The sequence below is a fragment of the Corynebacterium halotolerans genome (genome assembly GCF_050107895.1).
GTDB lineage: Bacteria > Actinomycetota > Actinomycetes > Mycobacteriales > Mycobacteriaceae > Corynebacterium > Corynebacterium halotolerans_B.
Genome location: NZ_JBNILW010000009.1, coordinates 56,639 through 113,338, shown reverse-complemented (window position 1 = coordinate 113,338; position 56,700 = coordinate 56,639). Strand labels below are relative to the sequence as shown.

At 66.4% G+C, this 56,700-nt stretch carries 52 protein-coding genes (2 of these 52 only partly in view); 26 read left to right on the top strand and 26 right to left on the bottom strand.

Annotated features, from left to right (window positions below):
• Positions 1-744, top strand: the 3' portion of a protein-coding gene (locus ACQCVD_RS10400; RefSeq protein ID WP_426823711.1) for a bile acid:sodium symporter family protein. It extends 207 nt beyond the left edge of the window; 744 of the gene's 951 nt are visible here — the last part of the coding sequence; its start codon lies off the left edge, out of view; its stop codon occupies positions 742-744.
• A 344-nt stretch (positions 745-1,088) separates the two neighbouring features.
• Positions 1,089-1,220 (top strand): hypothetical protein, encoded by a 132-nt coding sequence (locus ACQCVD_RS10395; protein ID WP_426823688.1) that lies wholly within the window; start codon positions 1,089-1,091, stop codon positions 1,218-1,220.
• Positions 1,221-1,463: 243 nt separating this feature from the next.
• On the opposite strand, the gene rbsD is transcribed toward ACQCVD_RS10395, so the two are convergent.
• From rbsD to ACQCVD_RS10365, 6 genes are read right to left on the bottom strand one after another with little or no spacing between them, the layout of a single operon-like run.
• A complete protein-coding gene (rbsD, locus tag ACQCVD_RS10390) occupies positions 1,464-1,835 on the bottom strand; it encodes a D-ribose pyranase (protein ID WP_426823687.1) in 372 nt (123 codons plus the stop codon).
• A gap of 4 nt (positions 1,836-1,839) precedes the next feature.
• A complete protein-coding gene (locus ACQCVD_RS10385; protein ID WP_426823686.1) occupies positions 1,840-2,748 on the bottom strand; it encodes a ribokinase in 909 nt (302 codons plus the stop codon).
• Positions 2,745-3,683: a D-ribose ABC transporter substrate-binding protein gene (locus tag ACQCVD_RS10380; protein ID WP_426823685.1), complete on the bottom strand. Its 939-nt coding sequence runs from the start codon at positions 3,681-3,683 to the stop codon at positions 2,745-2,747. The genes ACQCVD_RS10385 and ACQCVD_RS10380 overlap by 4 nt, the downstream gene beginning before the upstream one ends.
• Before the next feature lie 27 nt (positions 3,684-3,710).
• The gene (locus tag ACQCVD_RS10375; protein ID WP_426823684.1) at positions 3,711-4,700 is read right to left on the bottom strand and encodes an ABC transporter permease; all 990 of its coding nucleotides are present in this window, start codon (positions 4,698-4,700) and stop codon (positions 3,711-3,713) included.
• The gene (locus tag ACQCVD_RS10370; RefSeq protein WP_426823683.1) at positions 4,697-6,265 is read right to left on the bottom strand and encodes a sugar ABC transporter ATP-binding protein; all 1,569 of its coding nucleotides are present in this window, start codon (positions 6,263-6,265) and stop codon (positions 4,697-4,699) included. The genes ACQCVD_RS10375 and ACQCVD_RS10370 overlap by 4 nt, the downstream gene beginning before the upstream one ends.
• Positions 6,246-7,352, bottom strand: coding sequence for a LacI family DNA-binding transcriptional regulator (locus ACQCVD_RS10365; RefSeq protein ID WP_426823682.1), 1,107 nt, complete (start codon positions 7,350-7,352; stop codon positions 6,246-6,248). The genes ACQCVD_RS10370 and ACQCVD_RS10365 overlap by 20 nt, the downstream gene beginning before the upstream one ends.
• Before the next feature lie 308 nt (positions 7,353-7,660).
• Between ACQCVD_RS10365 and ACQCVD_RS10360 the strand changes: the two genes are divergently transcribed.
• Genes ACQCVD_RS10360 through ACQCVD_RS10350 form a run of 3 tightly spaced genes read left to right on the top strand, consistent with a single transcriptional unit; the run spans position 7,661 to position 9,628 of the window.
• On the top strand, positions 7,661-8,185 hold the full coding sequence (locus ACQCVD_RS10360; RefSeq protein WP_426823681.1) for a hypothetical protein: 525 nt from the start codon (positions 7,661-7,663) through the stop codon (positions 8,183-8,185).
• The gene (locus ACQCVD_RS10355; protein WP_426823680.1) at positions 8,178-8,744 is read left to right on the top strand and encodes a hypothetical protein; all 567 of its coding nucleotides are present in this window, start codon (positions 8,178-8,180) and stop codon (positions 8,742-8,744) included. The genes ACQCVD_RS10360 and ACQCVD_RS10355 overlap by 8 nt, the downstream gene beginning before the upstream one ends.
• 44 nt (positions 8,745-8,788) lie before the next feature.
• Positions 8,789-9,628: an arylamine N-acetyltransferase family protein gene (locus ACQCVD_RS10350; RefSeq protein WP_426823679.1), complete on the top strand. Its 840-nt coding sequence runs from the start codon at positions 8,789-8,791 to the stop codon at positions 9,626-9,628.
• Here ACQCVD_RS10350 and ACQCVD_RS10345 read toward each other — a convergent pair.
• The 6 genes from ACQCVD_RS10345 to ACQCVD_RS10320 form a co-directional block, all read right to left on the bottom strand.
• The gene (locus ACQCVD_RS10345; protein ID WP_426823678.1) at positions 9,625-9,819 is read right to left on the bottom strand and encodes a hypothetical protein; all 195 of its coding nucleotides are present in this window, start codon (positions 9,817-9,819) and stop codon (positions 9,625-9,627) included. The genes ACQCVD_RS10350 and ACQCVD_RS10345 overlap by 4 nt on opposite strands.
• A gap of 124 nt (positions 9,820-9,943) precedes the next feature.
• Positions 9,944-11,068 (bottom strand): Glu/Leu/Phe/Val family dehydrogenase, encoded by a 1,125-nt coding sequence (locus ACQCVD_RS10340; RefSeq protein WP_426823710.1) that lies wholly within the window; start codon positions 11,066-11,068, stop codon positions 9,944-9,946.
• 38 nt (positions 11,069-11,106) lie between these two features.
• A complete protein-coding gene (amaB, locus tag ACQCVD_RS10335) occupies positions 11,107-12,639 on the bottom strand; it encodes an L-piperidine-6-carboxylate dehydrogenase (RefSeq protein WP_426823677.1) in 1,533 nt (510 codons plus the stop codon).
• Entirely contained in the window at positions 12,632-14,047 is a 1,416-nt protein-coding gene (gene hglS, locus ACQCVD_RS10330; RefSeq protein ID WP_426823676.1) for a 2-oxoadipate dioxygenase/decarboxylase, read from the bottom strand. Before hglS ends, amaB begins: the two co-directional genes overlap by 8 nt.
• Before the next feature lie 18 nt (positions 14,048-14,065).
• Positions 14,066-15,253, bottom strand: coding sequence for an NAD(P)/FAD-dependent oxidoreductase (locus tag ACQCVD_RS10325; RefSeq protein WP_426823675.1), 1,188 nt, complete (start codon positions 15,251-15,253; stop codon positions 14,066-14,068).
• A gap of 162 nt (positions 15,254-15,415) precedes the next feature.
• Positions 15,416-16,102 carry a GntR family transcriptional regulator gene (locus tag ACQCVD_RS10320; protein ID WP_426823674.1) on the bottom strand — a complete coding sequence of 229 codons (687 nt, stop codon included), beginning with the start codon at positions 16,100-16,102 and terminating at the stop codon, positions 15,416-15,418.
• A 222-nt stretch (positions 16,103-16,324) separates the two neighbouring features.
• On the opposite strand from ACQCVD_RS10320, the gene ACQCVD_RS10315 reads away from it, so the two are divergent.
• From ACQCVD_RS10315 to ACQCVD_RS10300, 4 genes are all read left to right on the top strand, one after another.
• Positions 16,325-17,992, top strand: a complete 1,668-nt coding sequence (locus ACQCVD_RS10315; protein WP_426823673.1) for an alanine/glycine:cation symporter family protein — start codon at positions 16,325-16,327, stop codon at positions 17,990-17,992.
• A 69-nt stretch (positions 17,993-18,061) separates the two neighbouring features.
• Positions 18,062-18,631, top strand: a complete 570-nt coding sequence (thpR, locus tag ACQCVD_RS10310) for an RNA 2',3'-cyclic phosphodiesterase (protein ID WP_426823672.1) — start codon at positions 18,062-18,064, stop codon at positions 18,629-18,631.
• A gap of 42 nt (positions 18,632-18,673) precedes the next feature.
• A complete protein-coding gene (locus ACQCVD_RS10305; RefSeq protein WP_426823671.1) occupies positions 18,674-19,114 on the top strand; it encodes a hypothetical protein in 441 nt (146 codons plus the stop codon).
• Complete coding sequence (locus ACQCVD_RS10300; RefSeq protein WP_426823670.1) at positions 19,111-19,449, top strand: transcriptional regulator; 339 nt, start codon at positions 19,111-19,113, stop codon at positions 19,447-19,449. Before ACQCVD_RS10305 ends, ACQCVD_RS10300 begins: the two co-directional genes overlap by 4 nt.
• 14 nt (positions 19,450-19,463) lie before the next feature.
• Here the strand turns inward: ACQCVD_RS10300 and ACQCVD_RS10295 are convergent, their stop codons facing one another.
• The 5 genes from ACQCVD_RS10295 to ACQCVD_RS10275 all read right to left on the bottom strand — a co-directional run bounded on the left by ACQCVD_RS10295 (position 19,464) and on the right by ACQCVD_RS10275 (position 25,113).
• A complete protein-coding gene (locus ACQCVD_RS10295) occupies positions 19,464-20,939 on the bottom strand; it encodes a dipeptide ABC transporter ATP-binding protein (RefSeq protein WP_426823669.1) in 1,476 nt (491 codons plus the stop codon).
• Positions 20,940-20,942: 3 nt separating this feature from the next.
• On the bottom strand, positions 20,943-21,779 hold the full coding sequence (locus ACQCVD_RS10290; protein ID WP_426823668.1) for an ABC transporter permease: 837 nt from the start codon (positions 21,777-21,779) through the stop codon (positions 20,943-20,945).
• Positions 21,776-22,741, bottom strand: a complete 966-nt coding sequence (locus ACQCVD_RS10285; RefSeq protein ID WP_426823667.1) for an ABC transporter permease — start codon at positions 22,739-22,741, stop codon at positions 21,776-21,778. The genes ACQCVD_RS10290 and ACQCVD_RS10285 overlap by 4 nt, the downstream gene beginning before the upstream one ends.
• The gene (locus tag ACQCVD_RS10280; RefSeq protein WP_426823666.1) at positions 22,742-24,277 is read right to left on the bottom strand and encodes an ABC transporter substrate-binding protein; all 1,536 of its coding nucleotides are present in this window, start codon (positions 24,275-24,277) and stop codon (positions 22,742-22,744) included. It lies immediately after the preceding gene.
• A gap of 68 nt (positions 24,278-24,345) precedes the next feature.
• Positions 24,346-25,113 carry a GntR family transcriptional regulator gene (locus ACQCVD_RS10275; protein WP_426823665.1) on the bottom strand — a complete coding sequence of 256 codons (768 nt, stop codon included), beginning with the start codon at positions 25,111-25,113 and terminating at the stop codon, positions 24,346-24,348.
• 134 nt (positions 25,114-25,247) lie between these two features.
• On the opposite strand from ACQCVD_RS10275, the gene ACQCVD_RS10270 reads away from it, so the two are divergent.
• From ACQCVD_RS10270 to ACQCVD_RS10245, 6 genes are all read left to right on the top strand, one after another.
• Positions 25,248-26,363, top strand: a complete 1,116-nt coding sequence (locus ACQCVD_RS10270; protein WP_426823664.1) for a TIGR03364 family FAD-dependent oxidoreductase — start codon at positions 25,248-25,250, stop codon at positions 26,361-26,363.
• A 155-nt stretch (positions 26,364-26,518) separates the two neighbouring features.
• A complete protein-coding gene (locus tag ACQCVD_RS10265; protein WP_426823663.1) occupies positions 26,519-27,457 on the top strand; it encodes a phosphate/phosphite/phosphonate ABC transporter substrate-binding protein in 939 nt (312 codons plus the stop codon).
• A 9-nt stretch (positions 27,458-27,466) separates the two neighbouring features.
• The gene (gene phnC, locus ACQCVD_RS10260; RefSeq protein WP_426823662.1) at positions 27,467-28,330 is read left to right on the top strand and encodes a phosphonate ABC transporter ATP-binding protein; all 864 of its coding nucleotides are present in this window, start codon (positions 27,467-27,469) and stop codon (positions 28,328-28,330) included.
• Between the two features lie 66 nt (positions 28,331-28,396).
• Entirely contained in the window at positions 28,397-30,034 is a 1,638-nt protein-coding gene (gene phnE / locus ACQCVD_RS10255; protein ID WP_426823661.1) for a phosphonate ABC transporter, permease protein PhnE, read from the top strand.
• 33 nt (positions 30,035-30,067) lie between these two features.
• Positions 30,068-30,736: a phosphonatase-like hydrolase gene (locus ACQCVD_RS10250; RefSeq protein ID WP_426823660.1), complete on the top strand. Its 669-nt coding sequence runs from the start codon at positions 30,068-30,070 to the stop codon at positions 30,734-30,736.
• A gap of 17 nt (positions 30,737-30,753) precedes the next feature.
• Entirely contained in the window at positions 30,754-31,752 is a 999-nt protein-coding gene (locus tag ACQCVD_RS10245; RefSeq protein WP_426823709.1) for an alcohol dehydrogenase catalytic domain-containing protein, read from the top strand.
• A gap of 65 nt (positions 31,753-31,817) precedes the next feature.
• On the opposite strand, the gene ACQCVD_RS10240 is transcribed toward ACQCVD_RS10245, so the two are convergent.
• On the bottom strand, positions 31,818-32,546 hold the full coding sequence (locus ACQCVD_RS10240) for a GntR family transcriptional regulator (RefSeq protein WP_426823659.1): 729 nt from the start codon (positions 32,544-32,546) through the stop codon (positions 31,818-31,820).
• 94 nt (positions 32,547-32,640) lie between these two features.
• Here ACQCVD_RS10240 and ACQCVD_RS10235 point away from each other — a divergent pair, with 94 nt between their 5' ends.
• The 4 genes from ACQCVD_RS10235 to ACQCVD_RS10220 are packed head-to-tail and all read left to right on the top strand — an operon-like array spanning position 32,641 to position 38,914.
• Positions 32,641-35,535: an FAD-binding and (Fe-S)-binding domain-containing protein gene (locus tag ACQCVD_RS10235; protein ID WP_426823658.1), complete on the top strand. Its 2,895-nt coding sequence runs from the start codon at positions 32,641-32,643 to the stop codon at positions 35,533-35,535.
• Positions 35,536-35,541: 6 nt separating this feature from the next.
• Positions 35,542-36,462, top strand: coding sequence for an AEC family transporter (locus tag ACQCVD_RS10230; RefSeq protein ID WP_426823657.1), 921 nt, complete (start codon positions 35,542-35,544; stop codon positions 36,460-36,462).
• 18 nt (positions 36,463-36,480) lie between these two features.
• Entirely contained in the window at positions 36,481-37,008 is a 528-nt protein-coding gene (locus tag ACQCVD_RS10225; protein WP_426823656.1) for a hypothetical protein, read from the top strand.
• Between the two features lie 28 nt (positions 37,009-37,036).
• Entirely contained in the window at positions 37,037-38,914 is a 1,878-nt protein-coding gene (locus ACQCVD_RS10220) for a BCCT family transporter (RefSeq protein ID WP_426823655.1), read from the top strand.
• A 139-nt stretch (positions 38,915-39,053) separates the two neighbouring features.
• Here ACQCVD_RS10220 and ACQCVD_RS10215 read toward each other — a convergent pair whose 3' ends face one another.
• The 6 genes from ACQCVD_RS10215 to ACQCVD_RS10190 all read right to left on the bottom strand — a co-directional run bounded on the left by ACQCVD_RS10215 (position 39,054) and on the right by ACQCVD_RS10190 (position 48,095).
• Positions 39,054-40,067, bottom strand: coding sequence for an LLM class flavin-dependent oxidoreductase (locus ACQCVD_RS10215; RefSeq protein ID WP_426823654.1), 1,014 nt, complete (start codon positions 40,065-40,067; stop codon positions 39,054-39,056).
• An 87-nt stretch (positions 40,068-40,154) separates the two neighbouring features.
• Positions 40,155-41,543, bottom strand: coding sequence for a branched-chain amino acid transport system II carrier protein (gene brnQ, locus ACQCVD_RS10210; RefSeq protein ID WP_426823653.1), 1,389 nt, complete (start codon positions 41,541-41,543; stop codon positions 40,155-40,157).
• Between the two features lie 157 nt (positions 41,544-41,700).
• Entirely contained in the window at positions 41,701-42,894 is a 1,194-nt protein-coding gene (locus tag ACQCVD_RS10205) for a phosphotransferase (protein WP_426823652.1), read from the bottom strand.
• On the bottom strand, positions 42,894-44,885 hold the full coding sequence (gene treS, locus ACQCVD_RS10200) for a maltose alpha-D-glucosyltransferase (RefSeq protein WP_426823651.1): 1,992 nt from the start codon (positions 44,883-44,885) through the stop codon (positions 42,894-42,896). Before treS ends, ACQCVD_RS10205 begins: the two co-directional genes overlap by 1 nt.
• A gap of 91 nt (positions 44,886-44,976) precedes the next feature.
• Positions 44,977-46,128 (bottom strand): MalY/PatB family protein, encoded by a 1,152-nt coding sequence (locus ACQCVD_RS10195; protein ID WP_426823650.1) that lies wholly within the window; start codon positions 46,126-46,128, stop codon positions 44,977-44,979.
• 80 nt (positions 46,129-46,208) lie between these two features.
• A complete protein-coding gene (locus tag ACQCVD_RS10190) occupies positions 46,209-48,095 on the bottom strand; it encodes an ABC transporter ATP-binding protein (RefSeq protein ID WP_426823649.1) in 1,887 nt (628 codons plus the stop codon).
• A 198-nt stretch (positions 48,096-48,293) separates the two neighbouring features.
• Between ACQCVD_RS10190 and ACQCVD_RS10185 the strand changes: the two genes are divergently transcribed.
• The 4 genes from ACQCVD_RS10185 (at position 48,294) to idi (ending at position 52,237) form a co-directional block, all read left to right on the top strand.
• Positions 48,294-48,806 carry a hypothetical protein gene (locus tag ACQCVD_RS10185; RefSeq protein ID WP_426823648.1) on the top strand — a complete coding sequence of 171 codons (513 nt, stop codon included), beginning with the start codon at positions 48,294-48,296 and terminating at the stop codon, positions 48,804-48,806.
• A 355-nt stretch (positions 48,807-49,161) separates the two neighbouring features.
• Positions 49,162-49,740, top strand: a complete 579-nt coding sequence (locus tag ACQCVD_RS10180; protein WP_426823647.1) for a DUF3558 family protein — start codon at positions 49,162-49,164, stop codon at positions 49,738-49,740.
• A gap of 2 nt (positions 49,741-49,742) precedes the next feature.
• The gene (locus tag ACQCVD_RS10175; RefSeq protein ID WP_426823646.1) at positions 49,743-51,632 is read left to right on the top strand and encodes a hypothetical protein; all 1,890 of its coding nucleotides are present in this window, start codon (positions 49,743-49,745) and stop codon (positions 51,630-51,632) included.
• A 14-nt stretch (positions 51,633-51,646) separates the two neighbouring features.
• A complete protein-coding gene (gene idi, locus ACQCVD_RS10170) occupies positions 51,647-52,237 on the top strand; it encodes an isopentenyl-diphosphate Delta-isomerase (RefSeq protein ID WP_426823645.1) in 591 nt (196 codons plus the stop codon).
• A gap of 78 nt (positions 52,238-52,315) precedes the next feature.
• On the opposite strand, the gene ACQCVD_RS10165 is transcribed toward idi, so the two are convergent.
• Complete coding sequence (locus tag ACQCVD_RS10165) at positions 52,316-53,629, bottom strand: carboxylesterase family protein (protein WP_426823644.1); 1,314 nt, start codon at positions 53,627-53,629, stop codon at positions 52,316-52,318.
• 128 nt (positions 53,630-53,757) lie between these two features.
• Between ACQCVD_RS10165 and ACQCVD_RS10160 the strand changes: the two genes are divergently transcribed.
• Genes ACQCVD_RS10160 through ACQCVD_RS10150 form a run of 3 tightly spaced genes read left to right on the top strand, consistent with a single transcriptional unit; the run spans position 53,758 to position 56,207 of the window.
• The gene (locus tag ACQCVD_RS10160; RefSeq protein ID WP_426823643.1) at positions 53,758-55,827 is read left to right on the top strand and encodes a M3 family metallopeptidase; all 2,070 of its coding nucleotides are present in this window, start codon (positions 53,758-53,760) and stop codon (positions 55,825-55,827) included.
• Complete coding sequence (locus ACQCVD_RS10155; protein ID WP_426823642.1) at positions 55,824-56,015, top strand: hypothetical protein; 192 nt, start codon at positions 55,824-55,826, stop codon at positions 56,013-56,015. The genes ACQCVD_RS10160 and ACQCVD_RS10155 overlap by 4 nt, the downstream gene beginning before the upstream one ends.
• Before the next feature lie 51 nt (positions 56,016-56,066).
• The gene (locus ACQCVD_RS10150; protein WP_426823641.1) at positions 56,067-56,207 is read left to right on the top strand and encodes a hypothetical protein; all 141 of its coding nucleotides are present in this window, start codon (positions 56,067-56,069) and stop codon (positions 56,205-56,207) included.
• Between the two features lie 20 nt (positions 56,208-56,227).
• On the opposite strand, the gene malQ is transcribed toward ACQCVD_RS10150, so the two are convergent.
• A protein-coding gene (malQ, locus tag ACQCVD_RS10145; RefSeq protein WP_426823640.1) for a 4-alpha-glucanotransferase crosses the window boundary here: on the bottom strand, positions 56,228-56,700 show its 3' end. Its footprint extends 1,675 nt past the window's final position; only the last 473 of its 2,148 coding nucleotides appear in the window; the start codon falls outside the window, past its right edge; the stop codon is at positions 56,228-56,230.

Sequence of the window (56,700 nt, the reverse complement as noted above, 5' to 3'; positions counted from 1 at the left end):
ATCATGCCGTTGTTGGCGATCGGCGTGGCCAAGCTGCTCGGACTCAACCCGGCACTGGCTGTCGGCCTGCTCATGTTGGGTTCCGTGCCCGGTGGTACCTCCTCGAACGTGATCACCTTCCTGGCGAAGGGGGACGTCGCACTGTCCGTGGCCATGACGAGCGTGTCCACGCTGGTCTCGCCGATCATGACGCCGGCCCTGATGCTGCTGCTGGCGGGCACCCGCACCGAGGTCGACGGCTGGGGCATGGCCCTGTCCCTGGTGCAGACGGTCCTGCTGCCGGTCATCGGTGGCCTGGTCATCCGCTATGTGGCCAACCGCGTGGTGGACAAGGTTTCCGCGGTGCTGCCCTGGGTATCGATTCTGGGCATCGGCGGTGTGGTCTTCGGGGCGGTGGCCGCCAACGCGGAGCGGCTCGCCCAGGTCGGCCTGATCGTCTTCGGGGCGGTGCTGCTGCACAACGTGCTGGGTTACGTCCTCGGCTACGTCACCGGCAGACTCTTTCGTCTGCCGGAGACCTCGAACCGCACCATGGCCGTTGAGATCGGTACCCAGTCCGCTGGGCTCGCCTCCGGGATGTCCGCCAGGTTCTTCAGTCCCGAGGCCGCTCTGCCGGGCGCAGTGGCCGCGGTCATGCACAACATCACGGGTGCCGTCTACGTCGCGATCACCCGCCGTTTCCCGCTGCCGGAGGAGAAGATCACGGCACAGCCGGAACGGGATGAGAAGGTGACGGTGGCATAGCCTGACCCGGATGAGAGGTGTGGTTGTCGCGGCCCCTGATGGGCTAGTATTTCTGCAGAATCCCATCAATTGAGTTGCGAGAGAAACGGCGGCGCTGATGAATGCTTTTCAATCGGGTCGGGATGACGTGACACTGACTGTTACTGAAGTCACCGAGTTTGACCGGATGACTGCCGTGTTCGATGTCGTCGAGGAACACCTGCTGGATCCGCACCTGCTGACCCAGATCTACTCCTCCTAGTGAAGTCGCCGTGCCGGCGAGATGAAAGGGCCGTCCCGGTCCGGACCAGAGGTCCGGACTGGACGGCTCTGTGCTTTCCCGGGGAAACCTCAAGGATGGGCAGGTGTCCCGCGTAGCGTCACGGCGACAGGTAAAGCACCTGCCCCGGGCCATCGCGGCGATGTTCCGCACGCTCGTCGCCGTCCTTGATTCCGACCCCGCGGAACAGGACCTCTCCCGGACCGGGAATCGCTGACCTTCTCCGGCAATAGACTCGGCACCACGACATGAAAACGGGGCGGCGGGGGCCGGCCGGGGTGGTGGCGGGTTGTTCCCGGAGAGGGCCACCGTGGTCACTGTCCCGGGTGGGAAGTTGGCACAGGTCGCTCAGCGGTTCGGGCGGTCCTTCGCGCAGCAGCGGGCCATCCGGGCCGGGCGGCGCCGGATCGAGAAGCCGACCTTGTGGGACGACCACGGCCCCCACCCTTGTAAACCGTCCTCAGAACGGCACCCCGGAGCGGAAGATCACATTGGCGTAGGGGATTGTTTCGCCGGTACGCACCACAAAGGAGGCTTGACCGACCAGACGTTTCAACTCCTCATGACTGACTTCTTCGGGATCGGGTGGCAGGTGCCCGCGTACCTGATCCGGAGTCTCGCTCGCGATCACCGCCCCTTCGACCACGACCTCATCCAGCAGAGCCGAGACGACCTCGGAGAAACGGGGAACACCGAACACCAACGTCAGGTCCACCACCGGAACCATAGCGGGGATCGGCAGTCCGGCATCGGCCACCACGAAGGTGTCCGTGTGGCCGAGCCGGGCCACGTGCCCGACCAGGGCAGGATTGAGCAGACCGTGTTTGCGCACCGGTCTACCCCTGTACTTCCGGCAGCACGGCCGCGAGACCCGGGTAGGAATTCTGGGCACCGGCGGAGAGGGTGGTGAAGGCACCGACGCGGGCGGCGTGCCGGGCAGCGGCGACCATGTCGTCGCCGGCCAGCAGGCGGGCGACGAAGGCCCCGGCGAAAGCGTCACCGGCACCGGTGGTGTCCACCGCCTGCACCTTCGGGGTCGGAATATCCATGATCTTCTCCGGCGTGGCCACCAGGGCGCCGTGAGCACCCAGGGTGAGCACGACGGAAGTGAAACCGGCCTCGAGGAGGGCGGTGGCCAGCTCGCGGGGTTCCTCCGTCGCCGCCTGAACTCCCAGCTGTTCGAGAATGAGCCCCGCCTCATGCTCGTTGGCCATGATGGGGTCGGCCTTGAGCAGGGCGTCGCGCGGGACGTCGATGACCGGTGCGAGGTTGACCACCACGCGGCCTCCGGCCAACTCGGTGGCGGCGGCGAAACCGGAGGCCGGGATCTCCCCCTGGAGCAGAGTGATCTCGGCCTCGCGGAGCGCATCGGCGTGCTGCCGCACCTGTTCATCGGTCACGGTGGCGTTCGCCCCGGGCACGAAGATGATGGTGTTCTCCCCGTCATCGGCAACGGCGATCACGGCTAGACCGGTGGTCTCGCCGGTGATGTCCACCGCATCCAGATTGACGCCGGATTCCCGGAGGAGGGTGGTGGCCGGGGCGGCGTAGGGGTCCGAACCGACCGCGCCGATCATGGTGACGTCCGCTCCCTGCAGGGAGGCGGCGAGCGCTTGGTTGGCGCCCTTGCCACCGGGGGTGATGCCGCCGCCGGCCCCGAGCAGAGTCTCACCCGGCTTGGGGTGGCGCGCTACCCGGACTCCCAGGTCGGCGTTGATCGAACCTACGACAACGACGCCGCTCACTGGAAATCACCGACGTTCTCGTTGGTGACGGTGATGACCTCGACCGGAACCTCGGTCTCGGCTTCCTGGTCCTCGAGCAGCTTGGCGGCCTCCTCCACGGCGCGGGCACCGAGCTCCGCCGGCTGCTGGGCGATGGTGGCGGTCATGGTGCCGTCCTCGACGGCGGCCAATCCCTCATCGGTGCCGTCGAAACCGACGACGGTGACCTCGGAGTCGGCGCGGTTGCCCAGTGCCTCGATCGCACCGAGCGCCATCTCGTCGTTCTCGGCGAAGATCGCCTTGACGTCCGGGTGGGCCTGCAGCAGGTTGGTGGCCACGTCCAGGCCCTCACCCCGGTCGAAGTTGGCGGTCTGCTGGGCGACGACGTTGATGCCCGGGTACTCCGCGATGCCCTCAGCGAATCCCTGGCCGCGGTCGCGTGACGAGGAAGATCCGCTGACTCCCTGCAGCACCAGGATGTCACCTTCCACGCCGATGGCCTCTGCGAGGGCGTCGGCGGCCTGCCGGCCGCCGGCGACGTTGTCGGAGGCGACGAAGGAGGCGATGTCCCCGCCGTTGGAAGAGCGGTCGACGGCAATGACGGGGATGTCGGCGTTGTTCAACGCTTCCACGGCGGGCACCACAGCGTCCGAGTCAGTCGGGTTGACGATGACCACGGACGCACCGGTGGTGGCGGCGTTATTGAGCTGGTTGGACTGGGTGGACGGGTCATCCGAGGCATCCTGCACGTTGAGGTTGACCCCGAGTTCATCGGCCTTTTCCTGGGCACCCTCGCGCAGCTGGACGAAGAACGGGTTGGTCTGGGTCGACAACGCCAGGGTGACGTCGCCCGCGGCACCGGCCGAATCGCGGTTGCAGGCGGTCAGGCCGAAGGCCAGGGTGGCGGACGCCACGAGGGCGACCGAGGAGCGGAGAAGCTTGCGGGTGGAGATCATGACGGGATTCCTTTCAGGGAAGGGAGATTATTGGGAGGTCTTGTTGCGGATGACGTCGAAGCCCACGGCCAGGGCGATGACACAGCCGATGACGATCTGCTGCCAGAAGCTGGAGACATTCAAGATGTTCAGGCCGTTGCGGATCACCGCCAGCAGGATCGCGCCGACCAGGGTGCCGGTGGCCTTACCGGTGCCGCCTGCCAGGGAGGCACCGCCGATGACCACGGCCGCGATGGCGTCGAGCTCATAGCCGACCCCGGCCTGCGGCTGGGCGGAGGCGAGCCGTCCGGCCATGACCAGACCGGCGAGTCCGGCGAACAGCCCGGCCAGGGCGTAGACGGAGACGAGGATCTTCTTCACCGGTAGGCCGGAGAGCCGGGCGGCCTCCATGTTGCCGCCGATGGCGTACATTGAGCGGCCCAGTACCGTGCGGCTGAGGATGAACCAGCAGGCCAGTCCAGCCAGCGCCATCATGAGGATGGGGATCGGCACCCCGGCGACGGTGGAGCCCAGCCAGTTGACGGAGGGAGCCGTGGGGATCGGGGACCCCTGGGAGATCACCAGCGTCACGCCGCGGGCGACGGACATCATCGCCAGGGTGGCGATGAACGCGGGGAGCTTGCCGTAGGCCACGGCCAGCCCGCTGATGGCGCCCGCGAGCAGCCCCATGGCGAGCCCGGCGAGCAGGGTGAGCCAGCCTGGCAGCCCGGTTTCCGTGAAGAAGTACGCCGAGACCATGGCACCGAGGGCGGCCACCGAGCCGACCGAGAGATCGATGCCGGCGGTGACGATGACGAAGGTCATGCCGAAAGCGAGGATGGCGACGGTGGCGGCCTGGATGCCGATGTTGATCAGGTTGGGAACGGTGAGGAAGTGCGGGGTGGCGATGAACAGTGCGACACAGAGCAGGACCAGGCCCACCAGCGCCCCGTTGTTCATCATCCATTGGCCGATTCTCCTGCCGGTGCCGGCAGAACGCCCGGTCCCGGTGGGCCGGGTGGTGGTGACGGTGGTCATCGGTTCTCCTTTTCAGACATGGGTTCCGCGGTGGCGGAATCAGCGAGGGCGTCAGGGGTCAGGGCGTCGTCGACCTGTGAGACCGCGAGCGCCATGATCGAGTCCTGGGCGGCCTCGGCGGCGGGGAGTTCGCCGGCCAGCCGGCCGCCGGACATCACCAGCACGCGGTCGGACATGCCGAGGACCTCGGGGAGTTCACTGGAGACCATGAGTACGGCACCACCGGCGGCGGTGATCTCGTTGATGATGTTGTAGATCTCCACCTTGGCGCCGACGTCGACACCGCGGGTCGGCTCATCCAGCAGCAGCACCTTCGAGCCGGCCAGGACCCAGCGGCCGAACACCGCTTTCTGCTGGTTGCCGCCGGAGAGGTTGCGGATGTGCTGGTCGATGCCGGCCATGCGGATCCGCAGTTTCTCGGCGACCTCGGTGGCGCGGCGGCGTTGGCCACGCCGGTCGGCCAGGCCGAACCGGGAGGTCGATCGCAGCGTGGCCAGCCCGAGGTTCTCCACCACGGGCGCGTCCAGAACCAGGCCCTGGGCCTTGCGGTCCTCCGGGACGTGGCCGACGCCGTGGCGGATCGCCTCGGCGATGTCGCCGCCCCGCAGCTTCTTCCCGGCGATTTCCACGGTGCCGGAGTCCACGGCGTCGGCACCGGCGATGGCGCGGACGACCTCGGTGCGGCCCGCCCCGACCAACCCGGCCATGCCGACGACCTCGCCGGCGTGCACCGTGAAGGAGACGTCGTGGAACTTGCCCTCGGAGCTGAGGTTCGACACCTCGAGCAGGGGAGTTCCGGCCCCGGGGGACACCCGGGGAAACTGGTCGTCGATGTCACGGCCGACCATGAGCCGGACCAGTTCATCTTCTCCGGTGGTGGCCGGGACTTCTGCGATGAACTTGCCGTCGCGCAGCACGGAGACGGAATCTGCGATCCGGGCGATCTCGTCGAGGTGGTGGGAGATGAAGACCATGCCCACGCCACGGGCCTTGAGATCGTCGACGACGGTGAACAGCTGCTCGATCTCGTGACCGGTCAGCGCAGCGGTCGGTTCGTCCAGGATGAGGACGCGGGCGTCCATGGACAGGGCCTTGGCGATCTCGACCAGCTGCTGGCGGGCGATGCCGAGTTGCCCGACGGGAGTGTCCAACCGGACATCGACTCCAATGGTGTCCAGCGCGGCCTGGGCCTGGTCCCGAAGCTTGCGGTGATTGACCAGGCCGAAGCGCTGCGGAGTGCGCCCCAGCAGGACGTTTTCCGCCACGGTCATGGTGGGCACCAGGTTCAGCTCCTGGTGGATGGTGGCGATACCGCAGGCTTCGGCAGCCTTGGTGTTGGGCAGGACCGTGGGTGTGCCGTCCACCAGGATCTGTCCGCCGTCCGGTTGGTAGACGCCGGACATCATCTTGATCAGGGTGGACTTGCCGGCACCGTTCTCGCCCAGGAGCGCCTGTACGCGACCGGGAGTCACGTCGAGACTGACGTGGTCTATGACGGTGACGGGTCCGAAGGACTTGGAGACGCCGTCGAGCTGCAGCACCGGTTCAGTGGGATGATCGCTCATGAAATTCTGCTCCTCCTTCTTTGACGTCGGGCAGTGGGGGTGGGGTTGTGCTCGCAGCGGAGTGCTCTGGCGGTGGGCCGGAGGAGTCCCTGATGCGCAGCGTCGTGGGCAGTCTGGTGATGGTCGGGGGTGATTTTCCGGACATCAGGTCCTGGAGCACCTCGAAGGAGCGGATCCCCAGCTCGGTGACGTTCTGGTCAATGACGGTCAGCGGCGCGGCCTGGAGACGGAAGACCGGGTTGTCATCGAAACCGATCAGGGCGATGTCGGTTCCGACCTTCAGCTGTCGCTCATGACAGGCCTCGAGGGCCCCGATCGTCATCATCGAGTCACCGGCGATGATGGCGCTGACCCCGCGGTCCAACAGTTCTCCGGTTCCGGCGTAGCCCTGAGACTGCTGGTAACCACCGTGGTAGACGGGTTGCCCAGGCAACCGGGCAGCTGTGGCGGCGGCCTCGAAGACCGACAACCGGTACCTCCCGGTGGAGGTGTTCAACGGTCCCGCAAGGTAACCGATGCTGCGGTGCCCCTGTGCCGCGAGATGGGACACTGCGGCGTTCATGCCCGGTGCCGGATCCGAGCTGACCGAGGGAATGTCTGTGCCGGGCAGTTCGCGGTCCGCCAGGACGATGGGGACGCCCCGGTTCCGGGTTGCGGCGAGCTGCTCGAGGTTGTCTTCGTGGGGCACGGCGATGATGCCGTCCACGCGGTGGTCCTGGAGCACCTGCAGAGCGCGGGAGAGGTCGTCGGCGTTCTCGTTGGAGTTGAAGAGGATTGTCGCCAGTTGTGCCCGACCGGCCGCCTGCTGCACGGCGGCGGCGAGGGCGGCGAAATAGGGGTTGATGACCGAGGGGATGGTCAGGCCGATCGTCCCGGTACGGGCGGCCCGTAGGGCCCGGGCCTGCGCATTGGGACGGTAGTGCACTTGTTCTGCCGCAGCCCGGACCTTGGCTACGGTCGCTGCGGTGATCGCCGGGTGCCCGCCGAGAGCCCGGGACGTGGTCGACACTGAAACCCCGGCCAGCTTCGCCACGTCCTTCAACGTGGACGCCTTGGTCTGGCGTAGGGGAGGAGGCTCAGGTGCCATCTGTGAGGATCCTTCAGCTCTGGCGGGAGGGTGAGTGGGACGGAGTGGAATTACTGGTGCAATCGTTTGCACAGCTAAGATGAATTTAACTTAAGCCGTGAGGTCGGTCACTGTCAAGTGTCTTCCGTGGCGGAGGTCAGCTGCTGCGCCAGGAGCGCGTGGCGCGATGGTTTCGTCCCCCGAAGCGGGGTGTGCGGCCGCCGTGACCTTTCCGGAACAGGTGCCATCTCCCGGGTTGCGCTGCGCGCTCTGAAACTAAACGGTCTTCACCGGGCCGAAGGAGACTTATCGGGTTAACCTTATTGCTCATGAACGAAAACACCTTGATTCTGCCCGAGTGGGTTGCCTCACAAGTTGCGGCGGCCGGTGCTTCCGGGGTGGATCTGCGACAGCTGATGGAGGAGAGGTTGTTTACTCCCTCGTCGGTTCGCACCGTGGCGGGGTCGGGTGACTTTCAGATCACCGAAGGCCGGGTCCACCGGCGGCCCACTCCCGGTGTTACCGCAGATACCTGGCTTCCCGCGGAGGATCCGGCGGTTGCGGTCCACGGCGGCGAGTATCTGGTGACGATCGCAGTGACCGGGGAACTGCTCGCCGGTGCCGGGCTGATTGTCCCGCGCTCAATCGCAGGAATGCTCGAAGTCCCGCGCTGGTACCACCGGGCCCTGGATTCCAGGCTGGGTAAGCGGGTGCTGCAACTGAGCGGTACCGCGGCGAGATTCAGTCCGATCGCGGATTTTCTCCTGGAACTGGACGTCCGGGAGGGGGATCAGGTGTCACTGGTCTTTTGCCGGAACGGATGGTTCGACGTCAGGCGGCAGGACATTGAGTGAGAACCAGGAGTTGCGTGTGATCCCCTCCCACCGGTCCCTCATGGCGTCGCTACCCGTCATGGGTTGGTTTCTGCTGGCCTTCGGGACACTGTTGTGTGGGGTGCTGCTGGCCACGGGGGCGGATTCCTGGTGGGCGGCGGGAGCCTCACTTGCCGCCGCGGTCATCCTGGCGGCGACCATTCTGCTGCTTTCCCGGTATACGACCCTCAGGCGCCTGCGCCCGCGATTCATTGTCTCCGGTACGCTGCTCACCGATGACCGGGGCAGGACGTTCGAACTGCAGGACATGGACGGCATCCAGACCTGGGTGGTCGAGCGGGGTGAGGCGGAACCGGCGCAGCTGTACTTCGCGTTGATCCCACGGGGCGAATCCACCCGGGTGGACCCGAAGTCGATCACTTCCGGCACGTACGGTCGGTACGGGGCCAGCGCACCACCGGTGCTGGCCCCCTACACCTTCTGCTATCAGTCGCAGTTGCGTCCCCGGCTGCACATATTCGCCGCCGAACTGCAGCGCCGGGTCCCACACCTGTTCATTGACCATGTGGGCGTGATGTAGCGGAACCGGGGATGGGTGGCAGCCTGAACTGGCACACTCGAGTCATGACGTTGCTGCAGCGGTATCTTGTCCGGATCGGCGCCGGCGAGGTCGGGGCCGATGAGGATCCCGGGGTTGTCTTGGACGACCTGCTGGCGCGGCACGCCGCCGCGATTCCCTTCGAGAACCTGGATCCCGTGTCCGGGAAACCGGTCTCATTGCTGCCGGAGGAGGTGGCGGCGAAACTGGTGGACGCCCGACGGGGAGGATTCTGTCACGAGCATGCCCTGCTCTCCCAGCGGGTGCTGTCGGAACTCGGATACGAGTGCTTCGGAATCCTCGCGCGTGTCTATCGTGACCCGGCGTTGCCCACACCGTCGGGACGGACCCATCACGCGACGCTGGTGCGGGTCAACGGTGAACTCCGCCTGTTCGACCCCGGTTTCGGCGGCGGGACCCCCACGAAGACGTTGCCGGTGCGGGCTGGAGGCCGGGTGGGGGAGTTTCGCCTGGTGCGCGCGGCGGAGGTGCTTCCCGGACAGCTGCAGGCTCCTGACGTGGAGTTGTTGCTGCAGCGCCGTGCGAGCGACGGCACCTGGGTCAACTTCTATGGCTTCGACACCACCCAGGCGCTGCCGGCTGATGTGGAGGTGTCCAATTGGTACGTGTCCACCAGCCCGGAGGTGATGTTCACCCGGCGGCCGGTGCTGTCCCGGCCACTACGGGACGGCACCCGCCACACACTCAGTGGTCGGACGTTTCGCACCGTCGGTCCACATGGTGAGTCGGTGGAGGAGGTGGCTGATCGCGACCGCTTCGGCGAGGTGGTCAGGGAGGTTTTCGGGATCGAGGCTCCGGCGGGGCTGCTGGACCAGGCATGGGGGAAGGCGCTCGACGCCGGTTAGGGCGTCACGGTTCCCGCCAGGACGGGCAGTACGCCGGCGATGCCGATGATCCAGCTGACCGCACTGCGGGAGCTGACACGGAGTTTCTCCTGCCCCCGTTCGAGGCGGTTCTGCAGGCGGTCCCGGAGCAGGAGACTGCGCAGGTCACCGAAGAGCTGCTCCCGTTGGTGAGCACCGGTTGGAGGAGTCACCCTCTGGTGGATGCTCGCTGCGGCTCCTGCTCGGGACGGTTCCGCGGATGCCTCGAAACGGAAAGTGGAACAGCATAGGGCCGCAGCCGGGGAAGGCCCCGGCTGCGGCCCTGTCGCAGCAGTGTCAGGCAGGCACCATCCGGCGGGCCCGCATGGCGGCGAGCACACGTTCCTGAGACAGCCGGCGGGCAGCTTCATGACTGGTCAAGCCGGTTGCCGCGGTGTGTTCCAGGACGGTGGTGGCGTTGGCACGGAGCTTTTCAGAGACGGTGGTGTAGATGTTGCTGGTGTCCGCCCGGAAAGCGGATGAGCGGTTGTCCATCGCGAAAGCCGCGGCCACCACGCCGCCTGCGTTCGCCACGAAATCAGGTACCAGCGACACCCCGCGTTCGCGGAGCACCTCCTGGGCGGATTCGCTGGTGGGCAAGTTCGCTCCCTCGACCACCAGTTTGGCCTGCATCCGGCGAGCTGCATCGGTGTCGATCACGTCCTGCATCGCGGCCGGAACCACGATGTCGGCGTCGGTGAAGAGCTCGTTGCCCGGCTTGATCCGCTTTCCGGGGAAGTGCTCGACCAGGTTGTCTCCGACCTCATCCCGCAGACGCAGCAGTTCCGGGACGTCCAGGCCGTTGGAATCGGCTATCGCCCCCTTGGCGGTCGAGATCGCCACCACGTTATAACCGAGTTCGGACAGCCGGGAGACCGTGGCGTGTCCCACCGCACCAAAGCCCTGCACCGCGACGTCTGTCCCGACCAGGTTATGGGCACGGGCAGCCTGATCGACGACCTCAGCGACACCGAAACCGGTGATACCGAGCTTGTCGTAGGGTATTCCACCCAATTCATGAGGTGTGCCCATGCTGGTGCCGCGGCCGAGCTCGTCGACGATGACCGCCGCGTCATCCTCGGTCAACCCCATGTCCAGGCCGAAGACGTATTCCTCGGGCACTTCGTTGGACAGCCGCCGGACGAAGGAGCGCAGAATCTCCTCTTTGTCGGGCGACTCCGGATCGGCCTGGATGCCGGCTTTGGCACCGCCGTAGAACAGGTCCACGCTGGCCCACTTCCAGGTCATCACCCGGGCCAGCCGGGCGATCTCCCCGACCGAGACCGTGGGCTGCATCCGGGTACCGCCCTTGCCCATGCCGCGGGCGGTGTTGTCGATGACCAGGACACCCCGCATCTTCGTCCGGGTGTCGCTGACCACGACGACTTTTTCCGGTCCCCAGTCATCGATGAGATCAAACATGTCCGACACTGATAGTTCTCCTTGGTGGAAGTCGCGGATCAGAGGAACTTGACGCCCTGGGCGAGCGGCAGTTCCCCGGAATAGTTGACGGTGTTGGTGGCTCGGCGCATGTAGGCCTGCCACGCGTCCGAACCGGACTCGCGGCCGCCACCGGTCTCCTTCTCCCCGCCGAAAGCGCCGCCGATCTCGGCGCCGGAGGTGCCGATGTTGACGTTCGCGATGCCGCAGTCGGAGCCTGCGGCGGAGAGGAAGATCTCCGCTTCGGCCTGGTTCTCCGTGAAGATGGCCGAGGACAGTCCCTGCGGAACCTCGTTGTGCAGGTCGATTGCCTCGCTGAAGTCGCTGTAGGTCATGACGTAGAGGATGGGTGCGAACGTTTCACTGCGCACCACCTCGGTCTGCGCGGGCATGGTGACGATGGCAGGCTCCACGTAGTAGGCGTCCGGGTACTCGTCCGCGAGCACCCGCCCGCCACCGGTGACCACCGTGCCGCCCTGGGCTTCGGCGTCGCGGAGCGCGTCCTGCATGGCGTCGTGACCGGCACGGTTGATCAGTGGTCCCACCAGCACTGATTCATCCCGGGGATCCCCGATGGTCAGGGTCCGGTAGGCAGCCACAAGCTTGTCCACCAGGTCCCCGGCGATGGACTCGTGGACGATCAGGCGGCGCATGGTGGTGCAGCGCTGTCCGGCGGTCCCGGCGGCCGCGAACACGATGCCGCGCAGGGCCAGGTCCAGGTCGGCATCGGGGGTGACGATCGCGGCGTTGTTTCCCCCGAGTTCCAGGATCGTGCGGCCGAAGCGCTCGGCCACCCGGGGACCGACCTCACGGCCCATCCGGGTCGAGCCGGTGGCGGAGACCAGCGGGACCCGCGGATCGTCGAGCAGCCGCTGTGCGGCGTGCCGGTCGGTCAACACCAGCTGATGGACGTCAGCGGGGGCCTCACATTCGGCGACGGCGCGGGCCAGGAGAGTGTGCGCGCCCAGCGCGCTGAGTGCCACCATGTCCGAGGGCTTCCAGACCACGGCGTCGCCGCAGATGAGGGCGATGGCGGTGTTCCAGGAGTAGACCGCCACCGGGAAGTTGAACGCGGAGATCACGCCGACCACCCCGAGTGGGTGCCAGGTCTCCATCAGTCGGTGGCCCGGCCGCTCCGAGGGCATGGTGCGGCCGTAGAGCATCCGCGACTGGCCCACGGCGAAGTCGCAGATGTCGATCATCTCCTGCACCTCGCCCTCGGCCTCGGAGAGGGACTTGCCGGCCTCGGCCTGGACCAGGATCGCCAGGTCCCGCTTGTGCTCGGTCAGCAGCTCGCCCCAGCGCTTGACGACGTTCCCGCGCACCGGCGCCGGGGTGTCCCGCCAGGTCCGGAAGGCGGCGTCGGCGCGGTCGATGGCGGTGGTGACGTCCTCGGCGGTGGCCCGGGGCAGGTTCAGCAGGGTTTCACCGGTCAGCGGGGAGCGGGTGGACAGCTCACCGGCGAGCTGCGCGGGATCCGCCCCGATGGTCTGCAATGCCTCGTAGACATTGTCGGACAGGGAGGTCTTGGTGGCGACGGCGGTGTTAGACATGATCTGCGTTCTCCTTGAGGGTGTCGTTGATGACGGGGGTGTTGAGCTGTTCGGACAGGTGAGCCACGGAGGCGTCCACCTGATGCTGGTAGAGCTGAAACGGGTCGGCGATCGGGCGGCCCATGATCTCGGCGAGTCTGGTCAGGTCATAGGGGGTTCCTTCCTGTTCGGCGTCCTTGGTGCCCTGGCCGGTCAGGTTCGACTGGAAGATGCCCGCCGCCGATCGCGGCAGGAAGTCCTCATAGACGATCGGGGAGGCAGCCACCGTGCCGGCGTCCAGCAGGTCACTGATCCGCACCGGGCCGGTCACGGCCGGAGCGGGGCCGGAGAGTTCGAAAGTGAAGTACGCCAGCCCCTGGCCCAGGAGACCCGCCTCGGTGTCCGGCAGGTGCTCCTCCCAGACCTCCCGGGCCACGTCAGTGCGGACCCCGCCGGATTCGCGGAGACGCCGGTCGGTGTCGATCACCATCCGGTCATAGAGAGCCCGTCCGGCCGGGGTCAGCGCGATGCCGCGCTGTTCCACTTCGCCGAAACGGACCCGGAGCGCACCGGGACCGACCGTGCCGTCCTCGAAACGGAACACCCTGTCCTCGGACAGGGCCCGAAAGGAGGTCTGGCGAAGCAGGACATCCGGGCCCCTCCAGTCCGGTGGTCCCTGGACCTCATCGATCATGGCGAGCCCGAGGTCCTCCATCCGGCGGTAGAGATCGTCGATGTCCAGCACCCGGGGAGTCAGATGATTGATGTGGGTGCTGGAGACCCCGCCGATATCCGCAGCCACCGCAGACACTTCCTCGAGTTCGCGGTACCAGGCGTGGTCCACCGGGTCCTCGGAGAGTTCGAAGGCTGCGGTGGCCAGCTCGAGCAGGTTGGCGGCCTCCTTCTCCGCCAGTCCGCCTGCCTCTGCGGCGCGGTCCGCGAGTGAGAGCAGCTCCGCTGGGAACAGTGTCCGGGAACTGATGAACTCCCGCAGCCGGTGCAGCTGGTCGGCGGTGAAGAAGCGGGGGTCATCAGTGGCCAACATCGAGGTGAACACCCGGAAGGGATTGCGCGCCAGTTCCGTGGCGTCGGTCGGGCGGAAGGCGGTGGAGACCACCGGCACCGCCGAGGCGGCGGCGTCGCGGAGGTCATAGAAGCCGACCGGATACATCCCGAAGGCCGCGAACACCCGGGCCACCTGTGACAGTTCCTCAGGGGACCCCACCCGGATGGCTCCGTGGCGTTCCGCGGTGACCCGGTCGATGGACCCGAGCCGCTCCGCCTCCCCACCCTCACGGTGGAGGAAATCGCGGTTGACCGCCTCGGACACCTCCACGAGCGTGGTGTAGGCGGGTACCTCGGTGCCGTACATCTCTGATAGCCGGCGCGCAAACTCCGCCCGTAGCTGCCAGGATTCCTGGAATGACATGTAGCTACCTTTCCCTGTCTAGATGATGTTGATCTCGCTGATGGACGAACCGCTGGTGAAGCGCTCCGCGTTGAAGGGGGCGGGGTCGATGAAGGACTCCCGTCCCAGATAGAGGTCGGTCATGAGTTCGCCGACGGCCGGCGCCTGCAGGAAACCGTGGCCGGAGAACCCGGTGGCGTAGAAGAATCCCGGGAGGTGGGGGGACTCGCCCAACAGGGCGTTCTTGTCCGGGGTGTTCTCGTAGTAGCCCGCCCAGCCCTCGGTGAGGTCGGGGGTTTCCAGTTCGGGTGCGAACACTGAGGCCGCCGCGTTGAACTCCCGCAGCCATTCATAGGAGTACTCCCGGCAGAACCCGCTCTTCTCCAGGTGGGAGATCCCGAGCAGCAACCCGTTTCCGTAGTTGTGGAAATACATTGTGGTGGACAGGTCCAGGGTGAAGGGGAGCCTCGGGTGCGGACTGGGCTGCTGCCGGGTCAGGCCCACCATGCGCCTGACGGCCTCCACGGGTAGGGGAACACCGGCCATCTCGCCGATCTCTGCGCTCCATGCGCCGGCTGCGCAGATGATCGCGTTGGTGCGGATCTCGCCCCGGTTGGTGATCACGGATTCAATGGTGTCCCCGGTGCGTTGCACGTCCAGTACCTGAGTGCGGTTGAGCAGGATCGCCCCCAGTTCCCTGGCTCCTTTGGCGTATCCTTCGACGACCTTGACCGGGGCGGCCCAGCCGTCGTCGGGGGAGTAGCTGGCGCCAGTGAGCGCTGACGCCCGCAGGAATGGATTGAGCTCGGCGGCCTCAGCCGCGGACACCATTCGTGAGTTCACCCCCAGGGACCGCTGGGTGGTGGTGCCCTGCTCGAGGTTGGCCAGTTCCTGTTCCGTGCGGGCGAGGAAGAGGTACCCCACCCGGTTGAGCATGATGTCCACCCCGAACTTCTCTTTGAACCCGGCGAACTCGTTCAGGGAGCGCTGTCCGAACAGCACGTTCAGGGGATCGGAGAAATTGGCCCGGACTCCGCCGAGGGGCTTAGCGGAGGAACCGCTACCGAACTCCGACTGTTCGATGACGACGATGTCGCGCACCCCCTGCTCTGCAAGATGCCAGGCGATGCTCATCCCCATCACACCACCGCCGATGATGACTACCTCGGCTGAGGCTGGCTGGGCAGGGGCTTCGGACAGGTCCAGGGGAACCGTGATCTGCGCCATGGTGACACTCCTTTCATGTTCTCGACAATGGATGGTTAGCGGTTATCGATAACCGTACTGCAGAAAAGAGTGTTGTGCATCACTTTGGGAAAATCTCGTGCGAACGCTCTGGCGGGAGGCTGTGACCTCGGGGTTTTCTGTCCCCAGCCGGTCTTTCAGGTCTTAGTGGCTGGCATCCGGCTTTGCGTAGGCGAGGTGATTGAGCATCAGTGCGGCCGCCCGGTCGTCGTCGCGCTCGACGATCGCGGTGGCCATGTCGATGTGTTCCTGGGCGCTGGGTATGAGTAGTCCCTGTTCCGGCAGGAAAAAGTAGGTGCCGTTGACGCGCGACTGGTCGCGCAGGGTTTCGACGAAGTCCTTCAGCCGTCGATTGCCGAGTAGGCCGACCATGTAGGAGTGGAAGGTGTCATCGGCTTCCAGGTACGGCTGGAGATCCTCGACACTGGAATCAGTCAGGGTTTTGAGGGTGTTGACGGCCAGTTGGTGGAGTTTTTGCCCCTCTTCCTGGGGGACGCCCCGTTGGGCGAGTCGTCGTACGGCCTCGACTTCGATCAGTTCGCGCAGCGTGTAGACCTCCCGCCGATCCTCCGGAGTCATCTCCACCACCCGGAAGCCGCGGTTGCGGACCAGCTCGAGCAGGCCTCGGTGGGTCAGGGACATCATCGCCTCACGAACTGGGCTGTTCGAGGTGCCCAGGCGTTTTGCGAGGGCGTTGGCGGAGTAGATCTCGCCGGGTTTCATGTCTCCGTCGAGGAGTGACTGGCGGATCAGTTCTTCAGTGGAGCTTTTCAGTGTCGCCGTCGGCAGTCCCGCCACGTCCAATTGGTCAAGCCAGTGTGTGCCGGACATGATCGGTTCCTCTCAATTGCTGCGTTGGGCAAATTATACGTAGTTAGCCAGAGGAGTGAAAGTTTCCCAAACTCCTGTCGCTTATCGATAACCCGGTGTATGTTGTAGTTCACATCAATCCAAAAATGAGATCTGCACTACCGGTCATAGAATTGACCGGGATCCAGTTCCAGGAGGAAGCATGCATCCACAACCTGACCCGAGGCTGAACGGAGAACCGTCATGAATTCCGGAAGCTCGATCAATGATCTGATCCAGGGAGTTTTTGGTCCCGTTGTCGACGTCCTGGAAACCGTCGTCTTCTTCGCGGTACCCATCTTCGGTGCCGACGTACCTGTTCTGGTGATCTGGCTCTTTGCCGGCAGCGTCTTCCTGACGTGCTGGCTCCGGGTCCGTCCCATCCGCGACGCAGTGCAGACCTTCCGCGTCGTCCGTGGGCATCTCAGCAGACACAGAGACCCCGGGGAAGTGACCAGCTTCCAGGCAGTGGCCACTGAGTTGTCCGGCACCGTCGGGTTGGGCAATATCGCCGGCGTGGCGGTGGCGGTCTCCATCGGTGGCCCCGGCGCGACACTGTGGATCATCATCGCCGGAGTGCTCGGTATGGCGGTGAAAATGGCGGAGGCCACCCTGGCGCAGATGTTCCGGAGAGTGCACTCGGACGGCAAGGTCTCCGGAGGGCCGATGTACTACCTGCGCGACGGACTGGCGTCGGTGGGGCGGCCGAAGCTCGGCAAGACCATGGCCTTCATCTACGCATTCTGTCTGATGATCGCGGTGATGGGGGCCGGCAACCTGTTCCAGTCGAATCAGATGACCGCTCACCTGATCGACGCCACCGGTGGTGATGAGGGGCCGCTGGCCGGGTACTCCTGGGCGGTCGGGGTCGTCCTCGCAGTCATCGCGGGGCTGGTCATCCTCGGCGGCATCAAGACCATCGCGAAGATGACCAGTCGCCTCGTGCCGGTGATGACGGTCCTGTATGGCGGCAGCGTGATCATCATCCTGGCGGTCAACTTCAATCAACTTCCGGAGGCGGTCCGTCTGATCGTCCACGGCGGGCTGACCGGGGAGAGCATCCAGGGCGGAATGCTCGGCGTCGCGGTGATCGGTATTCAGCGTGCTCTGTTCTCCAACGTCGCGGGTGTGGGTACCGCCGGCATGGCGCACGCGGTGACCAAGAACCGGCGCCCGGCGGAAGAAGGATTCGTCGCCGCCTGGGAACCCTTCCTGGACTCGGTGGTCGTGTGCACCATGACCGCACTGGCGATCATCGTCACCGGTTCCTATGGCGGATCCGATGTCGACGGCATCAACCTGACCACCCAGGCCTTCGCATCGGTTCACAGTGCGTTCCCGTACCTGCTCACCGTGTGCATCGCGCTCTTCGCCTTCTCCACGATCCTGAGCTACTCCTACTACGGCAAGAAGGCGGCCGGATACGTGTTCGGGCAGAGCCGCGTCGCCGAGCGTATCTATGACGTGGTGTACCTGGTCATGATCGTGGTCGGTGCCTCCGTGACCCTGGATACCGTCGTCCGGTTCTCGGATGCGATGTTCTTCCTGGTGACGGTGCCGAACCTGCTGGGTATCTACCTGCTCGGAAAGGTGTTGCGGCGCGAGATCCAGGGGTATCGTCACGACGCCGCCTGCGGGCGGATCCCACTCGTCCCGGAAGAGGAGCGGTCCACCATGCTGGGGAGACCGATGTCCGACAAGATCGCCGAGGCGGGACTGGTTTCCGGCAGGAGGAGTGGCCCCGGGACATCGGCGGGGGCCGAATCCGCCGAGGGGAGAACCCGGAATGACACGGCGTTGCTCGATCCGGGGTCTGAGGGAGAGGCCGATGGAGCACGGCAGACAGGGCCGATCCGCCGGGGCGAGGACTAGTTTCAGTCGTCCGCGCGCAGGTGCAGCTTCTTGCTGGCGTAAACCACGGAGCCGCAGTAGCGTCGGGCTATGCGACTGTTCGCCTCGATGTCCCCCTCAGAAGAAGCCCGCGAACACCTGGTCAGGGCGCTCCGGCCGATCCGGAGAGATCTCGGCGCGGATCTGCGTTGGACCGATCCGGATCAGTGGCACCTGACACTGGCCTTCTATGGGGAGCAGCCGGAGGGGGCGGTGGATGAACTGCTGGCCCATCTGCGGGTCGCAGCCGCCGGAACACCGGCCCTGCGGCTCGCGCTCAAGGGGGCGGGCTCCTTCAACCGGAAGAATCTCTGGGTCGGGGTGGGTGGTGATACCCCGGCTCTCAAACGGCTGATGGCCGATTGCCTGCTGGATCCGACAGAGCGGCAGCGCCAGCGTGCGCATCTGACCGTGGCCCGGAACCGGGTCCGCAACCGCGACTGGGATCCGTTCTTGGCCGACGTCGTCCGTGCCCTGTCCGTCTATGAGGGACCGGATTTCATGGCCGACCAGATTCACCTGGTCCAGTCCACGCTCGGCGCCGGCCGCAGCGGCGGGGCGCTGCATGAGGTGATCGGTTCCGTGCCCCTGGAAAACCGCGATCTGCCGTTGACACGCTAGGCTTCCTTGGTTTCCGTCTCGTCGGCCCATACACTTTCCACCATGGAAAACCAGCGCGACGCGAAGCCCGACGCCACGGCTGCCCGCCAGGCCCTGGCGGCAGTGGCGGACCTGGAGGCTGCCACCGCGTGGCGTCCGGCGCGGTGGGTGATGATCCTGATTGCCGCCGTGCTCGGTGCCAGTGTCACCGCCTTTGCCTGGGAATGGTTCTGGTGGGGTTTCGGTCTGCTTGCGGCGCTGGCGGTGCTCGCTTTCGTGCTGCGGCGGAAGATCGCCGACCCGTACATCAGACAGCGGCCCTGGCAGGAACTGGAGAAACAGGAATCCCCGGCAACCAGGGAGACGTGGATCTCCGCCGGCTTCGGGCTCTGGGTACCGATGACCATCCTCATCCCGGCGGACCTCCGGTGGCTGGGCGCGCTGGTCGGCTGCGCCGCGGGAAGCCACGCCTACTACGCGATCAAGTGCTTTGGAACCCGATGAACCATGATGACGTAGGAGCGCTGGATCCGGTGATCCATCCCATCAACCGGCTGCGGATCTGCGCCGCGCTCCACTCCGCCGGGGCCCGGGAAGGTGACGGGCCTGACCGGGAGATGAAATTCGCTGTCCTGCGTGGTCTGGTTGAACTCAGCGACGCGACCCTGTCCAAGCAGCTCGGCGCCCTGGAATCTGCCGGTTACCTCCACCGCCACCGCGAATACGGCTCCAGCCGGGCAAAGGACACGGTGTGGATCTCCCTGACCGCGAAGGGGGTGGCAGCCTTCCAACACCACCTGGCAGCGTTACGGGATATCGCGGGGCAGCCGGAGTACTGACACCGCCACCGGCTTCAGGCGCCCTCGATCCGCGGCACCGCCGCCAGCAGCTCACGGGTGTAGGGATGTTGCGGGTGATCCCACACGTCCGCGATGTCGCCGTGCTCGACAATCCTGCCCTGGTGCATGACCACGGCGGTCGAGCACACCTGGCGGATCACGGACAGATCATGGGAGATGAACACCAGGGTCAAACCGTATTCTTCCACCAGCCGGTCCAGCAGGCTGAGCACCTGGGCGCGCACCGTTGCGTCCAACGCTGAGACGGCCTCATCCGCGAGCAGGATCTCCGGTTTCGGGGCCAGCGCCCGCGCGATGGAGATACGCTGACGCTGGCCACCGGAGAACTGGTGCGGATATCGGTGCGCCGCATCCTCCGGCAACCCCACCTCCCGCAGCACCTGCGCCACCCGTTCGGCCCGCTGTGCCGCGCTCATTCCGGTGCCCAGCAGGGTTTCCTCGACAGAGGAGAACACCCGCATCCGCGGATCCAGCGAGGACATCGGGTCCTGGAACACCAGCTGACTCCCCGCGGTCACCTCCACTGTTCCGCTGCTCGGGTGGTCCAACCCCGCAATCAGCCGCAGGAGAGTGGTCTTGCCTGAGCCGGAGCCGCCGACCACGCCGAGGCGTTCCCGACGGCGGACGGTGAGGGAGACGTCGTCCAGCGCCCGGGTCTTCTGGTACACCCGTGACAGTCCCCGGATGGTGACCACCGGCTCCCCGGGGGCGGAGTCCGGGAAGGACTCCCCGGGGCGGTAGGCGGCGACCAGTTCGGCCGTGTAGGCGTGCTGGGGGGAGGCGAGCACGCGGGCGGTGGGGCCGGTCTCCAGCACGTGGCCGTTCCGGATCACCACGACCTTCTCGCAGACCTGGCTGATCACCCCCAGGTCATGGGTGATGAACAGCAGGCTGATGCCGCGCTTGTCCACCAGCTCCAGAATCAGGTCGAGCACCTGGCGCTGCACGGTAACGTCCAGCGCGGTGGTGGGTTCATCGCAGATCAGCAGGTCGGGGTCATTGGCCAGCGCCATGGCGATGAGGACGCGCTGACGCTGCCCGCCGGAGAGCTGATGGGGGAAGGCACGCAGCTTCTCCGCCGACAGACCCACATCGGCGAAGAGTTCCCGGGCCCGTTCCTTCGCCCGGCGCCGCGGTGTGCCGTGGATCGTCATCATGTCAGTCACCTGATGTTCCACCCGCATCAGCGGGTCCAGGGCCGTCATCGGCTCCTGGAAGACCATCGCCACCCGGTTGCCGCGGAGTTTGCGCATCGTTCGTTCCCGCAGCCGGAGAAGATCCTGGCCCAGGAAGGTGATCGTGCCTTCAGGTTCGAGTCCTGTCGGCAGCAACCCCATGATGGCCAGGGCCGTCAGGGATTTTCCTGAACCGGATTCCCCGATCAGCCCCACGCGCTCCCCGGCGGCGATGTCGAAACTGACATCATGCACCAGATCCGCGATGCTCAGTTGTCTGGTCTCGAGCACCATGGGCTACCGCCGCCTTTCCTTCGGATCGAGCACGTCACGCACGCCGTCGCCCAGCAGGTTGAATCCGAGCACGGTCACGGCGATCGCCAGGCCCGGCCACAACGCCAGCTGCGGGGCGGAACCCAGCGAGGCCTGGGCGGACTGCAGCATCCGCCCCCAACTCGGCTCCGGCGGCGGGGTGCCCAGCCCCAGGAAGCTCAGCGCCGCCTCAGCTAGGACCGCCAGTGCGAACGCGACGGAGGCCTGCACGATCAGCATGCCGACGATATTGGGCAGCACGTGCCGACGTGCGATCTCCGGGTCGGGGCGGCCGGCGTCGCGCGCGGCGGCGATGTAGTCGTGCGTCATCACCTGCAGCGTGCCGGAGCGCGCCACCCGGGCGAAGGCCGGGATACCCGCGACACCGATCGCGGTCATCGCGGTGACTGTCGACGCCCCGAACACCGCGCCCGCGACAATGGCGAGCAGCAGGGCGGGGAAGGCCAACAGCAGGTCGGAACCACGCATCACCAGGGCCTCCACCCAGCCCCGCCGCATGCCGGCCCAGATGCCCAGCGGAGTCCCCACCAATGTGGAGATCCCCACCGCCACGACTCCCACGAAGAGAGTGATCCGGGAACCGCTGAGAATCTGGGAGAACACGTCCCGCCCGAAGCGGTCCGTGCCCAACAGGTGACTCAGGCTGGGGCCCGTCAGTCGCTCGGCCGGGCTCACCTGCACCGGATCATGGGGAGTCCACAACAGGGAGAGCAGTGCCGCGACCACCACCAGGGCGACGACGACGGCGCCGACCTTGCCGCTGACCGGCAGGCGGCGGAAAAAATCCCGGGCCCGCCTCATCGGTCGGCCCGCCGCGGGGTCTCGGCTTTCCGGCCCAACCGGGGGTCGAGCAGGGTGTAGGAGATGTCGATGAGGAGATTGACCACCAGGGTGAACACGACGAGCAGCATGACGATGGTCTGCACGGTGGTCAGGTCCCGGGTGCTGACGGCGTCGAGCAGCATCGACCCGAGCCCGGGCAGGGCGAAGACCTGCTCGATGACCACCGCCCCGACAACGAGGCTGGTCAGCTGCAGACCGGTGACCGTGAGCACGGGCAGGGCGGCGTTGCGCAGTCCGTGACGCCGCAGGGCCCGGGCCACCGACATGCCCTTGGCGCGGGCCGTGCGCAGGTAATCCTGCGTCATCACCTCCAGGGTCGCCGAACGCACGTAGCGGGTCAGGATGGAGGCCTGCACCGCCGTCAGGGCGATGACCGGCAGGACCAGTCGTCGCAGGAACTCACCGAAGTCCGCCGCGGGCGGCACCCAGCCGTTGGCGGGCAGCCACCCCAGTTGCACGGCGAAGACCGCCACCAGCAGCACGCCGGCCAGGAAGCTGGGGAGCGCGATGCCCACCTGGCTGCCGGCGGTGATCGCCAGCCCATCCAGGTGCCGGGCGCGCCGGGCGGACCACACCCCGAGGGGGAGGGCGATCAGCAGGGAAGCCGCCATGGCTGTCCCGCACAGGATCAGGCTGACCTGGGTCCGGTCGATCACCAGCGGGGAGATGTCGGTCCGGCTGGTCAGGGAGGTTCCGAAGTCTCCGCTGAGCAGTCCACCGACCCAGGAGAAGTACTGGGCGATCAGCGGCCGGTCCGTGCCCAGTTGCGCGGCCAAGGCGGCCACCGCTTCCGGGGTGGCGTTGACCCCCAGGGCGATCTGTGCCGGATCGCCGGGGATGGCGCGCATGAGCAGGAAGATCAGGATGCTCGCGAGGAACAGGGTGAACAGGAAGCGGACGAGCTGACGGAGAATGAGCATCTACTCCACCTCCCCGGCCGGCATCTGGCGGCTGATGCCCGCCAGCGGCAGGGCGTCGGTGACCACATCCGGTTCCACGCCGGTCACCCCCGGCGCGCTCAACACGATGTTGGGGACGTTGAGCAGGGTGTCCGCCCCGGCCTGGTCCATTATCTCGGCCACCGCCGCCTGCATGTGCCCCGCCTGTTCCGACAGCGGCCCCGTGTCCGCCAGCATCAGCTCCTCGCGGACGAGTGCGGAGTCGAAGCCCAGGTAATAGTCCGGGTTGCCGAAGAGCACCGGAATGTCCCGGGCCTCGACGTGGGCGATCAGCGACATCTGGTAGTCATGGTCACCCATGACCTCGGCCAACCAGACCGCGGGGAACTCGGTGCTTTTCAGCTCGACGTCGAAGCCGACGTCACGCAGCTGGGAGTACAGCACCTCGGCGGTGGCTTCGGCGTAGGGCAGGGAGGGCACTGAGATGGTCACCTCCGCCTCACCCGGCTCGTAGCCGGCCGACGCCAGGAGCTGCCGGGCACGCTGCGGGCCAACGGGATACCGGTCGGATTTCCCGTACCAGGGATCACTCGGCGGGACGGGGACCCCGCCGGTGTCGGTGCCGTGGCCCTCGTAGACGAGGTCGATGATCGCCCGGCGGTCCACGGCATGCATCACCGCCTGCCGCACCCGCACGTCATCGAAGGGGGCCACCCGGTTGTTCATGCTCAGCAGCAGCTCGCCCTGGGTGGTGCCCACCGCGACGTCGTAGTTGTCCGGGAGGTTGTCCAGCAGCTCCGGCGCCTGCATCGCCCACACCAGGTCCACGTCGCCGGACTGCAGGGCGTTGGTGGTGGCCGTGGCGTCGGAGAAGTAGCGGATGGCGGCGGTGGCGTTCTCCGGTTCCGGCCCCCAGTAATCGGGGCGGGTCTCGAAGGTGATGGATTCCCCCACGGCCCACTGCGCCACCGTGTAGGGGCCGGTCCCCACGGGGTCGGTGGCCAGCGTGTCGATCCCGTTCGGGGTCATCATCGCCCCGATGAGGGTGCCCATGGACCACAACCAGTTGTTACTGGGCCGTTCGAGGGTGACCTGCAGGACGTGGGGAGCCAGCACCGTCGTGCCAACCACCGCATCCATGCCGGCGGCGAGCCCGTTGGTCCAGTTATCCTGCACGTAGCCGATGGAGAATGCGGCGGTTTCCGCGGTGAACTCGTCGCCGTTGGAGAAGGTCACGTCCTCCCGCAGCTGGAAGGTGTAGACCGTGCCGTCCTCCGACACCTCCCAGGAGGTGGCCAGGTGGGGCACCACTTCGCCGTCGGCGGTGATGCGCACCAGTCCCTCGTAGACGTTCGACATCAGGGCCTGCGGGATCGCGGCGCCGCCGGTGGTCGTGAAATCCAGTGAGGCTGGCGCTGAGGTGGTGCCGACGACGATCGTGTCGGAACCGCTGATCCTGCCTATCGACGTCGCCGTGGACCCGGCGTGGCACGCGCTGAGAGCGACGGCGGGCAGCGCCGCCGCCACCACAACGACGCTGCGTATCAGGGACCTCATGACATGCAGGCTAGTTTGCCGCGGCGAGGGCGGGGAAATCAGTGGGGGCGAATCGGCGGGCCCGAGAATCAGGGGAGGGGCCATCCGGAGGAGATCATGGACAGGGAGCTGGGGGTGTCCCGGGTGGAATTCGTGGTGAAGCTGGCCTTCCACGGAAGATACCGGTCGTCGGAGGACTCGATCGGCTCCCCACTGCTGGTGAAAGCGCGGCGGCGCACCCGGAGTAGCGGAGTGCCCACGGCGACCTCCAACAGGGCCGCGTCCTCCTCCTCTGCGGCGACGGCGTCGATGGTCCGGGAGGCCCGGCTGATGTCGACTCCACGGTCGAGCAGCTCCTGGTAGATGGAACCGGAATCGGGGTCAAAGGCGAGGACGTGCCGGCCCACCTCCAGGGGATAGTTCAGTCGTTCCACCATCGAGGGAACGTCATCCATCAGGCGCAGCCGGAAGATAGAGACCACCGGTGCCCCGTCGGGGATTTCCAGGCTGGCCGCGAGGGACTTCTCAGCGGGCTGGCGGGCCACCCACTGGGTGCGCTGTCCCGGCACGATGTCGGCGTTGTGGCACCACTGGCTGAAGGAGATGATGTCGTCGAAGGACTGGGTCGGGACATTGTCCAGCACCACCGAACGACGCCCCCGGCCGGAGGAGATCAACCCCTCGGCACGCAGGGTGGACATCGCCTGCCGGACCGGGCCACGTGAGCTGGAGAATTTCCGGGTCAACTCCGCCTCCGAAGGAAGCTCATCACCCGGCTGAAAGGAACCATCGCGGATCGAGGACCGCAGATAGTGGGCGACCACCTCATGCTGTTGCCGGGAGTGTGTCTTGGTCATGCCTGGAAACCTCTTAACGATCGGGGCGGGGAGGGAGACAACTTCACGACCGGGAAGTTAAAGTTTGGTGAACAAATCTCCAACTTGTACATATATGTTTGTATCTTACGTGACCGGCGGTCGATGATGGTGCAATGCTGAAAAAAGATCTCATTGTCGTCGGCTCGGGCATCCTCGGCCTGGCCACCGCCTTCCTGGCCCATCGGGAGGGCAGGACCGTCCACGTCATCGACCGCTCGGCGCGCCCCGTGGGCTCATCCATCCAGAACTTCGGCCACGTCTGCTTCACCGGTCAGGCCGACGTGATCCAGGAGGTCGCCATGAAGTCCCGGGAGGGATGGCTGCAGGCCGCGGCCGCCACGGGCCTGTGGGCAGCGGAAACCGGCACCTATGTCCCGGCCATGACCGAGACGGAACTGCAGGTTCTTCGTGAATTCGGGGAGCACCGCGGGGAAGGTGAGGTCACCGGGCTCAGCGCCGGGGAGATCTCCGCTGCACTGGCGAACCCGGACCTGGGAGCGGTCGGGGGCGCGCACCTGCCACTGGACATGCGGGTCAACCCGCGGGAGGCTGCCCCGGCGATCGCCCGCTGGCTGGCGGGCCAGGGGGTTAGGTTCACCTGGAACACCCAGGTCACTGCGGTGGCGGATGGAGTGGTGGACACGGTGCGCGGGCAATACTCGGCAGCGGAGGTCGTCGTGTGTCCCGGCTACCAGCTCGGCAGCCTGTTTCCCGGTCTCGCCGACGACAATAATGTCCGGATCTGCTCGCTGGTCATGTCCCTGATCGACAAGCCGACGCGAATCCCCACCGGATTCGCCATGCTGACCGGAACCTCGTTGGCGCGCTATGACGGGTTCGCCGCAATGCCCGGGGTTCCGGAACTGCGCAGAGAGTTGTCCCAGCGCGAGCCGGAGCTGGTGGATTGCGTGGCGAACCTCATGGTCACCGACATTCCGGAGGGCCTGCTCATCGGCGATTCGCACGCCTATGACCTCAGCCCGGAACCCTTCCTCGACGAGCAGGTGGCGGCACTGCTGCTTGACCGGTCCACGGCGCTGCTGGGCATTGACCGGCCGGTGGTCCGGCAGCGCTGGCTGGGGCAGTACGCCGACAGTGGGGAGACGAATCTGGTGCTGGAACACCCAGATGACCGGACAACCGTGGCGGTGGTCACCTCGGGCATCGGCATGACCCTGTCGTTCGGGATTGCCCGGCTGATCCTGGATGGCGAGAAGGTTAATTTCTAGTCGCGGCTCAAAGTTGTAGTGACTATTGGGTGAATACTCGGATCTTGTATAGACAAGTTCGTTCCGGTGGCTGAATATGGATACAGACGGGTCATCGCCGCCTTACGCGAATGGCCGCATCAGCTCTCCGTCACAACCGAAAGGCTTTGCCACCAATGGGCTTTCCCACCGTCCTCCGCTCCCGCGCCAGTCACGCCGTCGTAGCCACCGCCGCCACCCTCCCCTTCCTCGTCGCCTGCGGTGGCGCCGGTGGGGAGGACACCATCACCTTCGCCGCCGTCCCCTCGGAATCCTCCGCCACCCTGGAATCCTCCTTCGAGAATGTCACCGCACTGATCGAGCAGGAGACCGGCCAGACCGTCGAGTTCCAGAACGCCTCCGACTACGCTGCGGTGATCGAGGGCATGCGCGCCGGGCAGATCGACGTCGCCTCCTTCGGGCCGTTCGCCTACGTCATCTCCAAGGACTCCGGGATCAACATGGAACCTGCGGTTTCGCCGACCAATGACCCTGAGGCCGCCCCGGCCTACACCTCGCTGGCCTACGCCCGGGAGGGCTCGGAGATCCAGGGGATCGAAGACCTGGAGGATCGCAACGTCTGCTTCGTCGACGCCGCCTCCACCTCCGGATACCTGGTTCCGATGAAGGGCATCATGGACGCCGGAATGGACATGGAAACCGACATGACGCCGATCCTGGCCGGCGGCCACGATGCCTCACTGCTGTCCCTGGCGTCCGAGAACTGCGACGTCGCCTTCGCCCACGACACCATGCTGCAGACCCTCGAGGCCTCCGGCCAGATCGAACCGGGTTCGCTCGTCCCGGTCTGGGAGTCCGATCCCATCACCGAGGATCCGATCGCCGTCAACCACGATTCCCTGGATCCGGAACTCGCCGAGCAGCTCACCACGGTCCTGCGCGAGCAGGCCAACATCCCCGCTATGGTCGAGGCCGGGGTCTGCCCCTCGGAGGAGGACTGCACTCTGCCCGAGGAGATCGAGTACGGCTACACCCCGGTCGATGACTCCGACTTCGACGCGATCCGGGACATCTGCGAAGTCACCGACGCCGACGCCTGCCAGAACGTCGGATAGGAGAAACCCATGCACAAAAATCGGAAGAACCCTCAGCTCCAACGAGAGGTCGACGCCATTTACGCGGTCCAGCTCGACCATGTGACGAAGGACTTCGGCGGCGGTGTGCTCGGCCTCGACGATGTCACCGCGGGTTTCAGGACCGGCGGAATCACCGTCCTGCTCGGTCTGTCCGGCTCCGGAAAGTCCACCCTGCTCCGCCACATCAACGGCCTGCACAACCCGACCTCCGGCACCGTCCGTGTGCTGGGGGAGGACGTCGGTTCCCTGGGGAAGAAGAGGATGCGGGCCCTGCGCCGCGACATCGGCGTGATCTTCCAGTCCTTCAACCTCGTCGGCCCGATGTCCGTGCTGGAAAACGTCTGCACCGGGCAACTCGGTTCCCTCAAGGGCCCGCGCATCTCCCTGATGATGTATCCGAAGAGCGTGCGCCGGGAAGCGCTGGAGAAGCTCGACCGGGTCGGCCTGGCGGACCGTGCCCACCAGCGCGCAGACACCCTCTCCGGCGGTCAGCAGCAGCGCGTGGCCATCGCCCGGGCCCTGATGCAGCATCCCAGGGTGCTGCTCGCCGATGAACCCGTCGCTTCCCTGGACCCGGTGTCCTCCCGCGATGTCATGCACCTGCTCCAGCAGATCTCGGTGGAGGACAACCTCACCGTGATCAGCTCCCTGCACCAGGTGCAGCTGGCCATCGACTTCGCCGACCGGATCGTCGGACTGCGCCACGGCAGGACGGTGCTCGACCGGGCCACGGTGGGACTGACCGCGGAAGCGGCCTCGGAGATCTACTCGAGCGTCTCCGGCATGGACCTCGGGGACGCCGGGGAACTGCGGGCGGACGCCGGATTCACCCGGGAAGCCGGGGCCCACTGATGTCCATCCTCACTGAACGGTCCGGACCGCCGGTCGAAGCGCCGGCGCGCCCGCGGCCCTCCGCCGGTGGCGCGCCCGCGGCCCTCCGCCGGTGGCGTGGTCGCGGTCCTCGTCCTGTTGGCGCTGGTCGTCGGCGGAGCCTGGTCGATCAACTCTCTCGGCATCAACCTGGGCACCATCGTCGATTCCCTCGACAACGCCGCGGCCTTCGTGGGACGCATGTTCCCGCTGGACTTTCCACCGCTGGGCGAGACTCTCTCCCTCGTCTTCGAGACGCTGGCCATCGTCTTCCTCGCCACGCTGCTCTCCGTCATATTGTCGGTCCCGGTGTCGCTGGCCGCGGCGCGGCCCACCCGCATGGGCACGACCTCGCAGTGGGGCGCCCGCGCGGTGACCGTGCTGTGCCGGGCGATTCCGGATCTCGTGCTGGCGATCGTCTTCCTGCGCATGTTCGGTCTCGGCGCCACCGCGGGCATCATCGCCATGGGCATCCACTCCGTCGGCATGGTGGCCAAGCTCTACGCCGACGCCATCGAGGAACTCGACGACGGCCCGCGCGAATCCATCGAGTCTGCCGGCGGCAGCCGGACCCAGCAGATCACCGCCGCGATCCCGCAGAAGCTCCTGCCGCAGATCATCGCCACCGCGCTCCACCGCTTCGACATCAATCTGCGTACTTCAGTGCTGCTGGGTTATGTCGGCGTGGGCGGTATCGGGCTGGCCATCGCGGACTCGCTGCGGGTCCTGGACTATCAGCGCGGCATGGCGCTGGCCGTCATCGTGCTCGTGCTCTGCATCCTCGTCGAGCTGATCTCCGGTTCCATCCGGGCAATGCTGATGGGATCCGCCGGCGGCGGCATCACCGGCGGCACCTGGGTGGACCGCATGTTCAACCGGGGCCGCGAACCGGGAGTCAACGACATCAGACTGACCCCGCCGTGGAGCAGGGCGCGTTTGCGGCGTTTCCTCGCGGCCGCCCTGATCATGGTGTTCACGTTCGCCGCGCTGTGGCGGGTCGACATCTCCTGGTCCTCGCTGTGGCGGGGCCTGCTGGACCTGCCGGAGACGCTGGCGCTGTTCTTCCCGCCCTCGGCGGGCGGCTCCACAGCCAACCTCCTCGAGCAACTCCTGGTGACCATCCAGATCTCGCTGGCGGCCACCCTGATCGGGGCGGTGATCGCCATCCCGATCGGAATTCTCGCCGCCCGCAACGTGGTGCCGAACAAGTACATCCACCAGACCTTCCGCGTGGTCATCGTGGTCGTGCGCGGCATCCCGGAACTGATCCTCGCGATCATCTTCGTGGTGATCTCCGGACTCGGCGGGGTGGCCGGCACCCTGGCGCTCTCGGTGGGCGCCATCGGCCTGCTCTCCAAACTGATTGCGGACTCCCTCGAGGAGACCGACACCCGGGTCCAGGACGCCATGCGCACCGCGGGCGCGACGGAACCCCAGGTCTTCTTCTCCGCCACGCTGCGCCAGGCGGCTCCGGCCTTCGTCGCACACACGATGTACCTGCTGGACACCAACATCCGCTCCGCAACCCTGCTGGGCGTCGTCGGTGCCGGCGGCATCGGCTTCCTCCTGCTCAACGCCTCGCGCATCAACCAGTTCGACGTGGTCACCATGGTCCTGATCCTCATGGTCGCCGTTGTCCTCATCGTCGAGGGCCTGTCGATGTGGCTGCGCAAGGTCGTCCGTTAACTATTCCAACCTCTGTCTCAAAGGAACACGAACATGATTGAACTCGCCGTATTCGATATGGCAGGCACCACCATCGACGACCGGGACGAGGTCTACCGCGTCCTGCGGGAGGCCACCGAACGTGAGGGGGCACGTTACACCGATGACCAGTTCCAGCAGTGGATGGGCACGGAGAAGAAATGGGCGATCGGGAACCTGCTGCGCATCGGTGGCGTCGAGGTCACCGAACAGCTGCACGAGAAGGCCTGGGCCTGGTTCCGGGAGGAGCTGCGCCGCACCTACACCGAGAACCCGCCGCAACCGCTGCCGGGCGTCGAAAACGCCCTGGCCACCCTGCGGGGGCGCGGCATCAAAGTGGCACTGACCACCGGTTTCTCCCGGGAAATCGCGGATCTGATCCTGAGCGCGATGGGGTGGGAACCGAGGAAGACCTTCGACGCCTCCTCCTGCGGCGATGAGGTCAGGGACGGGCGGCCGGAGCCGGACATGATCTTCAAGGTCATGGAGAACCTCGGGATCGATGATCCGGCCACGGTGGTCAGCGTCGGCGACACCGCCGCCGACGTCCAGTCCGCCCTACGCGCCGGGGTCACTTCCGTCGGTGTGCTCACGGGGCACCTGACCCGCGGGGACTTCGGGACCGAGGGTGCGCACCTGGTCCTGGATTCCGTGGCGGACCTGCCCGAAGCGGTGAGGAAGTAGTGGTGCGAGCCCAGGCCATGCTGTGGACCGGCGGGGCCGACTTCGAATCCCGGGGCCTCGCGGTTCCGGAGTTGGCTGAAGGTGACAGCTTGGTGCGGATGACCACCGCCACCGTGTGCGGCTCCGACCGCCACACCGTCAGCGGCAGGCGTCCGGGTGCCTGCCCCTCGGTGCTCGGGCACGAGGGTGTGGGCGTGGTGGAGGCCACGAACGCGGATCTGCCGGTCGGCCAGCGTGTCGTCTTCGCGGTGACCGCGGTGTGCGGGGAGTGCGGGCACTGCCGCCGTGGGCTCAGCGCCAAGTGCAGCACGGTGGCCAAGGTCGGTCACGAATCGGCCCGGGGTGGCTGGCCGCTCTCCGGCACCTACGCCTCCCACATCCACCTGCCGAAGGGCGTGGCGGTGGTGGCGGTGCCGGATGCGGTGCCGGATGCGGTGGCCTCGACCGCGGGGTGCGCGGTGGCCACCGTCATGGCGGTGCTGGAAGCCGCCGGTGATCTGCGCGGCCGCCGGGTCTTCGTCAACGGCGTCGGCATGCTGGGGCTGATCGCGGTGGCCGCGGCGAAGGCCCGCGGAGCGGCGGAGGTTCTGGCCTTCGATCCGACTCCGGCCCGTGGTCAGCTGGCGCTGGCCGCGGGGGCCGATGCCAGCCTGGACCAGGGCGATCCACCGGCGGACATCGACGTCGCCCTCGAGCTCTCCGGCGCCGACGCCGGGGTGCGCAGCTGTCTCGCCTCGCTGGCCATCGGTGGCACCGCCGTGCTGGCTGGCAGCGTGACGCCCTCCCCTGAGGTGGGTATTGACCCGGAATGGCTGGTCCGCGGCTGGCGCACCGTCACCGGAGTGCACAACTACGAGCCCCGCCATCTGCGGCAGGCCGTCGACTTCCTCGCCGCCAACGGCTCGCGGCTGCCCTGGGAGCAGATCCTCAGCGGCCCCATCAAGCTGGCGGACCTGGCCCAGGAGTTCGCGGCACCCAGTGACGGCCTGCGAACCGTCGTGTCCATCAGCGACTGAGTCTGCTCCCGCATTCGGATCCCGCCCAGCTCCTCGGGTGGGCGGGGCGGTCACCGGGGACGGACTCAGGGGAGGGAACCTGCCGCGTGGCTGTCCCAGACGCGGGTGACCTCAGCCGCCAGATCCGGCTCGGCCACGCCGCCCTGGCGCAGGGACTGTGCCACCAACAGTTGGCCGGTGACCGTGAGGTGTTCGTGCAACCGGGCGCGCGCCGCGTCGGCGTCGCGGTCCCGAATGGCGTCGAGCACCGGGAGGTGCTCAGCGTAGATGTCGCGCAGCGACCGGGAGGTTCCGGCGGTGCTGACTCCGAGCAGCCGGGTGTGGGTGCGCAGCCGGGAGACGATCTCGCGGCCCCGGCTGCTGTTACCCATTTTCAGGAGGAGGTCATGGAGCTGCTCATCGTGGGCGAAGAAGGCCGCCGCATCCTCCTTTTCCGCCGCCGTGTCCAGAAGCCCCAGCAACCGGTCGGCCTCGGCCAGGTGTTCACTGGTGCGGTGGCGGGCCGCCCGGAACGCGGTCGGGGGCTCGATCGCCAACCGGAGGGAAAATATCTCGGCCACGTCCGTGGGGGTGGTCGCCACGATCTGGAAGCCCCGGTTCCGGGTGAACCGCACCAGTCCGGCCTCCTCCAGTCGGAGCAGTCCGTCCCGCACCGGTGAGCGGGAGATGCCGAGGACCTCGGAGAGCTGGTAGACGCTGTACCACGCACCGGTGACCATTTCCCCGGAGTCGACCGCACGACGTACATAGTCCATGACCTGTTCGGTCAACGAGGGATTCTGGGAGAGGGCCATGGAGCCATTATCGCACGATCGGCCTCGCTGACATGTAACATGTTACTCAGACACGATATTTCCGGCCATTCTGCGAGGAACCAGGGACCACGACATGAGCACCCCGCCGAGCACCACCATCCACTTCACCCGGCTCTCGCCGGAGGTTTACGCCAGGCAGACCCAGTCCGGGATGCGCACGGACATGATGACCCGGGCCGCATACACCTCGGATGCCTCGATCTTCCGGCGGGTGCCTGCGGCGGTGCTGGAGCCCAGGAACACCACCCAGGTCCGGGACGGGATCGCCGTGGCCCGGGCGAAGGGCTGGTCCATCGTCGGCCGCGGCGGCGGCAGCTCCGTGGCGGGCAACGCCATCGGGGAGGGGCTGATCATCGACACCTCCCGGTATTTCAACCGCATCCTGGCCGTGGACCCCGAGGCCCGCACCGCCACCGTCGAGCCGGGCGTGGTCTGCGATGCGCTGCGCGACGCAGTCGCCGAGTACGGACTGACCTACGGGCCGGACCCCTCCACCCACTCGCGCTGCACCATCGGTGGCATGGTGGCGAACAACGCGTGCGGCTCACACTCAGTCGCCTATGGCACGGCTGCCGAGAACCTCGTGGACGTCACCCTGATGCTCGCCGACGGCCGGGAGGTCACCGTGGATGTCCACGGTTGCGACGACCCGGAGATCGACGCCGCGCTGCATCGGCTCTACACCGACAATGTCGAGCTCATCGACGACGAACTGGGGCGTTTCCCACGGCAGGTCTCCGGCTATGGACTGCACTACCTGGCACAGGACATGGCCAAGGCGATCGCCGGCACCGAGGGCACCATCGGCGTCATCACCCGGCTGACGGTCAATCTCGTGCCCGTGCCACGGCACACCGCGCTGGTGGTGCTGGCCTTTGACACGGTGTTCGACGCCGCACGTGCCGCCGCCTCGCTCCGGCTGCCCGGGGTGTCCACCATCGAGGGGATGGGGGGCGATCTGTTGGACGCCCTGCGCAGCAAGCAGGGCCAGGCCGATGCCGGAGCCAACCTGCCCGGCAACCGCAGGGGACTGGCCGCCGGCGGGTGGCTCTACTGTGAGACCGGCGGCGACACGCTGGCCGAGGCGATGGACCTGGCCGGCGCCGTGGCCACCGCGCTGCCGACGATCGACCATGTGGTGGTCACCGACCCGGGGGAGATGCGGGAACTGTGGCGGATCCGCGAGGCCTCGGCGGGACTGGTCACCAGGCTGCCCGACGGGGGCGAGGCGTGGCCGAACTGGGAGGACTCCGCCGTCCCGCCCGAGCACCTGGCCGACTACCTCCGCGGCCTCTACGATCTGATGGACCGTTACGGCTACCAGGGCATCCCCTTCGGCCACTTCGGCGAGGGCTGCGTGCACGTGCGCATCAGCTTCGACTTCCACACGGCCGCCGGCATCCGGGACTTCCACGCCTTCATGGGGGAGGCGGCCGAGCTGGTGGCCTCCTTCGGCGGCTCGCTCTCCGGCGAACACGGCGACGGCCGTGCCCGTTCGGCGCTGCTGTCGGCGATGTACACGAAGGAGATGCGCGGGCTCTTCGAGGAGTTCAAGACGATCTTCGACCCGGACCGGATCTTCAATCCCGGCGTGCTGGTGTGGGCGGACGGGGTCACCGAGGGACTGCGTATGGAACCGGCACAGCGCGCCCTGGAGATCACCCCGGTGCACAACTTCTCACAGGACGACGGTTCCATGCTCAATGCCGTCAACCGCTGCGTGGGGGTGTCCGCCTGCCGCTCGGAGGAGAGCGGGATGTGTCCGTCCTTCCAGATCACCGGCGACGAGGTCCACTCCACCCGCGGGCGGGCCCGGATCCTGTCCGAGATGTTCCGCGGGGAGACCCTGCCCGAGGGCTTCCGGTCCGCAGAAGTGGAAGAGGCCCTCGACCTGTGCCTGTCCTGCAAGGCGTGCGCCTCCGAATGCCCGGTCAACGTGGACATGGCAACCTATAAGGCGGAGTTCCTCCAGGAGCACTACCGCGGGCGGATCCGACCCCGGGCCCACTACATGATGGGATGGTTGCCGCTGCTCGGCTACCTCGCGCACCGCCTCCCGCTGGTGCCCACGGTGATCGGTGCGGTGATGGGCTCGAAGCTGGCCGCACCAGTCGTCCGCCGGGTGGGTGGGTTGGCGAAGCGGCCGCTGATCGACTTCGCCCCGGTCGGGCTGCGGCGCTGGCACCGGGGCCGACGCCGGCCGGACGCGGCGTCGGTACGCGGGGAGACCGTGGTGCTGTGGCCGGACTCCTTCAACTCCGCGCTGGACACCGGGCCGGCGCGGGCGGCGGTGGAGGTGCTGGAGGCACTCGGGTTCACCGTGGTCGTCCCGGACGGCTTCGTCTGCTGCGGGCTGACCTGGCACTCCACCGGCCAGCTGGGCGCGGCGAGGAAGGTGCTCGAGCACACCGCGAACGTGATGAAGCCCTACCTGGACCAGAATCTGACGGTGGTCGGTCTGGAGCCCTCGTGCACCGTCATGCTGCGCGAGGAGACCGCGGAACTCTCCGACCACCCGGGTCTGCGCCGGCTGGCAGAGCTGACCCGGCCCTTTGCGGAAGTCGTGGCGCCCGGGCTCAGGGAACTGGTGGACCGCGGCGAGATCGCTGCCGGGGAGACGACCGCGTTGACCCAGGTGCACTGCCACGAGCGCTCCCTCGGCGACCCGCACCACGCCGCCACCCTGCTGGCGGCCCTCGGTGTGGACGAGGAGCAGATCGCCTCCGGCTGCTGCGGGCTGGCCGGCAACTGGGGCTTCGAACCGGGTCACGCGGAGATGTCCTTCGCCCTCGGCGAGCGGGAGTTGTTCCCGCGGGTGCGGGAGCAGGCGGCGTCGCACAGCGGGGGAGCGGTGATCGCGGACGGCTTTTCCTGCCGCACCCACATCAGCCAGGGCACCGGTCACCGGGCGCAGCACCTCGCGGAGGTGGTCCGAGACATCCTGGGAAGGAACGGCGTGGCAGAATAACCCACCATGCAACAGGTGCTCATGGGGTTCTCGGTGGTCTTTATCGTGATCGCCGTGGGGTTCGTCCTCGGTCGGAGAAACAGTCTGGGGCGGGGCGGCCGACAGGCCCTGGCCTCCCTGGTGTACCTGGTGGCTACCCCGGCGCTGCTCTTCGACCGGCTGCTCACCACCGACCCGGCCGAGATCCTGTCCACGAACTTCATCGTGATCGTCGCCTCCGCCCTGTTGACCGGTCTCGCCTTCTTTCTGGTGTGCCGCACCGTGTTGCGGCGCGGTACCGCGGACAGCATCATCGGCATGCTCTCGTCCTCCTACGCCAATGCCGGCAACCTGGGTATCCCGCTGGCCGTGTACGTGCTTGACGACGCCGCCGCGGTGGTCCCCGTCATTCTCTTCCAGGTCGCCTTCTACGCCCCGGTCGCGTTGACCGCCCTGGACGTGGCCAACTCCTCCAGACAGTCGAACCTGCTGCGCAACCTGATCGTCTCCCCGCTGACCAATCCGATGGTGCTCGCGGCGATCATCGGCATGCTCGTCTCCTTCTTCGCCCTCCCGGTGCCGGAGGTGATCACTGAACCGGTGGGCATCCTCGCGGGGGCGTCGGTGCCGCTGGCGCTGCTGGTGTTCGGCATGTCCCTGTCCGGGGGTGCAATCCTGCGGGAAGGCCGACTGGCGGCGGTCCTGGCCACCGTGTTCAAGGTCGTGCTCATGCCGGTCGTCGCCGGACTGCTGGCGCACTTCCTCTTCGGGATGGAAGGCCAGGCCCTGCTCACGGCGGTGGTGCTGGGCGCGCTGCCGACGGCACAGAACGTCTACACCTACGCTCTGCGTTTCCGGACGGCTGAAAACCTGGCCCGGGACGCCGGCCTGCTGTCCACCCTGGCGTCCTTCCCCGTGCTGGTCGTCATCTCAATTCTGCTGGGATGATCTAGACTCTAAACCGCCATGAGGACGAAACCGATCACTGTGCGTCGCCGAGCGCCCGCCCTGGCGCGGTCCCGCGCGGTGCTCATCTGCATCATCTTCGTGCTCGTCCTCACCCCGATCCTCGTCGGACTGCTGGCGGAGCAGGCGGACCAGACCGCGGAAACCTGGTCGCACGCCTATGCGGTAGCCGCCGCGGCACCGGCGCTCGGCATCGTGCTGGCGGTCCTCAGCCTCGTCATTGTGCTGTGGCGAAAGTCCCGGCCGGTGCTGGTCGTGGATGACCAGGTGCGCATCAGACACAGTGGGGTCAGCTTTCCGGTGGCGGAGCTGGACACGGTGCAGTTGTGGTCGCGGGGTGAATCGTACGTCACCCTGTTGCCGGAACATGTCCCACAGCGGGTGGGAACGAATCCGACAACCCGGAAAGCCGTCTCCGCCTATACCGTCGGATTGCCCCACGACGTGACTCCGCGACCGTTTGAGCTGGCGGAACTGCTCCAGAACCGGAAGCCGGAGGTGCAGGTGGATAAGCTAGGTTCTTTGTGAATGTCCCCTTGACCTGAAAAGGTGAGCTATGAATCATATAACCAGTACGGAGCCTGAACCTGGGCCGGGAACCGGACCCGAACCCGGGTCGGGGCAGAAGAAGACGGTCCTCGGACTGAAATCAGATCCCTTCACATTCCTCGGGGCAGTCGGGTTCATCGTCATCTTCGTCGTGGCCACCATCGCGTTCGGCGAGAACGCCCAGATCCTCTTCGCGAACGTCGCCGACTCCCTCATGGTCAACCTCGGCTGGCTCTACATCGGCGGGGTCTCGGTGGCGTTCATCTTCCTGATCGGCATCTTCGCCTCCCGCTACGGGCGCCTCAAACTCGGCGATGACGACGATGAACCCGAGTACCCGCTGGTGGTCTGGTTCTGCATGCTCTTCGCCGGCGGCCTGGGCGCCACCCTGATGTTCTGGGGCGTGGCGGAACCGATCAACCACGCCTTCAACGTGCCGCAGAACAACGCTGACCCGATGTCCAATGACGCCGTGCGGCAGGCCTTCGCCTACACCTTCTACCACTTCGGCATCCACATGTGGGTCATTCTGGCCCTGCCCGGACTGGCGCTCGGCTACTTCATCTACAAGCGGAAACTACCGCCCCGACTGTCGTCGGTGTTCTCCCCGCTGCTGGGTGGCAAGATCTACGAGTGGCCGGGGAAACTGATCGACATCCTCGCGATCGTGGGCACCACCTTCGGCATCGCCGTCTCCGTCGGCCTCGGTGTCCTGCAGATCAACGCGGGCATGAACCTGCTCTGGGGCACCCCCATGGTCGGCTGGGTCGAGCTGCTCATCATCCTGGTCATCACGGTGGTCGGCTGTCTCTCCGTGGCCTCGGGGCTGGACCGCGGCATCAAGCTCCTGTCCAACATCAACGTCGGCATGGCCGTGGTGCTGATGGTCTTCATCCTGCTGACCGGTCCCACCCTGATCCTGCTGCGCCACATCATCGAGTCCTTCGGCATCTACGCCGACACCCTGCCTGCCCTGATGTTCTGGACCGACGCCTTCGCCGAGAATCCCGGCTGGCAGGGCACCTGGACCGTGTTCTACTGGGCCTGGACCATCTGCTGGAGCCCGTACGTGGGGATGTTCTTCGCCCGGATCTCCCGGGGCCGGACCGTGCGCCAGTACATCGCCGGCGTGCTCGCCCTGCCCGCGATCTTCGCCGTGATCTGGTTCGCCGTCTTCGGCCGGGCCGGCATCGAGGTGGAACGCGCCGAGCCGGGCATTCTGACCGAACCGGTGGTGGAGGAGGGCAACGTCCCCTTCGCACTGTTCGGGTTGCTGGAGCAGTACCCGATCACCGGCATCGCCTCGGTGTTCGCGCTTGCGGTGATCGTCATTTTCTTCATCACCTCGATCGACTCAGCGGCCATGGTCAACGACATGTTCGCCACGGGTGAGGAGAATCAGACCCCGACCTACTACCGCGTCGGCTGGGCGCTGGCGATCGGCGCCGTGGCCGGGGCACTGCTCATCATCTCGCCCGAGTCCGGCATCGCCACCCTGCAGGAGGTGGTGATCATCGTGGCCCTGCCCTTCTTCCTGATGCAGTTCGTGATGATGTACTCGCTAATCAAGGGTATGAGCGATGACGCCGCCGCCGGCCGGAAGATCCGCACCCGGAAATGGGACAAGACGGATACCGCGGAAAAGCTCGAGGCCCATGAGTCCCGTCCTGCTCCGGGTTATGACGAGGAGGGCAACCCGTTGCCCGTCCCGGTGCTCGAACATGATGAGGACGGCAATATCGTCATCCCGGGCAATGTCGTGGTGGGCGGTGACCTGGGCGTGGTCGGCGACATGGTGGATGAGGACGAGGCGAAGGACATGCAGCGCCGCTTCCGCATCGTCGAGCAGTCCCGGCCCCGGGACCAGGAGGAGTGGAATATCTAGCTGAAGCTCGTGCCGGGCATTGGGTGCCGGGCCTCGAGTGGCGGCTGCGAGGAAGAGAATATGTCGTGATCGGGTGAAGCCGGTGCGTGGCCGTGCGTGATCTGCCCGAACGCGACATATTTTTACGCTCGTGGACCGGTTACTGCCCCGGCACGCCCGCGGTATCGGCCGGGTCCAGATCCCAGGCCTCAGCCAGGATCTCCATGGACCGCATTGCCTCCTCGTGGCTGGTGCCCTGCAGGGAGATCATCAGTTCATCGGCCTGGGCCAGCTCCGCGAACTGGTTGAGCTCGGTGCGGATCTTGTCCGCGGTACCGATCGCGGTGAACTTGAGCATGTCCAGGATCTGCTGTCCCTGGTAGGAATTGATGATCGCATCCAGCTGCTCCTCGGAGAGGAAGCGACCGCGCCCCGCCATGGAACGCACCCGCTCGCGGTGCACCCCCTCGGTCTGGCGTTCGGCCTCCTCCTGAGTGTCCGCTGCGGTCACGTTGACCGCGGCGATGACATAGGGGTTGGGGAAGCGGTCGGAGGGCTCGTAATTGTTGCGGTAGTAGCTCACGGCTTCCTGCAGGTGGGTGGGTGCGAAGTGCGAGGCGAAGGAGTAGGGAAGCCCCAGCTTCGCGGCCAGTTGCGCGCCGAACATCGAGGAACCGAGGATGTAGAGCGGAACGTTCGTCCCCGCCCCCGGAATCGCCTGGACACCGGGAATGCGGGACCGGCCCGTCAGGTAGCCGTTGAGCTCGACGACATCCTGCGGGAAACCCTCCGCGGCGGACGGGTCCCGGCGCAGGGCGCGCAGGGTGTTCATGTCGGTGCCCGGGGCACGCCCCAGACCCAGATCAATGCGGTCCGGATACATTTCGGCCAGGGTGCCGAACTGCTCGGCGATGGCGTAGGGGGCGTGGTTGGGCAGCATCACCCCGCCGGCCCCCAGCCGGATCTTTTCGGTCTGTGCGCCGATGTGGGCGATCAGCACGGCCGGGACCGCGGAGGCGATGTGCTTCATGTTGTGATGTTCGGAGTACCAGATACGCGAGTAGCCCAGCCGCTCAGCCTCCTGCGCCAGTGTCACTGACCGGGCGAAACTCTGCCGGACCTCCTCGCCGGGGTAGACCGTGCAGAAATCAATCACAGAGAGCGGGAGAGACAAGAAATCCACCTTTGACTAGAATTCGGGCGTTCAACACACCCAACTCTGTCAGAGGTGGACTTATTCCCGCTGGCCGGTGGCCCTGAATCAGGCCTCCACCTGCTCCTGCGGCTCCCGGACAGCGGCATCGGGGGTCTGCTCCGCCCCCGGCGCGGGTCTGACGATGTCGATGACCAGGCCGATCACCAGACCGATGAGGGTGGGCAGGACCCACCCCATCTCGACGGAATGCATCGGCGACCAGGCGATCAGCGGCTCGATGGCACTTGTGCCCCAACCCAGGCTGTTGAAGGTCATCAGCGCGGCCCAGGCCACGGCAACCCAGATGGCGACGCGGTAGGTCCAGTGGAAGCGGACCCTCCCGCGGAACAGCGGCTGGATCAGGGTGATGAAGATCAGGGTGATCGCGGACGGATAGAGGAAGCCGATGACCGGCGCGGCGATGGCCAGCACCGTGTCCAGCCCCAGGGTGGCCAGGGCGAAGGACATCAGCGAGAAGATGACCGCCCAGACCTTGTACTGGATACCCGGCAGCAGGGTTTCAAAGAACTCGCTGGTGGAGGCGATGAGCCCGACCGCGGTGGTCAGGCAGGCCAACAGCACGATGAGGCCGAAAACAAGCTGACCGGGGGTGCCCATGATCAGCAGGGCGGCATCGGCGAGCAGGCCGGCGCCGTCCTCGTACTGGCCGGGATCCGGGATGTACTGGCCGATGAATCCCAGGCCGACATAGATGACCGCCAGCAGGGCACCGGCGACGAGGCCGGCAGCAATGGTGCCGCGCACCAGCGGCTTCCCCTCCGGCATGCCCTTGTAACGCAGCGCGGAGATCACGATGATGCCGAAGGCCAGGGCGGCGATCGAGTCCATCGTGAGGTAACCCTCCACCAGGCCGGTGGGGAAGGGTGCCTCGGTGTATTTGGCGTCCGGGGAACCGGGAACCCCGTCGAAGTTGATCATAGCAAGGACAACCAGCAGCACCAGCAGCACCAGCAGCACCGGAGTCAGGAACTTGCCGAGGTTGTTGACGATGGAATTCGGGTTGTACGCCAGGGCGAAGGCGATGCCGAAGAAGATCAGGTTGAAGATGCCGGAGGCCAGTATCCCCTCGGTGCCCAGCACGGGCTGGATCGCGGTGGAGTAGCTGACGGCACCGGTACGCGGCAGCGCGTAGAAGGCGCCGATCGACAGGTACGCCAGGACCGGAAAGACCAGGCCGAACAACCAGCCGCCACGGCGGGCGAGGTCGCGGACGTTGTTTCCCGAGAGGGCGATGGCGATGACGGCCAACACCGGCAGGAGCACGCCGGTGCCGAGGAAACCCAGGATGGCGGGCAGGAAGTTCTCCCCGGCCTGGGCGCCCAACATGGGCGGGAAAATCAGGTTACCGGCGCCGAAGAACATCGAGAACAGCATCAGCGCCGTGATGACGATGAGCATCGGAGATTTCTTCGTGGGCGCCTTGGGAGTCGACATAAGCGGCGGACCTCACAGATAGACGGCAAAAGGAATGCCTGTCAGGGTACTTCATGTCTTCGCCCGCAACTACCACGAGACCGGGGAAAGCCCCGGTGAAGGGGCAGGATTCCGGGGAGCCGCCTGGTGGGGCAGCGTTCCGCACGGGGAAGGGTGACTAATGTCCGCCGTCCCCGAGCAGGCGGTTGACCGCGGCGAGCGGGATATCGACCCAGTCGGGCCGGTTGTCGGTTTCGTAGACGACCTCGTACAGGGCCTTGTCCAGGACATACGCATCCAGGAGCGGGGAAGGTTCCACGCCATAGCCGGAGAGGAACTCCCGGGTGGCGCGGGCGGCCCACTCCGCCGGATCCGTGGGACCGTCGGCTCCTTCCCGGGCGGGGAAGTGGGCGGCATAGTCGATCGAGCGGATCACCCCCGCGACGTCGCGTAGCGCCGAGTCCGGGCGGCGTCGCTCAGCCAGCGGCCGGGCGGGCTCACCCTCGAAATCGATGAGGACGTAGGTTTCCAGGGTACGCAGCACCTGACCCAGGTGCAGATCGCCGTGGATACGCTGAACGGTGTGCCGCTGATCGCCGAGCGCGCGGTAGCGCTCGCGGACGGCCGGCGCGAACTCCGCCAGCACCGGGGCACGGGAGAGTAACTCCTCAAAGTGCGCCTCCAGGTCCTCGGCCAGCTCGCTGCCACTGACCTCCGCCGTGGCGAAGGCCTCGGCCAGTGCGGTGTGCACGCTGCGGGTGGCTTCGCCGAGCAGATCGGCTTCGGCGCCGAAGTTGGCTCCCCGGCCCGCGAAACCCAGGGCGAAGCGCCAGCCGTCCTGGGCGTCGGCGACGAAGTCCTGCACCATCGCCAGCACATGGTCCTCACCGTCGATCTCTTCGGTGACCCAGCCCAGCACCGGGGCGATGGTGGGGCAGTCCGGGATCTGCGACAGCAGCTCCACGTCCGGGTTGACGCCGGGCTCGAGCTTGCGGAAGATCTTGACCATCACCCGGTCCGCGCCGTCCTCGGAGAAGATCAGGGAGGTGTTGGACTGTTCGCCCTCAATCACCCGTCCGGACAGGCCCTGAGGCAGCTCCACTGTGCTGTGCAGGCGTCCGAATCCCGGCGGGTTCCCGCTCAGCAGGGACGTGCCGTAGGCGGTGGCGACGTCGGGGTCGGCGAGGATGTCCTCGCCCCGCTCATCGACCAGCACCTGGTAGAGGTCTTCCTGACTGCCGTGCCGGACCTGCAGGAGCAGTAGCGTGCCACCGGCTGCCGGGGCTTCACGGAGGACCGTCACGGCGTCGATCGGCTCCGACTTCGCGCCATAGAAGCGGGCCTCGGCGAGCATGCGGGCGAGATGGTCCATCAGTCCTCCTCCGGAGCCAGGTCGAACCAGAAGAAGCCGTGCGGGGCCAGGGTGACCACCCAGGGCTGCTTGCTGATGACCGGGAAGGGCGCCCATCCGGAGAGCTCCCGCGGGTGGACGCCGGCGAAGTCGGGCAGCTGCAGGGACACGGCCTGGGGGTGATCGGAGAGGTTGTTCACGCAGAGCACCTTCTCCCCCTTGTATTCGCGGATGAAGGACAGCACCGACTCGTTGGTGGAGTCGACCTCGCGGAAGCTGCCGTGTCCGAAGGCCCGGTACTGCTTGCGGATGTGGATCTGCGCGCGGATCCACTGCAGCAGCGAGTTCTCCCGCTTCTGCTGGTTCTCGACGTTGTAGATCGCGTAGCCGTACTGGTCGTTCTGGATCGGTGGCAGATACAGCCGTTCCGGGTCCGCGCGGGAGAAACCGCCGTTGCGGTCGGAGGACCACTGCATCGGGGTGCGCACGCCGTCGCGGTCGAAGAGCCAGATGTTGTCGCCCATGCCGATCTCATCGCCGTAGTAGAGCACCGGGGAACCGGGCAGGGACAGCAGCAGGGCGTGGAAGAGCTCCAGCTTGTTGCGGTCGGCGTTGAGCAGGGTGGTCAGGCGCCGCCGGATGCCCACATTGGCCTTCATCCGAAGGTCCTTGGCGTAGGTCTTGTACATGAAGGCGCGTTCATCCTCGGAGACCATCTCGAGGGTCAGCTCGTCGTGGTTCCGCAGGAAGATCGCCCACTGCGCGGTCGAGGGGATTTCCGGCGTATCTGCCAGGATCTCCGAGATCGGGGTGCGCGACTGCTGCGCGGCGGCCATGTAGATCCGCGGCATCAGCGGGAAGTGGAAGGCCATGTGGCACTCGTTGCCCTCCGGGGTGTCACCGAAGTACTCCACCACGTCCTGGGGCCACTGGTTGGCCTCCGCCAGCAGGACCCGGCCGGGGTACTCCTCCTCGATGACGCTGCGGACCCGCTTGAGGAAGGCGTGGGTCTCCGGCAGGTTCTCACCGTTGGTGCCCTCGCGTTCGAAGAGGTAGGGCACGGCGTCGAGCCGGAAGCCGTCCAGTCCCAGATCCAGCCAGAAGCGCATGACGTCCAGCATGGCCTCCTGGACTTCCGGATTGTCGTAGTTCAGGTCCGGCTGGTGGGAGAAGAACCGGTGCCAGTAGTACTGCTTGCGGACCGGATCCCACGTCCAGTTGGATTCCTCGGTGTCGATGAAGATGATGCGGGCGTCGCTGTAGCGCTCCGGGTCATCGCTCCAGACATAGAAGTCACCGTAGGGGCCGTCCGGGTCGTGGCGGGATTCCTGGAACCAGGCGTGCTGATCGGAGGTGTGGTTCATCACCAGGTCCGTGATGAGCCGGATGCCACGCCGGTGGGCGTGGTCGACCAGTTCCACGAAGTCTTCGACGGTGCCGAATTCGGGCAGCACCTCGCGGAAGTTGCGGATGTCATAGCCGCCGTCCTTGAGCGGGGAATCATAGAAGGGCAGCAGCCACAGGCAGTCGATGCCCAACCACTCCAGATAGTCGAGCTTCGCGGTCACCCCCTTCAGGTCGCCGGTGCCGGTGTCATCGGAGTCGTAGAAGGCACGGGTGAGTACCTCGTAGAACACGGCGTCCTTGTACCACTGGAGGTTCTTGCGCTCCCACGGGGCGTCGCCGGGGGCCGGGGCCGGGGTATCGAACTCCTCCGAACCCGGCTCGATGATGTGTCCCGCGGCGTCGACGACGGGGCGGGGCACGCGGACCTCCTCGGCGTCTGGACCGTCGAGTGGGCCTGTCGACAGCCCCGGGCCGGGATCGCCGGCGGCCTCCGTGGCCCCGCTGATCAACGGCTGATGTTCCTCGTGGTGCTCGGGAGAGGAGCCGTCCCGGGGACCGGTGGACAGGCCCGGGCCGGGGGTGGATTCGGACGTCGGGTCGGGGGAGCTGGCTTCGGTGTGCGCGCCAACCTCGGGGCGGTCATCACGGCTCGGTTTCTCGCTCATAAGACCTAAGCGTAGAGAAGAATGAGGCCCCTTGCAGGACTGTTTGTGAAACCAACCACAGTCGGGCCCCGTGAGCCGGCCGACCGCCCAGCTACCCGGCGTCTTCGGCCTGCCCGATGGCGGTTGCGATCCGGTCGACCGCTTCTTCCAGCAGCTCCCGGGAGGTGGCGAAGTTCAACCGGGCGCAGCCCTTCCCACCCTGTCCGAAGGTGACGCCCTCATTCATGGCGACCTTGGCGTGCTGGCGCAGCCAGGTTGCCGGACGGTCCTTGTACTCCTCGGGCAGAGCGGTTCCGCTGAAGTCCAGCCACATCAGGTACGTGGCCACCGGATTGGAGACCTGCAGCCCCGGCACCCGGGCCGGCAGGTTCTCCACCAACCAGTCGCGGTTGTCCCGCAGGTACGCCACCTGCTGATCCAGGAACTCCCGGCCCTCGGAGTAACAGGCGGTGGCGGCAAACACCCCGAGGGTGCCCACGCCATCCTTGATCACGCCGTTGAGCTGCTGCCAGGCATCCACGTCATCGTCATTGGAGAAGATCACCTGCGCACACTTGAGACCGGCGATGTTCCACGCCTTGGAGGTGGCGGTGACGGTGATGCACACCCGGGCGGCCAGCTCCGAGATGTTGGCGACCGGCAGATGAGTGCCCTCGTACTGCAGCGGAGCGTGGATCTCGTCGGCGAGGATCCGGGCGTCATATTTGTCGGCCAAGGCGACCAACTCATGGAGGAAATCCTCGGTGTAGGTGTAGCCCAGTGGATTGTGCGGGCTGCACAGGACCAGGGAGCCGGCGCCACCCGCGAATTCCCGTTCCACCTCGGCCAGATCCAGGCCGTTGTAGGAGTCGACGGTGACCATCTCCCGGCCGGCGGCCTCCGGTAGATCCAGGAACGGCATGTAGGCCGGGGTCGGGACGATGACGCTCGAGCCCGGTCGCGTCAGATACTTGACACTCAACATCAGCCCCCGGACCACATCCGGAACCGCGAAGATCCGCGCCGGGTCCGGCCGCCAGCCGAAGCGGTCAGCATAGAAGTCCGACAGCGCATGCTGGAGTTCGTCCCCGGCGGGGGAATAGCCGAAGGCCTCCCGATCCACTGCATCCTGGATCGCGGCGTGCACCGGTTCCGCCGTGGCGAAATCGGATTCGGCGATCCACAACGGAATCACGTCATCGTCATAGACGGTCCATTTCCGGGTCTGACGGTTTCTCAGGACATCAAGCGAAGGTATCTGCATGCCCCGCATTCTAGTTGCCGTGCGGGACCGGTCAGGTTTTGCTCAATGCTCCGACGCCCGTCGGGCAGACGAGACCGGTGTCAGAGCTGCTCCTCACTGTCTTCCGGGTCATCTTCTGCGGGAATATCGGAGACGAGACCGAACTGCTTGAGGCGTTTGCGGTCCGCGGCGTCGCTGGAGGCCGTCAGCGCCAGCAGCTGGGAGTAGATGCCCCCGGAGGTCGCCAGCTCGGCTGGGGAACCGACCTCGTCAACCCGGCCGTTTTCCAGGGTGACGATGGTGTCCACGTCCGCGATCGTGGACAACCGGTGCGCGATGATCAGAGTCGTCCGGTCCACCATCAGTTCCTCCAGGCCGGCCTGCACGGCCCGCTCCGAACGGGTGTCCAGCGCGGAGGTCGCCTCATCGAGGATCAGGACCGGGGCGTCCTTCAGCATCGCCCGGGCCACCGCCACGCGCTGACGCTGTCCACCGGACAGCCGCAGGCCACGCTCCCCGATGACGGTGTCATAGCCGTCCGGGAAGGCGCTGATGAAGGCGTGCGCGTTGGCACGCTTGGCGACGCCGATCACCTCGGCGTCGGTGGCGCCGGGACGGCCGTAGGTGATGTTCTCCCGGATCGTGCCGGAGAACAGACTGGCCTCCTGGAAGACGACGCCGACGCTGGCCCGCAACTGCGCCGCCGAGAGATCCCGGACGTCGCGCCCACAGATCTCCAGGCTTCCCTCGTCCGGTTGGTACAGCCCCAGAATGAGGTTCACCAGCGTCGACTTCCCGCCCCCGGACTCACCGACCAGGGCGATGCGCTGTCCGCGCGCCGCGGTGAACGAGACCTCCCGGATCACCGGCTCGCCCTCCTCATAGGAGAAGGAGACCCCATCGAAGCCGATCACCGGTTCGGTGACCGGCAGCGGCGTCGGGGCATGATCTGTCAATGCCGGTTGATCCGAGGACTCGGTGGCCGCGATCAATTGCTGGTTGGCGGTGGGCTCGAAATCCTCCGCCATCACGTTGAAGTAGTCCCTGGAACCGGCGATCGCCCGCTGGGCGGCATCCACCAGGAAACTCATCATGAACACCGGTTGCTTGGCCATGTTCACCAGAGTGATCAGCATGACCATGTCACCGAGGGTGAAATAGCCGTGCAGCGTGCGGTAGAAGAGCACCAGGTAGATCCCGAAGAAGATCAGGTTCATCGCCCCGCCACGGAGCGAGTCCATCTGATGCCAGTAACGGGACTGCCCCCGGGTGGTTTTCACCGTCCGGCCATAGCGGCCGCCGAACGTGGCCAGCTCCCGGATTTCCGCGACATAGGACTTGACCACCTTGACCTGGCCGACGACTTCGGCGAAGCGGCCTCCGGCGAGGTCGACCTGCTCATTCTTCTCGGCCTCCAGTGCCTGCCACTTCACGCTGGTCTTCGCGGTCAGCCACATGTAGATCGGGAAGATCGAGGCCAGCAGGATGGTCAGCGGCCAGTAGTACCAGCCGGTGATGATCAGCACCGCGATCACGGTGACGACCATGGGGGAGAAGTTATTGGACACCGACTGCAGGAACTGCGTGACCGAAGTGATCGAACGGTCCAGGCGGGCAATGACCGTGCCAGTGGACTGCCTGTCGAAGTAGCGCTGCGGGAGTGCCAGAAGTTTGGCGTAGTAGCGAGTGGACAGGATCTGCCGCATCCGGGCGGCCATCACGTCACCGATATACCCCCCGAGGTTGGTCATGACGGTGGTGGCGAGGTCCGCGATGAGCAGGCCGACCGCGAGGAGCACGATGGTGCGGGTCACCGAACCCGCCGCGACGTCGCCGCCTACCGCCGCGACGATCGTGTCGGTGGCTTCCCGCAGAATGAATGGCGAGACCAGACCGAGGCCGGCGACGACGATCGAAGTCAGGATCACGCCGAGATAGAAGGGCCACAGTGCGGAAGCACTGCGCAGAATTCGTGCCAGAGAACGCACGGGGGAATCTTCCTAAGAAAGTGTGGGAGAGGATGGGGACAGACAATTGTCACCGAATGTGGCGACGACAGCAAAAAGGTGATTATGCCATGCCAGGGAAAGAGCGGCACGTCGGTTAAACTATCGCAGGTAGCAGGTCTTGCCCGACAGTTCCCCGCTGAAGGGCCCCATGTCCGCACCAGAAAGGACTCAGCTCACGTGAAGTTGAATCGCCTCACCGCCACCCTTGTGGCAGGTCCGTTGCTGTTTCTCGTCGGCTGCTCAGGGAACGGGGACACCGGATCTGAGGATGCGCAGGCTTCTCATTCCGCCTCCCCCTCCGATGCGTTCGTCCCGGAAGACGTTGCGCCGGTGTCCGCCGACAATGCCGTCGATCCGGTGGAAGACCCCGGTCTCAACGTCGAGTGGACCATGTACGGGGCCAGCTCGGCGCCGATGACCGGTGACGCCGTGATCCACGTCAAGATGGAGAACCTCAACGATGTCCCGGTTCCCCCGGATGTCATCGAAGGGCCGACGCTGCGCATCGGTGGAGAGGAAATTCCGATGGTGAGTGATGAAACCTCAGGTATGGAATCCGGATTGGACCTACCGCTGGGGGCGGGAGCCACCACGGTCATCCCCTATGTCTTCGACACCAGCAACTGGAATCTCTCCGACGCTGAGTTCCGGATCGGCAATGTCACCTTTGAAGGCAACCTCAACTTTTAACCGCTCCAGGTAACCACTGCGAACGGCCGGTCCCGCTTGTCGGTGCCGGCCGTTCCTTATGTGTTGGGCTGCGACGGCAGAAAGAATCACCGCGCCGGGAACCGATTGGTATTGAGGCGAGTCGGAGTAGGTGAGTACGGCTGCTGGGCCGGCTCCGGAAACCCCGGAGCCGGGTGGCAGACGGACCGCACGTTTTCATCTGGAGTCATGCGGTAACCGTCTCCGGGACAACAGCAGGGGGTGACCCCTGTCGATTTCACGGGGCGTTCCGTCGTGAGAGTAATTATGGGGGGTTACTTGAATGCACCTGGCTGAGTTCAACCGTGTCCGGCAGCCGTATTCAATCTCGTTGGCAATGGTCACCGCAGTCCTGGTCTGTACGTCCTGTGGCATTCCACAGGACGTACAGACCAGGCAGGACACCGCCTCTGCCGTATCCTCGGCGTCCGGCAGCGCACCGGAAACAACCAGTGCCCTGATCACCCTCGGGGAGTTCAACGCAGACAATGACGAGTTCGAACTGTTCAATCCCTGCACGGAAATCTCCCGGGAGGTGTATGAGGCAGTCGGCTTCGTCGAGGCTTTCGGGGAGCCCTACTACGACCCGGGCGGGTCGGTGTCGTGCAACTTCAAAAGCGGAAACCCACTGCATAGCAACGGGTTCTTCATGGTAACGGCAGATAAAGTGCCATATCAGCGCATTGTCGAACGAGGTCTTTTACTGGACGCATCTCCTGTCTCTCATGTGCCTGGGGTCTATACCCATCACATGGGAGGGGAGGATGCAAATTCCTGTACTTCGGCCGTCCACACAACCCAAGGGCGGTTGACGGTTCTATTCAAGGACCGAGGCAGAACAGATCAACGAGATGAGCTTTGTGAAATTGCCATCGAGTACTTGGGGAACATCCATCACGAGACTGGGGGAGTCTAAACATGGAAATCAATATCAACAGTAGTTCAATTGACGCAGCCGTTGCTGAATTAGCTCAGCTCGATGAAACCGCGCAGGGAGTTCTTGAAAACGCTCGGCAAGCAACCCTCAACGGCAGCTATTCCGGGGTCTCCGGTCTGGACCAGCTCGGCGCGGGGCACGGGGCGGTGCTCAACGGCGGTCCTGGGTCTGCGATGGGGGTACTGGAATCCTATGCCGAGCAGATCAGCTGGCTCCACCAGGCATTGATCGCCAGCAGCGCAGCATTGACGGGGCAGAATATGTTCGTCTCCCGGGGTATGGACATCGCTGATGAGGGAGGAAGTGTCGGGGCCGATTCCGTGTTCTTTCCGCAGCGCCCCATGCCACGTTTCGAGAACTTCAGCTTCACCCCGCCAATGGTGTCCCCGGCGCTGTCGATTGATCAGCTGGCGTCGGATTTCTCCACCACCAAGATCGGGGCGTCGATCGCGGCAGGACAGGCCTGGCAGGCGATGTCGACCAATATCGCCGGGGTGGCGGCGGGCTTGAAGAGCGTCGCCGGCAAGTTGACGGGGGATAACTCCGGCGAGGTCATTGATGCCGCTGTCCAGAAGATTTCCGAGGTCGCCCAGGCCGGGGACACTTTTGCCCGGAACTCCGGAATCATGGCGGCCTCCGTGCGGCAGTTGACCAGCATCAAAAGCCACGGCAACGTGCAGGTCAACCTGGCCCGGACGGCCCTGGCGGCAATCGCGGATCCGGTGCAACGAGAGGCTGCGGAACAGGCTTTCCTGGCTTCGTTCCCGGCCAGCTTCACCGCGTCCGTGGCCACGGGGATTCCACCGATCCGAAATCTGATGTCCATCGATGGTTCCGTCGACGGCGGCGGTGAGGTGGCACTGGGAATGACTGATGTGGAAGGCGACGGGCCAGCGGAAGTGACAGGACTCAGTCCCGCGGGTTCGGCCGCCGGTGCAGTGGACACCGCGCGGCAGCTCATGACCGCCGGTCAGTTCGGTGCGGTGAACCAGGGACTCGGCGAGTTGAGCACGGTCGGGGCTACCGGAAGCGAACCGGGCGGCCACCTGACCGCAGATCACCTCGGCACCGGAGCCGCCAGTCTCGGCTCCCCGGCCACGTCAGTACCTGCTCTGCCGGGTATGGGTACGGGTGCAGGCACAGCAGGGGGAGGGCTGCCCGGTGGTCTGTCTGGTACCGGTATGCCGTTGGGCATGGTCGGCGGGACTCGGCCAGGTATGGCGGGAGGAATCGGCTCCCCGTCGTCCGGGATCCCGGGGACGGTGGGGCTGCCTGGCGGGCTGGGAGCCGTCGGTGGGGCCGGCGGAGTCCGTGGTCCTGGTGTGATGCCGGCCGGTGGCGGACTGTCCGGCTCGCCGGTGTCACCCGGCTTGTCACCCGCGGCGACAACCACCAACTCCATGCCGCTCGGCGGGATGGGTGCGCCGCTGATGGGAGCGGCCGGTGGCTCACAGACTGGTGGGCAGTCGGGGCGGGGGACCAGCGGGTTCGGTGGCGTGGGCGGCGTCGGTGGAGGCCCGGCGGGGCGCGGGGGTGGCCTCGGCACCGCGCCCGGGCTCGGGGGAGCCGGTTCACGGGGCGGTGTCGTGCCCGGTGGTCCGGGTGCCGCCGCAGCCGGCAGCGGGGTGGGGCCTGACGGCGGGCCGGCCCGCTCCGCTGCCGCGGGAGGCCGGGGAACCGGAGCGGGAATGGCGCGGGGCATGATGCCGATGATGGGCGCGCCGATGGCTGGCGCAGGTGGGGCCCAGGGGAAGACCGGCAAGGTCAGGACCATCACCAGCTCTGTCGAGGAGGAGGGCAATATCGCGGCCCTGCTCGGTGATCGCGGACCAGTCGTGCCTGGCGTGATTGGGGCCTGGGCCAGGGGCTGAGCTACCCTTACCTCATGACGAACGAGGTTGAGCTGGTGGTTCTGGCTGACGAAAACGGCAAGCCAGCCGGTACCGCTCCCAAGGCGACCATCCACACCAGTCACACACCGCTGCATTTCGCGTTCTCGAACTATCTGCTCGACGAACACGGCCGGCTCCTCATGACCCGGCGGGCGCTCGACAAGCAGGCGTGGCCCGGCGTCTGGACCAACAGTTTCTGTGGCCACCCGGGCCCGGGGGAATCCTTCGTGGCGGCAATTCACCGGCGGGCCACGGAGGAGCTGGGTTTTGCTCCCGAGGCGATTCGCGATGTGCAGACCATCCTGCCGGATTTCCAGTACCGCGCGGAGGATTCCAGCGGTATCGTGGAGTGGGAGATCTGCCCGGTCCACGTGAGCCGACTCGCTACGGGGCACCGCCCGGACCCGGTTCCGGCTGAGATTGATTCAATCGACTGGGTCGAGCCGGCAGAACTGTTCGCTGCCGTGGACGCTGCCCCCTTCGCCTTCAGCCCGTGGCTGGTGGAACAGCTCAGCCACCCCGAACTGCGCCAGGCACTGACCGACCTGGTGGACGAGGAACTGCCGGCGGAAGAAGAGTTCTAGCTAGCCCAGCTATAAAAACACCGCCGTGACCAGTTACCGCACCTGGTCACGGCGGTGTTTTCAGGCGGAAAACGTCTCTCAACGGAAGGACCCCCGCACCAGCCGCAGCGGGTCTGTGACGTGTCTCGGGCCGGCCGCAGGATCATTGAGCAACAGTTGCCGGGCGATCCGGCCACCCTCCACCGGTTCGTAGCGGGGCCATGCCGGTAGTCGGCCGTGGACGAAGTCGCGGACATCGCCGTGAATCCGGTCGGCCAGCTCCCGTGACCTGCCGGCATCGCCGCGGTGGTAGCGACGGTCCGCATCCAGGGTGTGAAAGAACAACGGGATATCGCAGCTGTGCAGCGCCGGGTGGCCGGGTGTGCCCGCGAGTTCGGAGAGCCACACCGGCCCCGGTGCGTCCTCAACGGTGCGGCTGACCCAACGGCGGATCAGGGAATCACCGATCAGCTGCCGGGCCACCCCCTGCGGGTCGTGCCGGCGGGCGTGGGCCAGGTAGGTGCCCACCGACTCCAGCCCCATCGTCCTGCCCATCAGGCGGAGTCCCGCAGTCGAGAAGCCCGCCCGGTCCACCCGCACGCCGAGTGGATGGTCGTAGAACTCCTCCCGGGTCTCGGTCACCAGGATCGGGATGTCGCTGAGCTCGGCACCGTCGAAGGGGGCCGGGCCCAAGGCCATGTCAGTGGCGTGCCGGGCCTTGAAGCGCCGGTAGCCCCGCTCTAGCGCAGTCGGTTTCAGCCGGGAAAACGCCACCCGGGTAACCGGGGTGGACAACGCTGCGCGCAGGGAGCCCTTGCGGCGTTCGAAGGTGTCCCTGGGATACGCCGGGGACAACGCTAGGACCCGCCGGAACTCGCCCCGGAAGTGATCGCGCCGGACCAGCCACAGCGCAATGCCCGCTCCCGCAGACTGACCGGACAGGGTCACATTGGTGGGGTCGCCCCCGAAGCTTTCGATGTTGCGCTGAATCCACTGCAGGCCGAGGAGGCAGTCGTCGATGCCGCGGTAGCGGTTCGGTTCGTCATCGTGGAAGCGGACGAAGCCCGCCGGGCCGAGCCGGTAGTCCAGGCTCACCGTGATCACGCCGGCGCGGGCGAAGGCGGTAGCGCGGGTGCGTGATTCCTCGTGCGAGCCGGATTCATAGGCACCGCCGTGGATGTAGGCCAGGACCGGCAGGTCCTCATCGGCACGGGTGCCGGCGGGGACGGTGACGGACAGTGCCACCTCCCCGGGACGAGGCGTGCGTGCGTCGATATGTGCGGGCGCCGCCAGCCTGGCGGGGGAGAAGGTCTCGAAAGACAGGTGCTGAATCGAGCGGAAATAGCTGACGTCGCCGACGGTGGTTCCCGTGATCTCCCCGGCGGGACAGTTCACCTGTACGTGTTCACCCATGTCGACTGATTTTAGCGGGGCCGCAGCCGGGAGCGGGGAGGAGACGGTCAACGGGGGAAGCAGACACAGAGGTTGCGGCCGGGAGCGTTGCGTGGACGCACGGGGACAGGTAGCTACGATGGGCGGCTATGACGAAGAATCCGCTGCTTACCCCCTCCGATCTGCCGTACCAGCTCCCGCCGTTCGCGGAGATCACCCTGGAGCATTTCCCCCCGGCCTTTGAGCAGGCCCTGGCCGAGCATGACGCGGAGATCGAGGCGATCCTCAGTGTGGCGGAACCGACGTGGGAGAACACCGTCGAGGCTCTTGAATCCGCCGGCCAGGCCCTGAACCGGGTGGCGGCGGTCTTCTTCAACCTGCAGGGCACCGACTCCTCCCCGGAGCTGGACGCCATCGCCGAGGAGGTGGTGCCCCGGCTCAGCGCGCACTCGGACGCCATCTACCAGAACGCCGAGCTCTACCGTCGGCTCAGTGCCGTGCCGGTGCCCGCGGACACCGAGAGCCAGCGCCTGCACGATCACCTGCTGCGTGCTTTCCGACGCCGCGGAGCCGAACTCGGCGATGCGGGTAAGGCGCGCCTGAGTGAACTCAACCAGCGGTTGTCGGTGCTCAGCGAGAACTTCGGCCGCAACCTGCTGGCCGACACCAGGAAGTTCGCCCTGCAGGTGGAGGATGAAGCCGAACTCGCCGGGCTGAGTCAGGGACGTATCGAGGCCGCGGCGGCGTACGCAGAAACCAGTGGCGTCTCCGGTTGGGTGCTACCGCTGGAGCTGCCCACTGTGCAGTCCGAGCAGGCAGACCTGTCCCGGCAGTCCACGCGGCAGCGGCTCTACGAGGCCTCCCAGCAGCGGGGAACCGGCAGCAACGTCGAGGTGCTGCTGGAGATGGTGCGGCTCCGGGCGGAGCGGGCCGAGCTGCTGGGCTACGACACCCACGCCGACTACGTGATCGAGGAAGAGACCGCGGGCGACGCCGACGCCGCCCGTCAGCTGCTCTTCGATCTGGCGCCGACCGCCTCCGCGAACGCGGCGGGGGAGCACAAACTGCTCAGCGAGGCCGCGGCGGAGCGGGGTGAGCAGGTTCACGCGGCGGATTGGCCCTACTGGGAGAAGACGGTGCGCAGTCGTGATTTCGACCTGGACACCGATCAGCTGCGCCAGTACTTCCCCCTGAACCAGGTGCTGGAGGACGGGGTGTTTCACTCCGCCACGAGGCTCTACGGCATCACCGTCGAGCGCCGTGAGGATCTGCGGGGGTACGCTCCGGACGTCACGGTCTGGGAGGTCAAGGAGTCCGACGGCACCGGCATCGGCCTGCTGCTGACCGACTACTTCGGCCGGCCCTCCAAGCGGGGCGGTGCGTGGATGAGCTCCTTCGTGGACCAGTCCCGACTGCTGGGCACCAAGCCAGTGGTGGTCAATGTGATGGGGTTGACCAGACCCGCCGACGGTTCCCAGCCGCTGTTGAGCGTGGACGAGGTGACCACCGTCTTCCACGAGTTCGGTCATGCCCTGCACGGCCTGCTCTCCGACGTGCGCTACCCGACCTTCTCCGGCACCTCCGTGCCGCGCGACTATGTGGAGTTTCCTTCCCAGATCAACGAGAACTGGGCGTTTGATCCGGCGGTGGTGCGCAATTACGCCCGCCACGTGGACACCGGCGAGGTAATCCCGACGGAACTGCTGACGGCCGTGGAGAAATCCCGGCAGTTCGGACAGGGGTTCGCCACCGCCGAGTACCTGGCGGCCTCGATCATCGACCTGGCCTGGCACTCGCTGAGCAGCTCGGAGGCTGACCAGCTCGGCTCCGATCTGGCCGCGGTCACGGCCTTCGAAACCGAGGCGCTGCGCCGGGCAGGCCTGGCGGTCCCGGAGCTGGCCCCGCGCTACCGCTCCACCTATTTCAACCACATCTTCGCCGGTGGCTACTCCGCGGGCTACTACTCCTACCTCTGGGCGGAGGCACTGGACGCCGACGGCTTTGACTGGTTCACCGAAAGCGGGGCAGCGGGAGAAGGTGCCGCGGATGACCAGGTTCGTGTGGCCGGCCAGCGCTTCCGTGAGCTGGTGTTGTCCCGGGGTGCCTCCCGTGATTTCACGGCGGCCTTCGAGGCACTGCGCGGCCGGTCGAAGGACATCGGTCCGCTGTTGCGCCGGCGTGGACTGGCCGGGGCGACCGACACCACGGTGACCGCATGATCAACTCGATCACCCAGGCGTTGACCACCGCGCCGCTGTGGCTGCAGGCGCCGATCGTCTTTGCGGTGGTGCTGCCGTTGTGCGTCACCCTGGCGGTGGTGCTGGTGCGCAGCACCGACGCAGTGGGCCGGCTCTTCGCATCGTGGTATTCCCGACGCGGAATCGGTGAGGACACCGGGAACCACTAGGATGAGTGTTGTTCAGCGGCTGGGACCGCAATAAGAAAGTTGAGGATCAACATGGCCAACCCCGAGGACCTTCGGAAAGAGGATCAGAAGCTTCCGAAGAACAAGCGCAAGTACCCGCAGTCACGGGTGACCCAGGCGCTGGTGATCCTGCTGGTGCTGGTGGTCATCGCCTGGCTCATCAGCATGATCTGACCGCCCCCACTGCGGTGGGGTCAGTGCCGGCGCTGGCGGGGCCGTTTCGAAGCCGCCGCGATGCGGTGGAAGAGCTCGTTGTCCGCCAGCTCTTCGATCAGCACCGGCCGGCCGTCCCCGTCGCACAACGGCACGCACCAGTTGGGGTAGAGATCCCGGGTGGTGCCCGGTTGGTTCTGGGCGCGTTTATCGCCGACCATGTCCACCAGGGAAGTGCAGGTCAACGCGGAGGGAGTGCCGGCCACGTAACGGTGCAGGCCGACCATCAGGTCCGCGGTGGAACCCCGTGCATCCCGCTCGACCCCGTCGAAGGAACGTCCCGCAAGCGCCGTGTCATGGAACTCCCCGGCAGCGGAGATGCGGTCCAGGATCTGATTCTGCCAGGCCAGGTCCTCGGCGTCCTCCAACGTGGCGTCGCGGGTGAGAACCCCGAGTCGTTCACGGAGTGACACGTGCTCACCCTCCAGGTAACCGGCTGAGGGTGGCAGGTCGT

Bases quoted from the DNA above. Each gene is read 5' to 3' on its own strand.
- ACQCVD_RS10380 (WP_426823685.1), bottom strand. From the start codon at position 3,683: ATGATCTCCACCCGCAAGCTTCTCCGCTCCTCGGTCGCCCTCGTGGCG.
- ACQCVD_RS10375 (WP_426823684.1), bottom strand. From the start codon at position 4,700: ATGACCACCGTCACCACCACCCGGCCCACCGGGACCGGGCGTTCTGCC.
- ACQCVD_RS10370 (WP_426823683.1), bottom strand. From the start codon at position 6,265: ATGAGCGATCATCCCACTGAACCGGTGCTGCAGCTCGACGGCGTCTCC.
- ACQCVD_RS10365 (WP_426823682.1), bottom strand. From the start codon at position 7,352: ATGGCACCTGAGCCTCCTCCCCTACGCCAGACCAAGGCGTCCACGTTG.
- ACQCVD_RS10360 (WP_426823681.1), top strand. From the start codon at position 7,661: ATGAACGAAAACACCTTGATTCTGCCCGAGTGGGTTGCCTCACAAGTT.
- ACQCVD_RS10350 (WP_426823679.1), top strand. From the start codon at position 8,789: ATGACGTTGCTGCAGCGGTATCTTGTCCGGATCGGCGCCGGCGAGGTC.
- ACQCVD_RS10340 (WP_426823710.1), bottom strand. From the start codon at position 11,068: ATGTTTGATCTCATCGATGACTGGGGACCGGAAAAAGTCGTCGTGGTC.
- amaB (WP_426823677.1), bottom strand. From the start codon at position 12,639: ATGTCTAACACCGCCGTCGCCACCAAGACCTCCCTGTCCGACAATGTC.
- hglS (WP_426823676.1), bottom strand. From the start codon at position 14,047: ATGTCATTCCAGGAATCCTGGCAGCTACGGGCGGAGTTTGCGCGCCGG.
- ACQCVD_RS10325 (WP_426823675.1), bottom strand. From the start codon at position 15,253: ATGGCGCAGATCACGGTTCCCCTGGACCTGTCCGAAGCCCCTGCCCAG.
- ACQCVD_RS10320 (WP_426823674.1), bottom strand. From the start codon at position 16,102: ATGTCCGGCACACACTGGCTTGACCAATTGGACGTGGCGGGACTGCCG.
- ACQCVD_RS10315 (WP_426823673.1), top strand. From the start codon at position 16,325: ATGAATTCCGGAAGCTCGATCAATGATCTGATCCAGGGAGTTTTTGGT.
- thpR (WP_426823672.1), top strand. From the start codon at position 18,062: ATGCGACTGTTCGCCTCGATGTCCCCCTCAGAAGAAGCCCGCGAACAC.
- ACQCVD_RS10305 (WP_426823671.1), top strand. From the start codon at position 18,674: ATGGAAAACCAGCGCGACGCGAAGCCCGACGCCACGGCTGCCCGCCAG.
- ACQCVD_RS10300 (WP_426823670.1), top strand. From the start codon at position 19,111: ATGAACCATGATGACGTAGGAGCGCTGGATCCGGTGATCCATCCCATC.
- ACQCVD_RS10295 (WP_426823669.1), bottom strand. From the start codon at position 20,939: ATGGTGCTCGAGACCAGACAACTGAGCATCGCGGATCTGGTGCATGAT.
- ACQCVD_RS10290 (WP_426823668.1), bottom strand. From the start codon at position 21,779: ATGAGGCGGGCCCGGGATTTTTTCCGCCGCCTGCCGGTCAGCGGCAAG.
- ACQCVD_RS10285 (WP_426823667.1), bottom strand. From the start codon at position 22,741: ATGCTCATTCTCCGTCAGCTCGTCCGCTTCCTGTTCACCCTGTTCCTC.
- ACQCVD_RS10280 (WP_426823666.1), bottom strand. From the start codon at position 24,277: ATGAGGTCCCTGATACGCAGCGTCGTTGTGGTGGCGGCGGCGCTGCCC.
- ACQCVD_RS10275 (WP_426823665.1), bottom strand. From the start codon at position 25,113: ATGACCAAGACACACTCCCGGCAACAGCATGAGGTGGTCGCCCACTAT.
- ACQCVD_RS10270 (WP_426823664.1), top strand. From the start codon at position 25,248: ATGCTGAAAAAAGATCTCATTGTCGTCGGCTCGGGCATCCTCGGCCTG.
- ACQCVD_RS10265 (WP_426823663.1), top strand. From the start codon at position 26,519: ATGGGCTTTCCCACCGTCCTCCGCTCCCGCGCCAGTCACGCCGTCGTA.
- phnC (WP_426823662.1), top strand. From the start codon at position 27,467: ATGCACAAAAATCGGAAGAACCCTCAGCTCCAACGAGAGGTCGACGCC.
- ACQCVD_RS10250 (WP_426823660.1), top strand. From the start codon at position 30,068: ATGATTGAACTCGCCGTATTCGATATGGCAGGCACCACCATCGACGAC.
- ACQCVD_RS10245 (WP_426823709.1), top strand. From the start codon at position 30,754: ATGCTGTGGACCGGCGGGGCCGACTTCGAATCCCGGGGCCTCGCGGTT.
- ACQCVD_RS10240 (WP_426823659.1), bottom strand. From the start codon at position 32,546: ATGGCCCTCTCCCAGAATCCCTCGTTGACCGAACAGGTCATGGACTAT.
- ACQCVD_RS10235 (WP_426823658.1), top strand. From the start codon at position 32,641: ATGAGCACCCCGCCGAGCACCACCATCCACTTCACCCGGCTCTCGCCG.
- ACQCVD_RS10230 (WP_426823657.1), top strand. From the start codon at position 35,542: ATGCAACAGGTGCTCATGGGGTTCTCGGTGGTCTTTATCGTGATCGCC.
- ACQCVD_RS10225 (WP_426823656.1), top strand. From the start codon at position 36,481: ATGAGGACGAAACCGATCACTGTGCGTCGCCGAGCGCCCGCCCTGGCG.
- ACQCVD_RS10220 (WP_426823655.1), top strand. From the start codon at position 37,037: ATGAATCATATAACCAGTACGGAGCCTGAACCTGGGCCGGGAACCGGA.
- brnQ (WP_426823653.1), bottom strand. From the start codon at position 41,543: ATGTCGACTCCCAAGGCGCCCACGAAGAAATCTCCGATGCTCATCGTC.
- ACQCVD_RS10205 (WP_426823652.1), bottom strand. From the start codon at position 42,894: ATGGACCATCTCGCCCGCATGCTCGCCGAGGCCCGCTTCTATGGCGCG.
- treS (WP_426823651.1), bottom strand. From the start codon at position 44,885: ATGAGCGAGAAACCGAGCCGTGATGACCGCCCCGAGGTTGGCGCGCAC.
- ACQCVD_RS10195 (WP_426823650.1), bottom strand. From the start codon at position 46,128: ATGCAGATACCTTCGCTTGATGTCCTGAGAAACCGTCAGACCCGGAAA.
- ACQCVD_RS10180 (WP_426823647.1), top strand. From the start codon at position 49,162: ATGGTCACCGCAGTCCTGGTCTGTACGTCCTGTGGCATTCCACAGGAC.
- ACQCVD_RS10175 (WP_426823646.1), top strand. From the start codon at position 49,743: ATGGAAATCAATATCAACAGTAGTTCAATTGACGCAGCCGTTGCTGAA.
- idi (WP_426823645.1), top strand. From the start codon at position 51,647: ATGACGAACGAGGTTGAGCTGGTGGTTCTGGCTGACGAAAACGGCAAG.
- ACQCVD_RS10165 (WP_426823644.1), bottom strand. From the start codon at position 53,629: ATGGGTGAACACGTACAGGTGAACTGTCCCGCCGGGGAGATCACGGGA.
- ACQCVD_RS10160 (WP_426823643.1), top strand. From the start codon at position 53,758: ATGACGAAGAATCCGCTGCTTACCCCCTCCGATCTGCCGTACCAGCTC.
- ACQCVD_RS10155 (WP_426823642.1), top strand. From the start codon at position 55,824: ATGATCAACTCGATCACCCAGGCGTTGACCACCGCGCCGCTGTGGCTG.
- ACQCVD_RS10150 (WP_426823641.1), top strand. From the start codon at position 56,067: ATGGCCAACCCCGAGGACCTTCGGAAAGAGGATCAGAAGCTTCCGAAG.